Below are 57,035 nucleotides of genomic sequence, written 5' to 3' on the forward strand. Positions count from 1 at the left end.
GACCTCCGAAAACGAATGTCGACTTTACAAGCTTAGCTGCCAGCAACACTTTACGCAGACAGAGCCAATTCATTCGCGAGGCGGCGGCACACTCAGCACATGTCTATCGCCTGCACTCTTTTTCGCGAATGAATTCGCTCCCACAGGGGCCTCACTCCCACAGGGACCTCACGCTGGCGCAGGAACCGTCTGAGAACACTCGATCAATACATCCCTTAGCGCCTGCGCCGCAGCCGACAATTTGTGATCGGCCAGGGTCATCAGGCCAATCCGACGCTCAATACGCGGGCCCTCCAGCGCAATACAGCGGGCGCCCAACTCTTCCATCTGCTGAATGCACAGCGACGGCACTGCACTCACCCCCAGGCCGTTGGCAACCATGCGCCCCACCGTCGACAACTGATGACTTTCGAACGCCACCGACAGTTTGCCGTGCTGGGTCTGCAGGTCCTGCTCCAACAGCAGACGCACAGCCGATGGGCGCTGCAGGGTGATGAAGTCGTGATGCAGCAACTCATCCCAACTCACCACGCCGCGCTCGGCCAAGGGCGAATTTCTCGGCACCACCGCCACGAAACGGTCCATGTAGAACGAGGTGAAGGTCAGGTTGTTGCTCGACTCCGGTTCAAAGCCAATGCCCAGTTCGACTCGACGGTGATCGACCATCTCCAGCACCTGTTCGTTGATCACGTCGTGCACCGCCACGTTGACCCGCGGGTAACGCTCGCGAAATACCTTCAGCGCAATCGGCAGCAGGTTGCCTGCGAACGAGGGCATCGCGGCGATGGAGACCTTGCCCATCTGCAGGGTGAAGCGCTGGCGCAGCAGTTCTTCCGTGTTGTCCCAGTCGGCCAAAAGTTGTCGGGCCAGCGGAAGCAGGGCCTCCCCTTCAGGCGTCAGGCTGACGCTGCGCGTGGTGCGGGTCAGCAATTGCCCGCCCAGATCATCCTCCAGCGCCTTGATGGTCAGGCTCAGCGCCGGTTGCGACAGGTGCAGTCGCTCCCCTGCCTGGGCAAAGCTCAGGCACTGAGCCACGGCCAGAAACGCGCGGAGATGTTTGACGTTCATATATTTGGAATTCTTATCAATTTATGAAAAAAACAAAATTAACAAATCACTGAAGGAGGGAGAAGATGCTATCAACGCTCTTTGACAGCCCGATTGTCAGACACAACTACAACGAAGCGGGGATCGCATCATCATGGCTGGACTCGACAAACGCGTCGCAACGTACGAAGAGGCCCTTGCCGGGCTAACCGACAACATGACTGTATTGGCTGGTGGTTTCGGTCTGTGCGGTATCCCCGAAAACCTCATTGCCCAGATCAAGCGCATGGGCGTGAAAGGCCTGACCGTTGTGTCCAACAACTGCGGCGTCGACGGTTTCGGCCTGGGCGTCCTGCTGGAGGACCGGCAGATCCGCAAGATGATCGCCTCCTACGTCGGCGAGAACAAACTGTTCGAGGAGCAGTTGCTCAACGGTCAGCTGGAAGTCGAACTCACCCCCCAAGGCACCCTGGCTGAAAAAATGCGCGCAGGCGGTGCCGGCATCCCGGCCTTCTACACCGCCACCGGCTACGGCACTCCGGTTGCCGAAGGCAAGGAAACCCGCCAGTTCAATGGCCGCAACGTGATTCTGGAAGAGGCCATCACCGGCGATTTCGCCATCGTCAAAGGCTGGAAGGCTGACCACTTCGGCAACGTCGTCTATCGCCACACCGCGCAGAACTTCAATCCGATTGCCGCCACGGCGGGCAAGATCACCGTCGTCGAGGTCGAGGAAATCGTCGAGCCCGGCGTGCTGCTGCCCACTGAAATCCACACACCGGGCATTTACGTGGACCGCGTGATCCTGGGCACTTTCGAGAAACGCATCGAACAGCGCACGGTTAGAAAAGCCTGACGCGCGCTTCGCACTCGAAACCATCCGATGATTTCCCAGCGGGCATTGCGCCCCGCCGGACACCATAAAAGAGACCCACGATCATGGCACTCTCCCGCGAACAAATGGCACAGCGCGTTGCGCGCGAACTGCAAGACGGCTTCTACGTGAACCTGGGGATCGGTATTCCGACCCTGGTCGCCAACTACGTTCCCGAAGGCATCGACGTGATGCTGCAATCGGAAAACGGCCTGCTGGGCATGGGTGCGTTTCCGACCGAGGAAACCATCGACGCCGACATGATCAACGCCGGCAAACAGACCGTGACGGCCCGCGTGGGCGCGTCGATTTTCAACTCCGCCGAATCCTTTGCCATGATCCGTGGCGGCCACGTCGACCTGACGGTACTGGGCGCTTTTGAAGTCGACGTCGACGGCAACATTGCCTCGTGGATGATTCCCGGCAAGCTGGTCAAAGGCATGGGCGGCGCGATGGACCTGGTGGCCGGGGCCGACAACATCATCGTGACCATGACCCACGCCTCCAAGGACGGCGAGTCCAAGCTGCTGCCGCGCTGCAGCCTGCCGCTGACAGGTGCAGGCTGCATCAAGAAAGTGCTCACCGACCTTGCGTACCTTGAAATCGAAAACGGCGCGTTCATCCTGCGCGAAACCGCGCCGGGTGTGACCGTCGAGGAAATCATCGCCAAGACCGCCGGCAAGTTGATCGTGCCGGACGATGTGAAGGAAATGGCGTTTTAAGTCCTCCGAGTTGGCGCGCCCCCCCTGTAGGAGCGCGCTTGCCCGCGAAAGGCCAGATCAGTCACCCACGCAGTGTCTGAACGATCCCATCGCGGGCAAGCGCGCTCCTACAGGGGCCACGCCATTGGCTTGTCATACCGTCATGCCACTCTGCCCCTTCAGCGATGAAGGGGCTTTGCTGTATCTAGAGCCGAACCTTTTTTGCATCACCGCCAACACAAAAAAACAGCCAGTCCAATAGCACCTGAACAATAACTCCAAGAGGTATAACAACGTGGCCGCCGATATCGAAGAAAGCCGCTCCGCCCGATTTGCCCTGCGCTGTGCCAAGTGGGCCGAGCGCTGGTTCCCTGACTCCTGGGTGTTCGCCGCCCTGGCCGTGGTGATCGTTACCCTCGCCACCCTGGCCATCGGCGCCAAGCCCGCCGACACCGCCAAAGCCTTTGGCGACGGCTTCTGGAGCCTGATCCCGTTCACCATGCAGATGGCCTTCGTGGTCATCGGCGGCTATGTGGTCGCCAGCTCCCCGCCTGCGGTCAAGCTGATCGACCGCCTGGCCCGCATCCCGAAAAACGGCCGCTCGGCGGTCGCCTGGGTTGCGCTGATTTCCATGGTCGCCTCGCTGCTCAACTGGGGCCTGTCGCTGGTGTTTGGCGGTCTGCTGGTACGTGCACTGGCTCGCCGTACCGACCTCAAAATGGACTACCGCGCTGCGGGTGCCGCGGCCTATCTGGGGCTGGGCGCTGTGTGGGCATTGGGGCTGTCGTCGTCGGCGGCGCAATTGCAGGCCAACCCGGCGAGCCTGCCGCCGTCGATTCTGGCGATCACCGGGATGATCCCGTTCACCCAGACCATCTTCCTCTGGCAGTCGGGCGTCATGCTGCTGGCGCTGGTGGTGATCTCGATCATCGTCGCCTACGCGACCGCGCCCGGCCCGAACAGCGCTCGTGATGCCAAGGATTGCGGCGTCGACCCGGCGTTCAGCATGCCGCCACTGCCTGCGCGCACCCGTCCGGGCGAGTGGCTGGAGTACAGCCCGCTGCTGATCATTCTGATGGTCGTGCTGGCGTCCGGCTGGCTGTACAACGAGTTCAGCACCAAGCCTGCGATCACCGCGATTTCGGGCCTGAACACCTATAACTTCCTGTTCATCATGGTCGGTGCGCTGCTGCACTGGCGTCCGCGCAGCTTCCTGGACGCCGTGGCCCGTGCGGTGCCGACCACCACCGGCGTGCTGATCCAGTTCCCGCTGTACGGCTCGATCGCCGCGTTGCTGACCACGGTCAAGGGCGGTGACGCGCAGACCGTCGCGCACCACATCTCGACGTTCTTCACCAGCATCGCCTCCCACGACACCTATGCGCTGCTGATGGGCGTGTATTCGGCGATCCTGGGTTTCTTCATTCCGTCCGGTGGCGGCAAGTGGATCATTGAAGCGCCCTATGTGATGCAGGTCGCCAACGACCTGAAATACCACCTGGGCTGGGCGGTGCAGATCTACAACGCCGCCGAAGCGCTGCCGAACCTGATCAACCCGTTCTACATGCTGCCGCTGCTGGGCGTACTGGGCTTGAAGGCGCGTGATCTGATCGGCTTCTCGTTCGTGCAATTGCTGGTGCACACGCCGCTGGTGTTGTTCCTGTTGTGGGTGTTGGGCGCGACGCTGGCGTATATCCCGCCGGTGATGCCGTAACGTCCGGGTGCCGCGCCCTTACACGGGGCGCAGCGCCTGTTCGATCAACCACTCTTTCAACGCCTGCACCGTCGGGCGCAGGATCGAATGTTTCGGCTGGACCAGGTAGTAGCCCTTCGACAGCGGCAAGCGCTGGACGAAGGGCTCTATCAGCACCCCGCTCGCCACCTCCTCCTGGGTCAGCCACTCGCTGGTGATGACCACACCCTGATGACGCCGCGCCGCTTCAATGGCCATCAACGACTGGTCGAAGTGAATGCCCGGAATCCGCCTGCCCTCCTCTTCGCCAATCCTGGCAAAGCGCTGCAGCCATTCCGGCCAGTGCGGGTGCAGGGTGTTGTGCAGCAACGTCGCGCGACGCAGATCCGCCGGATCTCGCAACCCCATCTGCTCGACATAAGCCGGGCTGCAATACACCCGGGCGTCGTCCTGATGCAGCAGCTCGACCTCAAGCTCCGGCGCGCGCCCGTCGAAATGCCGGATCGCCAGGTCCACCCGCTCGCTGCTGAAATCGGTCAAGGCGATCGACGAACTCAAATGCAGGGCAACGCCGGGATGGCTTTCGAGAAATCCGGCCATGCGCCGGGCGAACCACTTGGCCGCAAGGCTGGGGGGCATGTTCAGCCAGACATTGTTGTTGTGGCGGTCGCGCAAGGCGTGGCTGGCCTCGATGATCTGCGTCAGCGCCGGTTGAATCTGTGCCCAGTACGCCTGGCCATCGGGCGTCGGCTGGACCTGTCGGATCTGCCGCGTAAACAGTGAAACCCCGAGCCACTGTTCGAGATTGCGAATCTGCTGACCGACCGCGCCGGGGGTCACGTTCAACTCATCGGCCGCAAGAGAAAAACTGTTCAGTCGCACAGCCGCATCAAAACACAGCAGCGCCTTGAGCGGCGGAGAGGCTTTCATGGCGTAGTTTTTCTATTCCATGCGATAGAGATGATGATTTGTAACGGATCACGTCGCCGCGCACAATCGCCGCCTCATCGACCACTCGGCAGACCGATCCCACATGAAAAACATCGCCTACTTTGCCTTTGCCCTGCTGGGGCTGATCTGGGGCACCAACTTCATGTTCATGAAGTGGGCGTTGGAGTGGATTTCCCCGGCGCAGATCGTGCTGGTGCGCTCGTTCTTCGGTTTCCTGCCGATCCTCATCTACGCCCTGGCCACTCGCGCCCTGAGCTGGAGCCACCTGCGCTACGTGCATCACTTTCTGGTCATGGCCCTGCTGGCGACGGCTGTTTACTACTACCTCTACGCCGAAGGCACCACGTTGTTGCTGTCCAGCGTCGCGGGCTTGCTCAGCGGGGTGATTCCGCTGTTCACCTTCGGTTGTGCGTTCCTGTTTCTGCGGGAAGAAAAACTCAACGCACGGATGAGTCTGGGCGTGCTGCTGGGCTTCATCGGCGTGCTGCTGATCGCGCGGCCTTGGGCCAGCGGCGACGCCGCGATTTCGATAAAGGGCGTGATGTACATGATGCTGGGGTCGTTGAGCATCGGCTGCTCATTCGTCTACGCCAAACGCTTCCTGACCGGCCTGAACATTTCAGCGGTGGCGCTGTGCACCTATCAGATCGGCTTGGCACTGCTGATTTTGCTGGCCGTGACCGACCGGACCGGCATGGAGCACATCACCGACAGCCCCAAAGCGATGATCGGAGTGTCCCTGGGGCTGGGGCTTTCCGGGACCGGGGTGGCGTACATCCTGTATTACTTCATCGTCGAGCGCCTGGGCGCAGTGGTTGCCGCCTCAGCGACCTACATCCCGCCGGTGATCGCCCTGCTGATCGGCATCTTCGTCGCAGGTGAACCCGCCCATGCGTTGGACATGGTGGCGATTGCCGCGATCCTGGGCGGCGTCTTCGTCCTGCAAAGCGGACGCCGGATCGCGGCGCAACGGGTCGCAGTACAGAATTGACATGCACCCCACAACCTGTGGGAGTGAGCTCGCTCACGAAAGCGGTGCGCCTGACGACATAGATGTGATCGACCGTCAGCTTTCGTGAGCAAGCTCACTCCCACAAGCACCGCTCAACCCCCGTTTGCCGCACAGGCCAGCACGAACGCTTTGACCAGCGGCGGAGTCTTGCCCTCCAGCGCGGCGCGTTCAGGCTGAAACAGCGTGGCAACGAAAAACGGATGCCCTTCCAGCTCCATCGCGCGAACTTCCCCATCGTGGTCGTAGCCCGCCACCTTCAACGGTCCGGCAAAGATCTGCGCTTCCAGCTCCTTGCGCAGGCCATAGCGGCAGCGATAACGCTCCTGGGTTTCCTCACTGCCGTAGGCCTTGGCGATTCGAGAACCGGGCAGCAGACGAATCGGTGCAAACGCCTCGACCAGTGAGCAACTGAGCGGGGTGATGATTGCCTGGTCAGAGTCGGGCGCGGTTTCGGCGTGCTCGGCATCGGCCCAGCCCAGGTGATTGCGCGCGTATTCCAGCAACGCATGTTGAAAGCCGCCGCAGGTGCCCAGAAACGGCACGTGCTGTTCACGGGCCAGACGAATCGCCGTCAGCGCACCGTCCATGTCGCGATAGGGGCTGGCCGGGACGCACCAGATGCCATCGTAGGCCTTCAACCCCGCGCCCTCGCCAACCTCTGGCGTGGGCACCCACTGAAAATCGACGACGATGCCGGTCTCCCCTGCCACCCGGTCCAGCGCCACGGGAATCGCCTGATGGGCGGGGACGCTCTCGTCGTAATCACCCACCAGTGCAATGCGGATCACCTGTTTGTGTTTCATGCCTGCTCCCTGATATCAAAACGCTTTGCGGTAGGTCCGGCGCTGACTATAAGCTTGTCGCCGTGCAATCAGAATTGGCGTTCAAGCAAGTGATCAATGCAGCCGCGCAATACCGAATCAATCACGCCGACCTCACCCTGATCCTCGCTCTGGTGCGCGCAAAGACGCTGCCCAGAGCGGCCGAACTGCTCAAGGTCGATGTTTCCACGGTGTTTCGCTCGGTGCGTCGGCTGGAGGCCGCGGTCGGCACCGCGCTGTTCGACAAAAGCCGCACCGGCTATCAGCCCACCAGCGCGGCCATTGCGTTGGCGCAACAAGCCGAAAGTGCCGAACAGGCCTTGGCACTGGCGCAAATCAGCCTCGAACAGGGCCAGCAGATCGTCAGCGGCACGGTGCGCCTGACCTGCACCGACGCCGTGTTGCAGAGCCTGTTGTTGCCTGCGCTGACGCAGTTCATGCCTGACTATCCGGGCCTGAAGCTGGAACTCAATACCTCCAGCACCTTCGCCAACCTCAGCCGCCGCGACGCCGACATCGCCTTGCGCCTGACCAACGCGCCGCCAGAGCATCTGGTGGGCACGCGTTTGGGCACCGTGTCGTATCAACTGTGCGCCAGCGACGCGTATTTGCAGCGAAGAGGCCAGGTCGAATTGAGCGCGATGGACTGGATCGCGCCGGACGATTTCCTCCCCGATCACCCCACAGTAACCTGGCGCCGCCAAGCGTTGCCCGGGGTGAATCTGGCCTACCGATGCAGTTCAATGATGGCCGTTGCGCAACTGGTGCGCGCAGGCATGGGCGTCGCGGCGCTGCCGGATTTCATGCTGAGCGAAGGGGAATTGCAGCGGCTGGGGGAGCCGCTCCAGGGGTACGACACAGCGCTGTGGCTGCTGACCCGGCCGGATTGCCGGGCGCTGCGGTCGGTGTCGGCGCTGTTCAGCGAGCTGACCCGTACCCTCAAACGAGGGTAATGGCGGTCAGGGCTGCCAGATGCGTTCGCCATTCACCTCGATGATCACGCTGTCCGGCAGCCGCGCGGTGTCGCGCACGATCATCCTGCCGGGCAGCACTTCCTGAATCGCCTGGGTGCCAGGGTCGGCCAATTGCGCGCAGACAATGTTCACGGCGCGACTGATCATCTCGCCCATGGGTTGTTCGAAGGTGGTCAGGCCGAAGATCGGCCACTGGCCTTGAGGCAGGTCGTCGAAACCGACGATGGAGACATCACGCCCCGGCTTCACGCCCTGCTCATGGCAGACGTTGATCGCCGCCAGCGCCATCAGGTCGTTGGCACAGAAGATCGCATCCGGCGGTGCGTCCAGGCCCAGCAGTCGGCGGGTCGCTGCGATGGCGCCGTCGAAGGTGTAGTCCCCTTCCTCACGCAATGCCAGAGGCTTGCCCTGAGCCTGTAGGTAACCGCTGAAACCGGCCTCGCGGTCGCGGTTGGTCGACGAGCTCTGCTTGCCCGCAATGAACGCCAGCCGCTCATGCCCGCCCGCCAACAGAAAGCGCGCGATGGTGCGGCTGCCGGTGAGGTTGTCACTGGTGACGCTGGACACTGAAGTGCTGTCGTTGGTGCGGTTGAACAGCACCACCGGCAGGCCGATGGTGCGGCACTCTTCGGCAAAGCGTGAGGAGAGACTCGCCGAGACCAGCACCAGACCGTCGACCTGATAGCGCAGGATTTCCTCCAGCACCGGGTCGGAATCCTCGTTGTTGGCCATGGAAAACAGCAGAATCCGGTAACCCAAGTGCTCGAATTCCGCCGACAGCGCTTCCAGCACCCGCGCATAAAACGGGTTGGCCATGCCAGGAATGGCGACGCCAATGAGGTTGGAACGCCGGGTGATCAGCGAGCGCGCCACCAGATTGGGCCGATAACCCAGGCTCGCCGCCGCCTCCTCCACCTTGCGTCGGGTGTCGGGAGACACGCTGGCGCCTTTGGTGAAGGTGCGCGAAACCGCCGACTGGGAAACTCCCGCCAGCCTGGCTACCTCATGGGCCGTCACCGGACGCCGTCCTCGCTCCGTGTTGTCTGACATATCGCTTCGACCGCCGAAAAAAAATGATGATACCTGCCAATCGCTTATGTCACATCCCGGGCATGAAATTCACTGCCGTTGGCCGGGAGGGGTTTGCAACGTCGAAATCTTGCATTACCATCGGCAGTATTGCATACGTATGCAAACCTTCACAAAAACAATTCGCAGGAGAACACCGTGGCTAAATGGCTCAAACAAGGCGCTGAAGCAGACGTCATCAAATCCGCCGCCCGTGAAGTGCGCGACACCGTCGAAAACCTGCTGGCTGACATCGAAGCCCGTGGCGACGCTGCTGTGCGCGAACTGGCGATCCGTTTCGACAAGATGGACCGCGAGGACTATCGGCTCAGCGACGCCGAAATCCAGGCCTGCATCAACCAGCTCAGCGACCGCGACCTCAAGGACATCGAGTTCGCCCAGACCCAGGTGCGCAACTTCGCCCAGCACCAGCGCAACTCCATGGTCGACGTCGAAGTGGAAACCCTGCCGGGCGTGGTCCTGGGCCACAAACACATTCCGGTGAATGCCGCGGGCTGCTACGTGCCAGGGGGCAAGTACCCGCTGCTGGCCTCGGCGCACATGTCGGTGATCACCGCCAAGGTCGCCGGCGTGCCGCGCATCATCACCTGCGCCCCACCCTTCCAGGGCAAACCGGCGCCCGCCATCGTCGCCGCGCAACACATGGCCGGGGCCAACGAAATCTATTGCCTGGGCGGCATTCAGGCGATCGGCGCCATGGCCCTGGGCACTAAATCCATCGCTCAGGTGGACATGCTGGTCGGCCCCGGCAACGCCTTTGTTGCCGAAGCCAAGCGCCAACTGTTCGGCCGTGTGGGCATCGACCTGTTCGCAGGCCCGACCGAAACCCTGGTGATCGCCGATGAAAGCGTCGACGGCGAGCTGTGCGCCACCGACCTCCTGGGTCAGGCCGAACACGGCCCGGACTCCCCGGCGATCCTGCTGACCACCTCGGAAAAACTCGCCCGCGAGACCATGGCCGAGATCGAGCGCCTGCTGCAGATCCTGCCAACCGCCGACATTGCCCGCCGCGCTTGGGAAAGCTTCGGCGAAGTGATCGTCGCCGAGGACGACGCCGAAATGCTCGCCATCGCCAACGACCTCGCCTTCGAACACGTGCAAGTGATGACCCAGGACCCGGACTACTTCCTGAAGAACATGCGCAACTTCGGCGCGCTGTTCCTCGGCCCGCGCACCAATGTCTCGTTCGGCGACAAGGTGATCGGCACCAACCACACCCTGCCGACCAAAAAGGCAGCGCGTTACACCGGCGGTCTGTGGGTCGGCAAGTTCATCAAGACCTGCACCTACCAGAAGGTCACCACCGACGAGGCTTCCTCGATGATCGGCGAGTACTGCTCGCGCCTGTGCGCGCTGGAAGGCTTCGCCGGGCATGGCGAGCAGGCCAACATCCGCGTGCGCCGCTACGGCCACAAGGATGTGCCATACGCCGGGGCCGCCCAGTAAGCGTCACGATCCAGTTGGCTTTTTGCGGAAAAAGGTGAGCGCGCGACCGCTCGCCTGAACAATAAAAACAATCACATCCACTGCGGACCACACCTTGCCTGTCCAGGCCGGGTGGCGGTTCGCTGTGCCGCTTTTAAGGATTGACTCATGAGTGTTGTCATCGCCGTTCTGGCGCTGTGCGTGCTGATGCTGGCTGCATATCGGGGCTACAGCGTGATCATCTTCGCCCCACTGGCCGCCCTTGGCGCGGTGTTGCTGACCGACCCGAGCGCAGTGGCGCCGGTGTTCAGCGACCTGTTCATGGACAAGATGGTTGGCTTTATCAAGCTGTATTTTCCAGTATTCCTGCTGGGCGCGGTGTTCGGCAAGCTGATCGAGCTGTCCGGGTTCTCGCGCTCCATCGTCAAATCGGTCATCGGGCTGCTGGGGAGCAGCCAGGTGATTCTGGTGATCGTACTGGTCTGCGCCTTGCTGACCTACGGCGGCGTGTCGCTGTTCGTGGTGGTGTTCGCGGTGTATCCGTTTGCCGCAGAAATGTTCCGTCAGGGCAACATTCCGAAACGCCTGATGCCAGCGACCATCGCGCTGGGTGCGTTCACCTTCACCATGGACGCGATGCCCGGCACGCCGCAGATCCAGAACATCATTCCGACTACCTTCTTCGGCACCAACTCTTGGGCGGCGCCCTGGCTGGGGCTGCTGGGTTCGCTGTTCGTGCTGGGTTGCGGCATGGTCTATCTGGAATATCAGCGCCGCAAGGCCGCCCGCGCGGGCGAAGGCTACGGCACCAACCTGCGCAACGAGCCGGAAACCCCTGAGCAGATTCAACTGCCCCACCCGCTGATCGCCCTGCTGCCGCTGGTGCTGGTCGGTGTGATGAACCTGTTGTTCACCCAATGGATTCCGGGCTGGTACGGCGGCTCGTACGGCATTCATCTGCCGGGCCTGAAAGTGCCCATCCAGACCGACGTCGCCAAACTGACCGCCATCTGGGCGGTGCAGGCCGCGCTGCTGGTGGGCATCGTTACGGTGCTGGTGTTTTCCTTGCGCACGGTTGCCAGCAAGCTGGCCGATGGCAGCAAGACTGCGGTCGGCGGCGCGATGCTGGCGACGCTGAACACGGCTTCGGAATACGGGTTCGGCGCGGTGATCGCATCGCTGCCGGGGTTTCTGGTGGTGGTCGATGCGCTGAAGGCGATCCCCAACCCGCTGGTCAATCAGGCGATCACCATCAACATTCTGGCGGGGATCACCGGGTCGTCTTCGGGCGGGATGAGCATTGCCCTGGCGGCGATGTCCGACACCTTTATCTCGGCGGCCAATGCGGCGCACATTCCGATGGAAGTGATGCACCGTGTCGCCTCGATGGCGGCAGGCGGCATGGACACCCTGCCGCATAACGGCGCGGTCATCACCCTGCTCGCGGTCACCGGCCTCACCCACCGCGAGGCCTACAAGGACATCTTCGGCATGACCATTTTCAAGGTGCTGGCGGCGTTCTTTGTGATTGGCGTTTATTACACCACCGGGTTGGTTTGATTCAAGGGATCGCCCCGATTGCGGCGGCGATCCCCGATCTCTGTAGGAGCGAATTCATTCGCGAAAAATGGCACAAACGATAGAGGTGTATTGGCTGTACTGCCGCTTCGCGAATGAATTCGCTCCCACACTTTGGTTTATGTACCCCGCTGCTCGCGCCGAAACTGCCCTGGCGGCACGCCATGGGCCTTGCGAAAACGCCGCGAAAAATACGCCTCATCGGCAAACCCGCAAATCTCGGCAATGTGGCTCAGCGGCTTGCTGCTGTTCATCAGGTGCGTGCGCGCCAGACGCATGCGCCGCTCCAGCACCAGTTCGGAAAACGTGCTGCCGGTTTCCTTGCGCAGCAGGTGGGTCAGGTAGTTGGGCGACAGAAACGCCGCGGCCGCCGCATCCGTCAGGGTCATGGCCGGGTCGGCAATGTGCTCGCGGATGTACTCCATCACCCGCCCCATGGCGTCGCGCCGCCCTCTTCGCTCTGCCTTGTTCGCCGACAGCGCCTGCAACTGGGGCTCGAACAGGTTGCAGACCTTGCCAATCAGCTGCAGCAACAACCCTCGCAGGATCGACGCCGAGCCCAGTTGCCGGGCCTGATCGGCGTCGCGCATCTGCTTGAGCAACGTCGTTACTTCAGCAAAAGGCTCGTCGTCGAGGATGAAATCCAGGTGCTCCTGAAACCGAAATGGCGCCAGTTCCGGCGCTTCGCTGAGCGGCACGTCTTCCAGGTCCATCGGGTCGCACTGCAGGTGTTGCAACAGGAATGGCTGGGAAAAATTGATCAGCACGAAATTGCCGTCCTCCGGATGAGGGATCACGTGCAGGCGATGGGGCAGGATGAAGGCCAGGGTGTTGCGCGGGAACGGTCGGATCGCGCCGCCAATGTGCTGCACGGTGTCGCCGCCGAGGTTGATCTGGATCTGGAAATATTCGTGACGGTGAGGCGAAGTCAGCGCCGGGCGAGCGGACTTGTCACGGATGTAGAAATCCATGCGGTCGCTGCGCTGCTGCATGCCATAGGTCTGGATGCGAGAGACATTCGCCATCGGAAGAGCCTGCAAAAGGCCTCAAGCTACAAGTTTTGCGCGGCAGGCTGCAAGCTGAAAGCCAACGCGTATGGGCTTTTCAACTTGCGGCTTGCAGCTTGAAGCTTGCGGCTTACTTGATGGTAACGGTCAGCTCGGCCAGGCCTTCGATGCCAGCAGTGACCACATCACCCCGTTGCAGCGCGCCCACGCCTGCGGGGGTGCCGGTGTAGATCAGGTCGCCCGCTTTGACGCCGACCGATTGCGACAGGTAGGCAATCACGTCCTTGACCGCCCAGATCTGATCGGCCAGATCGCCGCGCTGGCGAGTCTCGCCATTGACATCCAGCCAGATGGCGCCGCTGTCCGGGTGACCGACCTTGCTCACCGGCAACAGCGCGGTGGCGGGAGCGGAGGCATCGAATGCCTTGGCCCATTCCCACGGGCGGCCCATTTTCTTGGCCTGGGCCTGCAGGTCGCGACGGGTCAGGTCCAGACCAACGCCATAGCCCCAGACGTGGCTCAGGGCCTCTTCGGGATCGATGTTCACGCCGTCCTTGCCGATCGCCACGACCAGTTCGATCTCGTGGTGCAGGTCCTGGGTCAGCGGCGGGTACGGGATGCTGCCTTCAGCCGGCACAACCGCGTCGGCGGGCTTGGCGAAGAAGAACGGCGGCTCGCGATCAGGGTCGTGGCCCATTTCACGGGCATGCTCGGAATAGTTGCGACCCACGCAGAACACACGGCGGATAGGGAAACGGGCAGAAGTCCCCGCCACGGCCAGCGATGGCGTGGCGACGGGTGCGATGACGTATTCGCTCATGGTCAGGTCCTCTCTCTGTTTAAGGTTATCGACATGAGCTCAGTGTGCGGATTTGGCGGCGGGTTGAGTTGGACAGATCCGCTGAGGTTTTGGACGGAGCAAAGGTTTTCGACAACCCCGTCCAGCCCGCCGCCGGTCAGATCAACCCCGCCCCACAAACGGCATATGGGTCGCCATCACCGTCATGTTCAGCACGTTCGCCGACAGCGGCAGGCTGGCCATGTAGCTCACGGCATCGGCGACATGTTGCACGTTCATCGTCGGTTCCACCTGCAATTCACCATTGGGCTGCGGCACGCCTTTGGTCATGCGGTCGGTCATTTCGGTCAGGGCGTTGCCGATGTCGATCTGGCCGCAGGCGATGTTGTACTGCCGACCGTCCAGCGAGGTGCTCTTGGTCAGCCCCAGCACCGCGTGTTTGCTTGCGGTGTACGGCGAGCTGAACAGGCGCGGGGTGTGCGCGGAGATCGAGCCGTTGTTGATGATCCGCCCACCTTGCGGCACTTGACGACGCATCAGGCCGAACGCCCCGCGCACGCACAGAAACATCCCGGTGACGTTGGTGTCGATCACGTTCTTCCACTGCTCCACCGACAGCTCATCCATCGGCACCGCCGGCGCGCCGATGCCGGCGTTGTTGAACGTCACGTCCAGCCGCCCGAAGGTGCGCTCAATGGTTGCGAACAGCGCGTCGACACTGGCCGCATCGCGCACATCGGTGGACACCGCCAGCGCCTGCTGGCCCGCCGCCTTCGCCTGTTCGGCCAGCGCAATCAACGGCTCGACCCGACGCCCGGCCAGCACCACGGCATAGCCGTCCTTGAGTAGTTGCAGCGCGACGGCGCGACCGATACCACTTCCGGCACCAGTGACCAGCGCGACTTTCAGGGCAGACGATGAAGACATGAGGGATTCCCTATTTATTGTTGGAGGAATGAAAACGGATCGTTTGGGGCATCAACTGTGCACAGGCGTCAGCACCGGTTTGCCCGCGTAGAACGCCATCAGGTTGTCGACCACCATCTGCACCGTGCCGCGTGAAGCTTCCGGCGACAGACCGGCGACGTGAGGGGTGAGCACCACGTTGTTCAGGGTTTTCAAGCTGTCCGGCACGTGCGGCTCGTCGTCGAACACGTCCAGCCCCGCACCGGCCAGGCGCCCGTGCTGCAGGGCGTCGACCAGCGCTTCGGTATCGACCACACTGGCGCGGGCGATGTTGATGAGAAAGCCTTCCGGCCCCAGCGCCTCGATGGCAGCTTTGTCGATCAGGTGCCGCGTCCCACCACCACCGGGGGTCGCAATGATCAGAAAATCAGACTCAGCGGCCAGCGCCAGCGGCGTCTCGCAATAATGGAAATCCACATCGCTGCGCGGTGAGCGGTTGTGGTAACTGACCTGCATGTCGAAACCCTGCACACGCTTGGCAATCGCCAGCCCTACCGCTCCCAGCCCGACAATGCCAACGCGCTTGTTGGCGAACGAAGGCCGCGTGACCTTGCGCCACTCGCTGCGCCGCACCGAGGCATCAGCCTGGGGAATGTCGCGCACCAGAGACAGCAGCAGCGCCAGCGCATGATCGGCCACGGTCGGCGCGTTGACCCCGGCGCCATTGGTCACGGTAATCCCCCGAGCCTCGGCGGCCAGCAGGTCTACCTGCTCATAACCGGCGCCGATCACGCAAATGATCCCAAGCTTTGGCAACGCCGCCATCTCATCCGCCGTGAACCCCAGCGGCCCACGGGTCAGCACCGCATCGATCTCACCCCCGCGCGTTGCCACGGCCTCCGCGCGCGTGGCCGGTGTCGGCGCCAGAATCAGACGAAACCCGCTGTCCTCCAGAATCGGCAAGTACTCGTTCACGCTCTCGACCAACACCAACACCGTCTTCGTCATCATCACACCGCAGCAAAAATTGGATGGCACAGACAGTAGCGCGAGTTAGAGCGGTTGTGCAGAGCCGAGGCCGCATTTGACTCAAGAAAACGCCTTGCAAACGACTCCGTGGGGGTCAAACCCTGCCGCAGCGGCGATAGGGATCGACGCGTGGAATAGACGATTTAGCGTCATGAAAAATGGCGACACTGGCTTTCACAAGGCCCAGAGCCGACGCGCAGAACGACAGTTTTTTTCCAGCAACGACACGAAGGTTGCCCGCACCCGGTATGGCTGTTTATGGTCTGACGGTTGCGCGCGGATCAACGGCGGCCTCAGGCACGCCGACAAGCGCAGCGGCATTAGCCGCTTCATGAATGAATCATGCACATCAAGGAACGTTATTCATGCTCAGAGGAATCTTTAGATCGATGTTCGCGACCGCGCTGGTCGGGGTCGTGTTGTCATCGGGATCGGCCATGGCCGCCACCGAACCGGGCAAGGCGCTGGCCGCCAAGGCCGGTATTCCGTGGCCCGCAGCCATCGCCCACCGCGGCGCCTCGTTCAACGCGCCGGAAGAAACCGTGCCCTCCTACACCCTGGCTCGCGAACTGGGTGCGGACTACCTGGAAATGGACATCCAGCGCACCAAGGATGGCGTGCTCATCGCCCTGCATGACGACACCCTGGCGCGCACCACCAATATCGCCGAGGTCTACCCGGACCGCGTGAAAGACCCGCTGAGCAGCTTCACCCTTGAAGAAATCAAGCGTCTGGATGCGGGGTCCTGGTTCAACAAGGCCCACCCTGATCGCGCCCGCGCCAGCTACGCGGGGCTGAAGATTCTGACCCTGGACGAAGTGATCGACATCGCCGAGGGCGGCAAGAACAAACCGGGGCTTTACATCGAAACCAAGGTGCCTGCGCAGTTTCCCGGCATTGAAGAAGACTTGAAGAAAAAGCTCGAACAGCGCGGATGGCTGAGTCAGCGTCCGGCAGCGGAAAAAGGTCATGTGAACGTGGCCCAGGGGCCAGGCCGCGTGGTGCTGCAGACCTTCGAAAAACCGAGCCTGGAGCTGCTGCAAAAAGCCATGCCGAACACGCCGAAGGTGCTGTTGCTCTGGCTGGGTGATGGCTACATTCAGGCCGCGTCCGACAAGACCTTCAAGGATTCGGGCGCCAAGGACAAGGCTGCCTTCTACGCCACGCAAGAGGTGAAATCCAAAGAAGAGTTCGCCGCGTGGATGGACTGGGCCAAAGCTCACGGCGCCATCGGCACAGGGCCTGCGGCGGCGCTGAAGAACGGCGGGGATCAGAGCTACATGGACCTGGTGCAGCCGTGGATGAACAAGATGGCCCACGATCGCGGCCTGATCATTCACCCCTATACGGTGGACGATGCAGTGGACTTCAAGGCCATCAGCGCGCGGGGCGTGGACGGGTTCTTTACCAACCGGGCCTCGGAATTGCTGAAGTTCGAGGGTCGGCCGTCGAAGGAGAGCATGGAGTCGACCTTGAAGAGGATCGGGTACTAAACGGCGGATGAAACTCTGTGGGAGCGAATTCATTCGCTCCCACAGGGACCTGCCGGGTTGCCGAAAATACTTACGCCAACTCAGCCACCACGGCCGCCAACGCCCTGGCCGGATCGGCCGCCTGGCTGATCGGACGGCCGATGACCAGGTAGTCAGAACCGGCATCCAACGCCTGGCGCGGGGTCAGGATGCGACGCTGGTCGTCCTGGGCGCTGCCCGCCGGGCGAATGCCCGGCGTCACCAGCTGCAGCGCCGGGTGCGCGGCTTTCAAGGCCTGGGCTTCCAGCGCCGAGCACACCAGGCCATCCATCCCGGCCTTCTGCGCCAGCGCCGCCAGACGCAGCACCTGCTCCTGCGGTTCGATGTCCAGACCGATGGCGGCCAGGTCTTCACGCTCCATGCTGGTCAGCACGGTCACGCCGATGAGCAGCGGTTTGGCGCCGCTGCGCTGGTCCAGCACGTTGCGGCAGGCTTCCATCATGCGCAGGCCGCCGGAGCAGTGCACGTTGACCATCCACACGCCCATTTCGGCGGCCGCCTTGACCGCCATCGCCGTGGTGTTGGGGATGTCGTGAAACTTGAGGTCCAGAAACACTTCGAAACCCTTGTCGTTCAAGGTCTCGACGATGCCCGACGCGCTGCTGGTGAACAGCTCCTTGCCTACCTTGACCCGGCACAGCTTGGGGTCCAGCTGATCGGCCAGTTTCAACGCGGCTTCGCGGGTCGGGAAATCCAGGGCGACGATGATAGGGGTCTGGCAGGCGGACATGAGCGGGTTCTCTGGCAAGTCGAAATCGGCGCGCATTGTAGCTGAACCAACTGCAGGGCGGGACCCGGTGATCGTAAAGTGTGACCACAGACGATGATGCGCCACACCCTGTGGGAGTGAATTCATTCGCGATGGGGCGTTATATCTGACCTAGCCCTATCGGATGTCCCGGCCTCTCGCGAATGAATTCGCTCCCACAGAGGGCAGCGTATGCGCATTATTCGTGCACGATCAGCGCCTGATCACCGAAAGAGCATCCTGCATACGACGCATTTCGAAACATTACGACACACCCGCCAACCGCTGGCATGACCACTGCAACGCACTCCCTCCCGATGATTCCATCAATCCAGGGAGTGACGCATGAATACGCAACTGAAGCCCACGCTGGGCACGCTGCATTTGTGGGGGATCGCTGTGGGTCTGGTGATTTCCGGTGAGTATTTCGGCTGGAGTTACGGCTGGGGCGTGGCCGGGACGCTGGGGTTTTTGCTGACGTCGCTGATGGTCGCGGCGATGTACACCTGTTTCATCTTCAGCTTTACCGAGCTCACCACCGCTATCCCACACGCGGGCGGGCCGTTTGCCTACAGCCGCCGCGCCTTCGGTGAGAAAGGCGGCCTGGTCGCAGGCCTGGCCACGCTGATCGAATTTGTCTTCGCCCCGCCTGCGATTGCTTTGGCCATCGGCGCCTATCTGAATGTGCAGTTTCCGGCGCTGGACCCGAAACACGCCGCGGTTGGCGCCTATATCGTGTTCATGGGCCTGAACATTCTGGGGGTGAAGCTGGCCGCGACCTTCGAACTGGTGGTCTGCGTGCTCGCTGTGCTGGAGCTGCTGGTGTTCATGGGCGTGGTGGCGCCTGCATTCAGCTTCAGCAACTTTGCCTTCAATGGCTGGGCCGGGTCTGACAGCTTTGGCGCGCCGGCGATTGCCGGGATGTTCGCGGCGATTCCGTTCGCCATCTGGTTCTTTCTCGCCATCGAAGGGGCGGCCATGGCGGCCGAAGAAGCGAAAGATCCCAAGCGCACCATTCCAAAAGCCTACATCAGCGGCATCATTACCCTGGTGCTGCTGGCCATGGGCGTGATGTTCTTCGCAGGCGGCGTGGGCGACTGGAAAGCCCTGTCGAACATCAACGACCCGCTGCCGCAGGCGATGAAAGCCGTGGTCGGTGAAAGCTCCGGCTGGCTGCACATGCTGGTGTGGATCGGGCTGTTCGGGCTGGTCGCCAGCTTCCACGGCATCATTCTGGGTTATTCGCGGCAGTTTTTCGCCCTCGCCCGAGCGGGTTACCTGCCGGCGTCGCTGGCCAGATTGTCGCGGTTCCAGACGCCCCATCGCGCGATCATCGCCGGCGGGCTGATCGGTATCGCCGCGATTTACAGCGATGGCCTGATCAACCTCAGCGGCATGACCCTGACCGCCGCGATGATCACCATGGCCGTGTTCGGCGCCATTGTCATGTACATCATGAGCATGTTGAGCCTGTTCAAGCTGCGCAAGACCGAGCCGCTGCTTGAGCGCACCTTCCGCGCGCCGGGGTACCCGATCGTGCCCGCAATCGCCCTGGTGCTGGCAGTGGTCTGCCTAATCGCCATGGCTTGGTTCAACGCCTTGATCGGGCTGATCTTCCTGGCGTTCATGGCCGTGGGCTTCATTTACTTTGGCATGACCGGCCGTGCGCGCTCGTCGGCGCCGGCCGATTCGATGTTGACGGGGGTCTGACCGCTATCAGTACCGGGGCCACCGGGCATCTCCTCCAATGGAACCACTGGGCAGCGCCGTTGCTCAAAGCGGTATCACAAGAAGGAGAGAGCCCCCATGCCCTGGTACGCCTGGTTAATTCTGGTCATTGCAATCGGCTCGATCGTGGGTGGTTTGCTGATGCTCAAGGATTCAGCGAAAAAACTGCCCCTGACCGAAGAACAGCTCAAACGCGTCCATGAGCGCAACGCTGAAATGGACGCCAAGGAAGCGCGGGACCGTTGATGTCAGCGGGCGGTGACACTGCCGCCCGCCTCCCCCGCTGCCCCCCTGCCCACGTCTCAATCCCGACTGTCGACATTATCCAGCGCAATTGCGTGATGGCTGGCCTGTGGCGTGACGGCGATACGGAAAGGCTGGAAGATCTTGAACATCTGGCCATTTTCGCGCAGCTGACGCAGCAGATCGGCAAATTGCGCACCGCTGATCGGCGCGTTTGGACGCAGCAAAGCGAAGTGCCGATAGACCTGATCCACCCGGTCCGAGACCAAAAATTGTCCGGCATCCTGTGGGTTGGCGGCCATAAACGTGCTCAGGTACGAGCGCGTGACCAGCGCGATGTCTGCCCGGTCGCGCAGCACCATCGCCAGATTGCTGTCATGGGAATAGGTCAGCGTGGCGTTGTAATTCTCGGCCAGAAACTTGGGGTCGGCATTGAAGTGGGCGAAGGCGTAGTGATAGCCGCTGAACAGCGCCAGCCGCTTGCCTCTGAGGTCTTCGAACCAGTTTTGCGTACGCCCCTGAACGCGATGGGCAACGAACACTTCAGCGTCTTCCAGGCCCATGTCGACATCCTCGTGGGGGATGTCCTTCCAGCCCCAGGCCGGGTTTTCGAAAATCGCCATATCGAACCGCTGCTGCTGGAAGTCGCGGAAACGTCGGGGAATCGAGGTCGGGACCATCTCGAAATGATAGTCGCTCTGCATGGCGTTCAAGGCTTCGACCATCTGTGGCAGCAACCCCGTGTCTTCACCGCGCTCGGGGCGAATCGTGTACGGCGGGAAGTGCGCCGCACCGATGCGCACCACTTGCGCCGCGCTCACCTGCCAGGCGCAGAGGGTGGTCGTTGCCAACAACAGCGTATTCAAAGCCATCCGCACCGGCGTGGACATCAAGACAAAGCACCTCTGGCGAATAGGAGAACGCGTAAGCTATGCATTCGCGCACAATTAGACAACGGTCAAATCGACTCAAATCCCGCTCTTTTCCCGGTCGGGGGATTTGAGCACCAACAGCAGCGCCTGTTCGGCCAGCGCTGAATCCCCGCCTCTGCCGCCGGATCGTGCACGGTCGTGCGTTCATAACCCTTGTGATGAAACAAATGCGCCGCAACCTGCAACAGCTTGCCGCGCGGGCTTTGGGGATCGGTCACAAGACCGCGCCCGACCAACCTGCGCATCACCGTCGAGTCGTCCACCACGAAGCCCCGAACAGATATACGAAAAAAGCCCTTACAAAAACGATCAGTCGCGCCGCAATTTATGCCGACCTCAACCACCAAGCAAGCGCTTGGCCGGTATTTGTGTCCCTTGTCCGATAAAAAAATGGCTGCCGCTGGCAAACCATCGCACTCAAAGCGAGTCCCAGCCTTGGAGCACGTGCGAACGAGGCGTTGGACGCCACCGGCGTAATGTGACTACGCTGCATGGCGGTGCCACGGTTTGCAAACTGGAGTTCGAGATGCCCCATTGGTTGGTGATAGATCTGGAGGCCACCACCGAAGAGGGCGGATGGCCAGTGGCAGAAATGGAAATCATTGAAATCGGCGCCTGCGTGGTTAACTCCGACGGACGGGAAATCGACCATTTCGAGCGCTTTGTTCGTCCCACGCGCAGACCGCAGCTGACCCCCTTCTGTCGGGAATTGACCCATATCCAGCAGAGCCAGATCGACAGCGCGCAAGCCCTGTCATTGATCTGGCCGCAATTGGAGCGCTGGATGAGCCACCATCGGGCGCGCTTGGTGGGTTGGGTCAGCTGGGGGGATTACGATCGCCAGCAATTGGAGCGGCAATGGCAGCAGCACCAGTTGACCAGCGAGTTGAGCAGCCTGCCGCACATCAACCTCAAGCAGCGCTTCGCCGACGCCCGGCAGCTGCAAAAACCCTGTGGCCTCAATACCGCGCTGCAACTGGCTGGCATGCACTTCAACGGCCAGCAACACCGCGCGCTGACCGATGCGAGAAACACCGCCCGGTTGTTGCCATTGGTGATGCCCGGCTGAAAGTGACGCATTTATCAAAGCGGATGACGGCCTTTTGTACGTTAGGCATACTGGCCGACCTTTTTCAGCCCTTTCCAAGGAGATCAGCCATGTTCAAGGTCAACGAATATTTCGACGGCACCGTCAAGTCCATCGCCTTCCAGCAAGCCGAAGGCGCGGCCACCATCGGTGTCATGGCTCCAGGAAAGTACAACTTCGGCACCGCTGATCGCGAAATCATGCACGTGGTCTCGGGCTCGCTGAAAGTGCTGCTGCCGGGCGCCAGCGACTGGGAAACCTTCAACGCAGGCGATCAATTCCGCGTGCCGGCCAACAGCAAATTCGACCTACAAGTGAGCGTTGAAACCGCTTACCTGTGCGAATACCGCAAGGACTGATCCAGCTAAACGCGAACACCTGTGGCAGTGAGCTGGCTTACCAAGCGGCGGTGGACTCAACGCAATCCTTGCGTCTGAAACGGCGCGTTGGTGAGCAAGCTCACTCCCACAGACCAGCCCACTCCCACAGACAAAACAACATCACCCCAACCGGTCCACTCCCGCATTGAATTGCAACGCCGCCAATCGCGCATACAGCGGGTTGCTGGCGATCAATTGCTGATGCGTCCCCACCGCCACCAGTTTCCCCTGATCCATCACCGCAATCCGGTCCGCGTTCTGCACCGTGGCCAGCCGGTGGGCGATCACCAGGGTCGTGCGGCCCTTCATCAATGTCGGCAACGCCTGCTGAATCAAATGCTCGCTCTGCGCATCCAGTGCGCTGGTGGCTTCATCGAGTAGCAGAATCGGCGCGTCGGCCAACAGCGCGCGGGCAATGGCCAGGCGCTGGCGCTGCCCGCCCGAAAGCCCCATGCCGCCGTCGCCCAAGTGGGTCTGATAGCCCTGAGGGAGCAGTTCAATGAACTCATGGGCGTGGGCGATTTTCGCAGCGGCCTGCACCTGCTCGTCACTGGCCTGCGGATTGCCGTAGCGAATGTTGTCTTCAACGCTGCCGAAAAAAAGCGCCGGCGTCTGCGACACCCAGGCAAAGCAGCGGCGCAAATCCTGCGGATCAAGGCGCTCGGCCGCGATACCCTCGGCCAGTACGCGGCCCTGCTGCGGATCGTAAAAACGCAGCAGCAGGTCGAACAATGTCGATTTGCCCGCCCCCGAGGGCCCCACCAGCGCCAGGGTTTCGCCCGCTTCGATGCTTAGACTCAAACCCTCCAACGCATTGCGCTCGGGACGTGACGGGTAGGCAAAGCTGACGTTTTCCAGCGCCAGACGCCCGCTGACCCGCGCAGGCAACGTCAGCATGTCGCTCTGGGGCGGCGTGATTTCACTGCGTGCCTGCAACAACTCGGTGATGCGCTCGGCGGCACCGGCGGCCCGTTGCATCTCGCCGATCACTTCGCTGAGGGTGCCAAAAGCGCTGCCGACGATCAGGCTGTAGAACACGAACGCCGCCAGCTCGCCTCCCGAGATGCGGCCGGCAATCACATCCATGCCGCCGACCCAGAGCATCACCCCGACCGCGCCCAGTACCAACACGATCACCAGGGTGATCAACCACGCGCGCTGCAGAATCCGCTTGCGCGCCGTGTCAAACGCGCCTTCAGCCGTTTGCGCAAAACGTTGTCGGTCCTGTTCCTGATGGTTGTAGGCCTGTACCGTCTTGATCTGTGCCAAGGCTTCAGAGACATAACTGCCGACATCGGCCACGCGGTCCTGGCTCTCACGGGAGAGACTGCGCACCCGACGCCCGAAAATCAGGATCGGGGCCACCACCAGCGGCAGCGCCACGACCACGATGCTGGTCAGTTTGGGGTTGGTGAAGAACAGCAGGATCACCCCGCCAATCACCATCAGCGCGTTGCGCAGAAACATCGACAAGGAGGAGCCGATGACCGATTGCAGCAGGGTGGTGTCGGCAGTCAGGCGCGACTGAATCTCGGAGCTGCGGTTGTTCTCGTAAAAGCCGGGATGCAGGCTCACCAAGTGGTCGAACACCTCCTTACGCAGGTCAGCCACCACCCGCTCGCCAATCCAGGACACCAGATAAAACCGCGTGAAGGTGCCGACGGCCAGTGCAAGCACCAGCACCATGAACAGGCCGATGCTTTCGTTGAGCAACGTCGGGGAGCGGGTGAGAAATCCCTGATCGACCATCAGGCGGATGCCTTGCCCCATGGACAAGGTGATCGCGGCGGTGACGATCAACGCCACCAGTGCGCCAATGGCCTGTTTGCGATACGGCGCGATCATCCGCAGCGCCAGACGAAGGGCATGGCGCTGACGCCCGGAAAACACTGCAGCCATGAAATACACCCGATAGACGACTCAAGCGCCAGAGCCTACACCCGCACATGAAGGTACGCTCGTCGTCTTTTGCTGAACTCAACGCCCAGATGCCAGTCAGGATACAAGTGTCCACGTTTTGCCGCGCCGCGTTATGACGCTAATCGAGGACGGTTAGAGTGGATCGGTCTAACCGATGGCTGGCGACTTTCTCGCCCATCTGTTGGACTGAAAGGACGCTTGAAAGCGTCCAGGGATGTCATGGCGTGGTCATCAAGCGTGGCTAAATTGAAGCGCACAACCTGATGAGGAGACAGGCCATGAGCTTGCAGAACAGCAGCAATCAAGAACCCCTGGTACGGCCGCAACCCGACGCTCAACTGGGCGGAGCCATTCTCGACCAAGACGGGAATCAGATCCTGATTACTGAGGAAATGGTTCAGGCCGCATGTCAGGAATGCGAGAAGTATTGGGTCAAACCTGAAAAACAAGATTGATGAATAGACGCCTTCAAAACCCGGCCCCCTCGCCGGGTTTTTTATGCCTGCAAACGATTCAAACCGGCAAGAGCAACATTCGGCAATAGACTACCCGCACAAGCGGGTTGCACGCCTCTCGATCCTCCGATTACGTCCACGGCCGTAAACCGTCAAATGACGTTATCCAAGGAGGATCGAAATGTCCGCTTCACGTTTCAGCTATACCCAAGCCGAATTGCACACCGTTTACACAGCACTGGAAAAGACCCTGTTCGATGTGCCCCGCGACATCGGCGAGGATGGTCAGCCCGCGCCGAAAATCCTCGTGGTGGCCGGGGTTCAGGGCTCGGGCAAGACCTACATGCTCAACAACACCCTGCTCAAGCAAGCGCGCTACGACAACTTCGTGCACCTGTATTCCGAAGGCCTGCGCGAACTGCACCCCCGCTATGCCGAGTTCGCCGATCAGGACGTCACCAGCCGCTACAAGCACACCGAGTCATTCATCTGGGAGTTGTGCAGCCTGATCTTCACCCATGCCCACCAGAACAAGTTCAACATCGTCATGGAGACGGCGCTGGACACGAAAGCGTTCGCCACGGTGATCACCGGGCCGGAACTGGCCGATTATCAATTTGATGTGCACCTGATTGGCTGCAAGAAGGATTTCGTGCACCTGTCGACCATCAAGCGTGCCCTCAATGCGCTGGAAAAAGGCACCCTGGAGCGCTTCGTCGACATCGCCACCATCGAGACCAGCATCGAGAACGCCGAGGTGATTCTCAACGCGTTCGAGACTGCGTGCATGCGCGTCAGCGGCTCGAGCATCAGCATGTACGAGCGCGGCTTCGGCGCGCTGAAGAACCGCAAACAGCTGTGCAGCAGCCGTTGCGAGCGGATCAACACGCTCACGCCTTATGTGTTCACCGATGAGAGCGGCGCCAGCATTACGGTGCAGGAGCAGACCCATCGCATCGAACGCAGCGAAGCGCTGCCGGTGCCTTGCAGTTACGCCAGCTTCATCGCACTGGTCGAGGCACCGATCACTGGCCAGGATCGTCACGAAGCTTGGCAAGAGGCTTACGCCGCGCTGGCGCGCATGCGCGGGTTCTGGAAACAGATCCCGCCGCGCCTGCCGGAAACGCTGTGGGGTTACATCAAGAAATACGTCGAGTGATCACGCGCTGACCATGACCGCACCCAGCGCCTGAATGATCTGCTCCAGCTGCGCGGACTGACCGTTGAGGCTCACTGGCAGGCCTTCGATTTCCCGGCGCGGCGGGTAATGCTTGCGCAAGGCATCGAAGGCCAGGCGCTGGCTCGCCGCGTCGCCCACCAGACTGCGGCGAAAATCCGCATCGTCGCGGCGCGGGTCATAAATGCCTCGACACAGCATATTCAGTGCCCAGGTCGGATCCGTCTTGGCATCAAGGGAAACCTGCGCCAGCCACGGCTTTGGCAGCAGGTCTTGCAGTTCGATGGTGGCTGGCTGGACAAGGTGCGCGCACAGCGCCCGATAAATCTGTTCGGTGCCGCGCTGCCGGCCGTCGAGACTGTAACCGGCAATGTGCGGGGTGCCGATGACGCACAACTCGGCCAGCTCGACATCGACCAGCGGCTCTTCTTCCCAGACATCGAGCACGGCTTGCAGGTCTTCACGTTCAAGCAACACTTCACGCAGCGCGGTGTTGTCCACGATCGGGCCGCGGGCGGCGTTGATCAGCCAGGCGCCGGGCTTGAGTTGCGTAAGACGCGCGCGGTCGAACAGGTGCCAGGTCGGTAGCTCGCCGCCCTTGTTCAATGGCGTGTGCAGGCTGATGACGTCGCAGTGGGCGATGATTTCGTCGAGGCTGACGTAATCCCCGCCCTCAGCGGCCTGGCGCGGCGGGTCGCAGACCAGCACCTTCCAGCCCAGCCCGCGCAGCACGTCGATCAGACGACCGCCCACCTGCCCTGCGCCGACCACGCCGTAAGTGCGCTGGTTGAGCTCGACACCTTCGATTTCAGCCAGGGTCAACAGACTACCGAGTACGTAATCCACCACACCACGGGCGTTACAGCCCGGCGCGCTGGACCATTGAATGCCCGCTTCGTTGAAGTAGTCGAGATCGAGGTGATCGGTGCCGATGGTGCAGGTGCCGACGAACCGTACCGCCGTGCCTTCCAGCAGTTCGCGGGTGACTTTGGTCACCGAGCGCACCAGCAGGATGTCGGCATCGGCCACGGCAGCGCGGTCGAGGGTGCGGCCGGGGTAACGACGGATGTCGCCGAAACCTGCGAAGAAGGCGTCGAGCAGTGGAATGTTTTCGTCAGCAACTATGCGCATGGTGAGCTCCCTGAAGTGGCGGCAGTGTAGGCGCTGGCACACGAGGGGGCCAGCGCTGCGGCCGTTTCAGCGGTGAGCTCAGGCGAGTTTCTTGCGAATCCAGTACAGGTAGACGCCGTCGGCTGCCTGCTTGTCGACCAGTTCGTGGTCGAGGAAGACGCAAAACTTGGGAATGTCGCGCTGGGTCGACGGGTCGGTGGCGATGACCTTGAGCAGGCCGCCCGCCGGCAGATCGCGCACCTTCTGGTGCAGGATCATCACCGGCTCCGGGCAATTGAGGCCCGTCGCGTCGAGAACGGCGTCAACGGCAAGGCTTTCGATGGAATCAGACATGGGGCACTCCGGAAACTGGCGCGCATTGTCGCTTAAATGAATAGAGTCGCCAATCGTCGTTGGTCTTGCTGACCCTGAGCACGCCGCCGGGCACGTGCCGAACACCGTTACTGTGGGAGACAGTCTGAGGTTACGAAGGCCACGAAGGCGGTGGGTCAGACGACTCATGATTGACTGTTCTACCGCGTCGCGGGCGTCGCACAGCTCCAGCGGCTCCTACAAAAGTTCAGTTGATCAACCTTCCGCGTTCACAGTGGTCAACTACGCTGCTCCCTGACGACTTTGTAGGATTCTGCGACATCTTGGCGGTTGGTGATGAACGACCCAGCCCGTATGATCCTTGACATTTATCCGCAGATTAGAAGCCTATGTCCCTGATAGTTCTACTGCTTCTGCCTTTCATCGGCAGCTGTCTGGCGGCGCTTTTGCCGCACAACGCGCGCAACACCGAATCCCTTCTGGCTGGCCTGATCGCCCTGATCGGCGCGATTCAGGTGGCGCTCTGGTACCCGCAAATCGCCCATGGCGGCGTGATCCGCGAAGAATTCTTCTGGTTGCCCAGCCTGGGCCTGAATGTCGTCCTGCGCATGGACGGCTTTGCCTGGCTGTTCTCGATGCTGGTGTTGGGCATCGGCACCCTCGTCTCGCTCTACGCCCGCTATTACATGTCGCCTGACGATCCGGTCCCGCGATTCTTCTCGTTTTTTCTCGCTTTCATGGGCGCGATGCTCGGCCTGGTGATGTCCGGGCACCTGATTCAGATCGTGTTCTTCTGGGAGCTGACCAGCGTATTTTCCTTCCTGTTGATCGGCTACTGGCACCATCGCGCCGACGCCCGACGCGGCGCCTACATGGCCCTGATGGTCACCGGTGCGGGCGGGCTGGCGCTGCTGGTGGGGGTCATGCTGCTCGGCCATGTGGTCGGCAGTTACGACCTGGACCGAGTGCTGACCTCAGGCGATGCAATCCGCGCTCACGCGCTTTATCCCGTTCTGCTGACCCTGATCCTCATCGGCGCGCTGAGTAAAAGTGCGCAATTCCCCTTCCATTTCTGGCTGCCCCACGCCATGGCCGCACCGACGCCTGTGTCGGCGTACCTGCACTCAGCGACGATGGTCAAGGCCGGCGTGTTCCTGCTCGCGCGGCTGTGGCCGGCGCTGTCCGGCAGTGAGCAATGGTTCTGGATCGTCAGCGGCGCCGGGGCCTGCACGCTGGTGATCGGCGCCTATTCAGCGATTTTCCAGACCGACCTCAAGGGCCTGCTTGCCTATTCCACCATCAGCCACCTGGGCCTGATTACCCTGCTGCTGGGCCTCAACAGTCCCCTAGCCGCGGTCGCTGCGGTTTTTCATATCCTCAACCACGCGACCTTCAAAGCCTCACTGTTCATGGCCGCCGGCATCATCGACCACGAAAGCGGCACGCGCGACATTCGCAAACTCAGCGGCCTGATCAGGCTCATGCCCTATACGGCCACTCTGGCCATGGTCGCCAGCGCAGCAATGGCTGGCGTGCCCCTGCTCAACGGTTTTCTGTCCAAGGAGATGTTTTTCGCCGAAACCGTATTCATCACTTCCACTGCCTGGGTCGAAGCCGCGCTGCCGGTGATCGCGACCATCGCCGGGACCTTCAGCGTCGCCTATTCCCTGCGCTTCACGGTGGATGTGTTCTTCGGCCCGAAAGCCACCGACCTGCCCCACACGCCCCACGAACCGCCGCGCTGGATGCGGGTTCCGGTGGAGCTGCTGGTGCTGGCCTGCCTGATCGTCGGAATCTTCCCGGCGCTCTCCGTCGGCCCGTTGCTGGCCGCCGCCGCGCAGCCTGTAGTGGGCGGCACCTTGCCCGAATACAGCTTGGCCATCTGGCACGGCTGGAACGCGCCAATGATCATGAGCCTGATCGCCATGGCGGCCGGGATCGTGCTCTATCTCTTCCTGCGTCCGCATTTCAAACGCGAACGCTTCAAGCGCACTCCGCTGATCGGGCGCCTGAACGGCAAGCGCCTGTTCGAAGCGGTGCTGGTGACCAAACTGCGCGTGGCGCGTGGGCTGGAAGGCCTGCTGACGACCCGACGCCTGCAAGCGCAACTGTTTCTGATGGTGTTCGTGGCACTGGTCGCAGGCTTCGTGCCGATGTACGAAGGCGGCCTGACTTGGGGCGACCGACCGAAAATTCCGGGCTCTGGCGTGTTCGTCATGCTCTGGTTGATCGCCATCGCCTGCGCCCTCGGGGCTGCCTGGCAGGCCAAATATCACCGGCTCGCCGCGGTGACCATGGTCGGCGTCTGCGGCCTGATGACCTGCGTGACCTTTGTCTGGTTCTCCGCGCCGGACCTGGCCTTGACCCAGTTGGCCGTTGAGGTGGTCACCACCGTGCTGATTCTCCTCGGGCTGCGCTGGCTGCCACGCCGGAATGAAAACGTCGTCCCGCCACCCCGCTCACGCAATCGCGCACGGGCCCGACGGGTGCGTGACTTCGTGCTGTCGGTGGCTGTTGGTGGCGGTATGGCGCTGCTGTCCTACGCCATGCTGACCCGCCCGACGCCCAACGCGATTTCCGAGTTTTACCTCAGCCGCGCGTTGGCCCAGGGCGGCGGAACCAACGCGGTCAACGTGATGCTGGTGGACTTCCGCGGTTTCGATACCTTTGGCGAAATCACCGTGCTGGCGGTGGTCGCGCTCACCGTTTTCGCCCTGCTGCGACGCTTCCGCCCACCGAAAGAAAGCATCGCCCTGCCCGCTCAACAACGCCTGCTGGCGCGGGATGTGGTGACTGACCTGGTCAACCCGCGTCACGCCCAGGACACCGCGCTGGGCTTCATGATGGTGCCCGCCGTGCTGGTGCGTCTGCTGCTGCCGGTGGCGTTCGTGGTCTCGATGTACCTGTTCATGCGCGGCCACAATCAGCCCGGTGGCGGCTTTGTCGCAGGGCTGGTGATGTCGGTGGCGTTCATTCTTCAGTACATGGTCGCGGGCACGCAGTGGGTCGAGGCGCACATGAGCCTGCGCCCGCTGCGCTGGATGGGCACCGGGCTGTTCTTCGCTCTCGCCACCGGCCTGGGTTCGATGGCGCTGGGCTATCCGTTCATGACCACCCACACCGCGCACCTGCATCTGCCGTTGCTGGGCGACATGCACATCGCCAGCGCGCTGTTTTTCGACATTGGCGTGTACGCCGTGGTGGTCGGCTCGACACTGCTGATCCTCACTGCGCTGGCTCACCAATCGGTACGTAGCCATCGGCCGACCTCGCTGCCGCAGCCGATCGAACCTGCGCCCGCCTCTTCCCAAGGAGCCCTGTGATGGAAGAAGTCATCGCGATCGCCATCGGCGTGCTCGCCGCCTCCGGCGTCTGGCTGATCCTGCGCCCCCGGACCTTCCAAGTGGTCATGGGCCTGTGCCTGCTGTCCTACGGCGTCAACCTGTTCATCTTCAGCATGGGCAGCCTGTTCATTGGCAAGGAACCGATCATCAAGGACGGCGTGCCACAGGATCTGCTCAACTACACCGACCCGCTGCCCCAGGCGCTGGTGCTCACGGCCATCGTCATCAGCTTCGCCATGACCGCGCTGTTTCTGGTGGTGCTGCTGGCCTCGCGCGGCCTGACCGGCAACGACCACGTCGACGGCCGGGAGAGCAGTGAATGAGTCTGATGAATCAACTGATCATCGCGCCGATCCTGCTACCGGTGCTGACCGCCGCACTGATGCTGTGGCTTGGCGAGAAACATCGCCCGCTCAAGGCGCGCATCAACCTGCTGTCGACAGCGCTGGGCCTGGCCATTTCGATCAGCCTGATGATGTGGGTGCAGAAGACCGGTACCACCGGGTCCATTGGCGTTTACCTGCCGGGCAACTGGGAGTCGCCGTTCGGCATCGTGCTGGTGGTCGATCACCTGTCGGCGCTGATGCTGGTGCTGACCGGTATCGTCGCCTTATGCGCCCTGCTATTTGCCCTGGCCCGCTGGGACCGCGCGGGCGCGAGCTTTCATGCGCTGTTCCAGATTCAACTGATGGGCCTGTACGGTGCATTTCTGACCGCCGACCTGTTCAACCTGTTCGTATTCTTCGAAGTGCTGCTGGCGGCGTCCTATGGCCTGATGCTCCACGGTTCGGGACGCGCGCGAGTGTCGGCGGGGCTGCATTACATCACCATTAACCTGCTGGCTTCGTCGTTGTTTCTGATTGGCGCCGCGCTGATTTACGGCGTAACCGGCACCCTGAATCTGGCCGACCTTGCGGTCAAAATCCCACAAGTCTCCGAGGCGGATCTGGGCCTGTTGCACGCAGGCGCAGCGATTCTCGCGGTGGCGTTTCTGGCCAAGGCCGGCATGTGGCCGCTGAACTTCTGGCTGGTTCCGGCCTATTCCGCCGCCAGTGCGCCAGTGGCGGCGCTGTTCGCACTGATGACCAAGGTCGGCGCCTACACATTGCTGCGCCTGTGGACCCTGCTGTTCTCCGGGCAGGCGGGAGCGTCGGCGTTCTTCGGTGGCGACTGGCTGATCTGGGGCGGCATGGCGACGCTGGCGGTGGCGGCGATTTCCATCGTCGCGGCCCAGCGGCTCGAGCGCATGGCCAGCCTGAGCATTCTGGTGTCGGCAGGGATTCTGCTGTCGGCCATCGGTTTCGGTCAGCCAAGCCTGACGGCGGGCGCGCTGTTCTATCTGGTCAGCTCGACCCTGGCCCTGAGTGCATTGTTCCTGTTGGCTGAACTGGTCGAACGCTCGCGCTCGGCCAACGAAATTCCTCTGGAGGACGACGCCGACCAACTGCCCAAAGCGCTGGAATCGCTGCACCCGGTGCCGGGCACCAACCTCGACGACGAACAAAAAGCCGTGGTCGGTCAGGTGATTCCCTGGACCATGGCGTTTCTGGGCCTGAGCTTCATCGCCTGCGCGCTGTTGATCATCGGTATGCCGCCGCTGTCGGGCTTTCTCGGCAAACTGACCCTGATCAGTGCCCTGCTCAACCCGCTGGGACTGGACGTGGCGAAAGACGAAGCGATCCGCGCCGACAGTTGGACCCTCGTTTCGCTGCTGATCGTCTCGGGGCTGGCCTCGCTGTTCGCCTTCGTGCGTGTCGGCATCAAGCGCTTCTGGACCGCCCAGGATCGCCCATCCCCCGCCCTGCGCCGCAACGAATGCATCCCCATTGCCTTGTTGCTCGGCGCCTGCATCGTGCTGACGTTCAAGGCTCAGGCGCTGCTGCATTACACTCAGGACACCGCCCAGGCCCTGCATGACCCGCAGCAATACGTGCTGTCGGTGATGGCCGCCAAACCGGTGCCTTCGCCAAGCACAGCCAGCGTGGAGGTGCAGCCATGAAGCGCCTGTTTCCTGCGCCACTGTTGTCGCTGTCGTTATGGGCGCTGTGGCTGCTGCTCAACCTGTCCCTGAGCGCGGGCAACCTGCTGCTCGGCGCGCTGCTGGGCTTTCTCGCGCCGATCCTGTTCGCGCCGCTGCGTCCGCAACCCGCGCGAATTCGCAAACCGGGCGTGGCCCTGAAGCTGTTCTTTCGGGTGGGGCGCGATGTGCTGTCCTCGAACCTGCAGGTGGCCTGGGGTGTACTGCGCGCCGGGCAGAAGCCGCCGCGCTCGGCCTTCGTCAAAGTGCCGCTGGACCTGCACGACGCCCATGGACTGGCCGCACTGTCGATGATCTGCACCGTGGTGCCGGGCACGGTCTGGTCGGAACTGGCGCTCGATCGCAGTGTGCTACTGATGCACGTGTTCGACCTGGATGACGAGGTGCGCTTCATCGAGCACTTCAAGACCACCTACGAACGCCCGTTGATGGAGATCTTTCAATGAGCCCGCTGTTGACCAACGCGATTTTGCTCAGCCTGTCGCTGTTCACCGTCGCGATGATCCTGACCCTGATCCGCCTGTTCAAAGGCCCCTCGGCGCAAGACCGCGTGTTGGCGCTGGATTATCTGTATCTGCTGGCGATGCTGATGATGCTGGTGCTGGGGATTCGTTATGCCAGTGACACCTATTTCGAGGCGGCGCTGTTGATTGCGCTGTTCGGGTTTGTCGGCTCGTTCGCCCTGGCGAAGTTCCTGCTGCGCGGCGAGGTGATCGAATGAATTCGCTGCATGTGCTGCCGTTCTGGGTGGAGGTACTGACGGCGCTGTTGCTGGTGGCGAGCAGTCTGTTCGCGCTGGTGGGGGCGTTCGGGTTGTTGCGGATGAAGAATTTTTTCCAGCGCATGCATCCACCTGCGCTGGCGTCGACGATCGGGGCGTGGTGCGTGGCGTTGGCGTCGATCGTTTACTTTTCGGCGTTGAAGGAAGGGCCGGTGTTGCATGCCTGGCTGATTCCGATTCTGTTGGCGATTACGGTGCCGGTGACGACGTTGCTCTTGGCCCGGACGGGGTTGTTTCGCAAGCGCATGTCGGGGGATGAGGATGTGCCGCCAGAGGTTTCTGAGGGGCGGCATGAGGGGAAGTGAGGTTTGGGGTTTTATGGTTTTTTGAGTGTGGTGTGTATATCCGTTTCCTTGGTAACGGCTGATTAGGGTTCCGCTTTTACAGCGGGTTCTGCCTAACGGCAGAAGCGTTTCGCCTTCGGCGAGTTACTTGAAAAGACACCAAGTAACCAAAGCCAACGCAATACCTGTAGGAGCAGTCGGAGGTTACGACGGCCGCGAATGCGGTGGGTCAGATAAAACATTTGTGCCTGAAAGTCCGCTTTCGCGGCCGTCGTAACCTCCGACTGCTCCTACAGGGGAGATCGGTGGTGAAGCCAAGATAGGTGTTCGCTTTTGATTTTGATCTTCATGCACGCCAGCCCAGACGCCGCAAAACGCGACTTGGGTGCAGGCCGAACGCAGGTGGCGCTCCGTGGGTCGAGCGGCATGGATGCCGCGAGAGCGCCGCTAGGACATGGATGTCCGTTCGGCGCGGGCCCACGGAGCGTCACCCGAGTGAGGGTATTCCGACGAAGGAGGAATCCAACCAGGAGCAAGCACCTGGTTACTTGGGGGTGGTGCGGCATTCCGACTTTTCCAAGTAACCCGCCGTAGGCGGAACGCTTCTGCCGTTAGGCAGAAACCGCTGTAAAAGCGGAACCGTAATCAGCAACACCCGCAGCAATGGATATACACACTCCCCCCAAAAAAACAGCAGCGCCAATTTGTCGCACCGCGTCCATCGCATCACTTCTGATACATTCCCGCGCCATGAAACTGACCCGCGCAGACCGCCACCTGATCGCATGGATGCTCTACTGCTGCGTCCTGTTCAACGTGTTTGCCTGCAGCATCGGCCACGGCCAAATGGTCGGCATGCAACTCAACGGCATCGGCGGCGAGTTCTGCTCCACCGATGGCCGCGCCCTCACCACGGTCGATCCGTTCAAACCGGGTGAGCAGAAGCTGCCTACCCTCTCCGCCGCTTTCGGATGCCCCCTGTGCTCCACCGGCGGCATGGGTCCGGCGCTGAATTCCAGCCTGACCCTGGCCATCCTCCCCGAACAACACAGCCCGCCACCTGCGGTGGTTGCGTCCTTTGATCCCCCCTCGTCTTTCCATTGGCCCACCGCCAATCCCCGCGCACCACCCTTCGCCTGATCTGACTTCAGCCCCTTAACGTTCCCGTTTTTTCGGATACCTGTTTGCGTGGCCGACACACGTCTGTCGCAAACATGCGCCGAAGACTTGGGATTCGCTCGACCTCATTTCAGGTTCCCACCATGCAACGTATCCCCCTGCTCGCCGGTTTGATCGGCAGCCTGTCTCCTGTGGCCTACGCACAGCCCATCGATCTGGCCCCGGTCACGATCAACGATGAAAACATCACTGACGCCACCGGCCTGAACCTCGAACAACAGCCCACCAGCGCCAGCCATCTGGGGCTGACCCTACGCGAAACACCGGCCTCGATCGCAGTCGCCAACCGCGCGGACATCGAACGTCGTGGCGCGCAAAACTTTCAGGACGCTGCCAACACCCTGCCCGGCGTCAACGCCAGCGCACCTCCCGGTTTCGGCGGGTTTATTTCCTATCGCGGTTTTACCAGCAGCCAGGTGACGCAGATGTTCAGCGGCATCAACGTCGCGACGGGGCTGGCACGGCCGGTCAACAGCTGGATTTATGATCGGGTCGAATTGCTCGGCGGGCCCTCTTCCGTGATGAACGGCGCAGGCTCCGTGGGCGGCTCGCTGAACTACGTCACCAAGCTGGCGACCCGCCAGGAGCAGGCCGCCGAAGGGCGCGTCAGCTATGGCAGTTTCGATACCACGCAAACCGCGTTCGGCGTGAACCATGCGCTGAGCGACCCGACCTCGGAGATTCAACACTACGCCCGACTCGACGTCAGCCACACCACCAGCAAGGGCTACATCGACCGTCAGGAAAACGATGCCTGGAACGTGGCCTTTTCCCTGCTCAGCGACATCACGCCGGATCTGTCCCACACCCTGGCCCTGGAGTATCAGGACGAGCACGAGGACAGCCCCTATTGGGGCACGCCGGTGCTCAACCCCAAGGCCGGCGAATTGAAGATCGACAAACACAACCGCTTTCGCAATTACAACGTCGACGACGGGCTGTACGAACAGCGCACGAAGTGGATTCGCTCGATCATCGACTACCGCATCGACGACGCCACGGCCCTGCGCAACACCCTGTATCACCTGGACAGTCAGCGCGATTACCGCAACCTGGAGACCTATCAGTACAACGCCGACAACAGCGCAATCAATCGCTCCACCGCCTATCTCGTTCGCCACGAAGGCACGCAAGGCGGCGATCAGTTCGAGCTGCGTCATGACAGCAAACTACTGGGCATGGCCACGACCTGGGCGGGCGGTTTCGAGTACAAGGTCAACAGCACGACCAGCAATCCGTGGAATGTGCCCGCCAACAACAGCGTCGACCCGGATCACTTCGACCCCGGTCATTTCTATGATTTGCCAGGCACGCGACAGGGCTTTGTGAAGGACAAGACCAATCAGGTGACGACCAGGGCCGTGTTCGTGGAAAACCGCCTGGCGCTGAGCGAGCAGTGGTCGCTGGTGACCGGGCTGCGCTATGACGACATCGATCTGGACGTGACCAATCATCGCGTGGTGACGGCCAGCAACCCTCGGCATCTGCGTCGCGACTGGCAGCCGGTCACGGGCCGTGCGGGGCTGACCTGGCAGTTTTTGCCCAGCGCCAACGTGTATGTGCAATACAGCACGGCGGCTGAACAACCGAGCGGCACGCAGAATTTCGATGTGTCGACGGGCAAGCAGTGGGAAATCGGCAGCAAGTTCGATTACCTGCAAGGGCGCGGCTCGGCGACAGTCGCGGCCTACACCATCGAACGCAAGGACTTTGCCGTCACCGATCCGCAGGACCCGACCAACACCATTGCAGTGGGTCAGCAATCCTCGCGGGGCGTTGAGCTGGCCAGTGCATTGCGGATCACGCCGAGTCTGTTGCTTGAGGGCAATGTGGCCTGGGTCGACGCGCAGTACAACGAGTTCAACGAAAAGAATGCCGTTGGAGTCGTGGTCTCGCGCAAGGGCAATACGCCCACCAACGTGCCGGACAGGGTCGCCAATCTGTGGCTGACCTACGACTTCACGCCCAGTTGGCAAGGTGGCGTGGACGCGCGTTATGTGGCGTCGGTGTATGCCGACAACGCCAATACCCAGACTGTGCCGTCCTACACGCTGTATGGCAGCTTTCTGACCTTCAAGGTCGACTCTCACACCTCGATCACCGGCCGCGTGCGTAACCTGACCGACGAGGTCTATGCCCGCTTCGCCCACGTTTCGCCGGCGTACTACCTGGGCGAACCCCGTACGTTCGAGCTGGCGGTACAGACGCGCTTCTGATCCGGTGATGCTTCAGGGCTGGCGGATTACTCGCTGGCCTTGAACGTCAATTCGCCCTTTCGCCACTTCGCGGCCTTGGCGGTCGCGGCCTTGAGGATTTTGCTCAGGCCCAGCTGAATCTGCTCATGGGCGGCGAACACCATGAACACGGTGTGGGATTCCTTGAACACGATGCCATGACCTTCCGGCACATCGACAAAGGCATACTCGCCCAGGCCGTAGATGGTCATCTTGATCTCGCGAAAACGGATTTCGAACTTGCCGCCTTCACGGCTGGGCAATACCGCGGCGCGGAAATGGTCACCCACTTTAAGCTCCAGACGCGGCTTGTCATCGACCACCATGGCGCCCTCGGTGTCGATTTCGGACATGTAGATGCCCTCGGGAGACTGCTCGATGACATAAACGAAACGTGCCTGGAACTGCTTCACCAACTTCGCGCGCAAATCCCCCAGCACGAATAACGCATGGGTATCCAGATTACTTACTGCCAATGTACAAACTCCCAACCTGATAGGAACTCGCCTGGCTATCGGCCAGACAAGGAAAAGACGAGATAAACGGTGCGTCCCGGAGGCCGGACGCTGGCACGAGCACGGATTCTACCGGCTGAGAGTCTATATGGGATATATGCCTTTCGTCCGTAATGTCGCGGTTTTTGTACACGACATTGCCGTGACGGCTGTGTGCAATCGTATCCGCGCCCTGAACGCGGCAGCTGAATCGTTATGGCAAACGCTTAGAACTCTGGCGCACCCAACGCACTCAGATGCTACACAGCGTTGATGATCGACCACACCAGACAGGGTCCTTGACCCGCCAGGGAGACACCATGGAAATTACTACACCCACACTTGCCACACTGTTCGAGCAACTGGGGCTGGATTCGGATCAGGCCAGTATCGATGCATTCGTCAGCCAGCATCCACTGCCCGACGACGTGAAGCTGATCGACGCTGAATTCTGGACGCCGCAACAGGCGCGATTTCTGAAGGAAGAACTGCGGGTCGACGCCGAGTGGGCGCCGGTGGTGGATGAACTCAATGAGCTGTTGCATCCGCGCCACTGATCAAGTTAGACAGCAGGCAAGGGCGGCCCTGTTCAGGCCGCCTGTATCAAAGCGGATAGCCCGGCTGGCTGAGATTTAGAAAATGCTCACGCCCGTCGGCGGCGGGAGCGTGAAGAAACAGGCTGTCCAGTAAGGCTCCTCGGCGACCGATCGAACCATTCCAGTGCGCCGAACAGTGAATGTAGCGGCGATACAACATGCGCAGCTCCTCTGCCGTCAAAGGCTCACCCTGCCCGCGGGCGTAGGCGATCAATTTGACGGCCACCCCGCGTAGCTCCGGCGGCAGGCTCAGGTCCGCTGTATCGGGAAGGTCAATGAACGGCGCGCCCTCATCACAGGCCAGCGCGTGCATGACCCGCAGATAAATGCGCGATAGATGTCCGAACACCCGCCGCTGCAGCTTGACGCTCGCCACCACGCTCTTCATGCCCGGCCCGCGCTGGGCAATGCGCTCGAAACATTCGACGCTGAGCGACGCATTTTCATCATCAGGATCGATCCAGCGCTGGGCATTCAGAGTGTCCAGCTCGGCATGGGTCTGCAACCAGGCATCGGTGGTGTCGTAGGGCGTGTCGGCGCTGACCAGGCAGCGCCTGGGTCGGGTCAATGACACGATCTCCATGCTTTGCGGCGGGTAGCCGCCACCGATGTCCGAGTGACTGCCGGGCAGGATGATTTCTCGCGGCCAGTCAGGCGCCACTCGATTCAGGGCAAAATTGCGCCGATGCTCATCGCCGGCCACCAGATGCAGCACCTGCTGCGCACACCCGGGAGGCAGGAACAGATTGACTCGCGCGTTCACGGCATCGCGTACGTTGCCGAAATCGGAGATCCCACCCACCGCCGCAACAGTGTCGAACAACCCGATCACTTTCAGTCGAACGCTGCCGCAGGCCCAGGAAAACCCCGTAGCCAGCGGTAATCGTCCCTGCTTGAGCAGAGGCCCCAAGGCGCCACGGGACTGTTTGAGAACTTCATTGGCCAAATGACGCGCCGCTGCAGCCCCGCGACTGAAACCGAACAGATCGAACTCCACTGCGCCGATCACGTGTTGCGGGTTATGCCCGGCGAAGGCCTTGAGTACCCCATCTATTTTTTTGATACCGCGGCCGACCTTGGCCAGAACACCGGTATTGCCCCGACCAAAGCCCTGGCCTGAAACAAAAGAATCCCGCCCACCGGACGTGGTCCCGACGCCGCTGACATAAATAGCTTGATAAACTTTCAGGCCCTGCCCGTCATTTCTGGCAATCGGTTGATTGCGATAAAGATCTACAAGTTTCGCGATATTGGTTAGATCATTGCTGTAACTGCTGTTGGGGTCCGAATGTCGACCGCCACATTCCTTGATATGGGCGCCCTTGTAGATTTCGGCCATGGCCTGGCAGTCGGCGCCGATCTGGCTGTTGATACGATTATTGCCCGTACCGTCGAAGAAAACACCAATACGGACAGTGACATTCAGCGCGCCGACAACGCCGTTTGAACCTGCAGCTGAGTGAAGTGCTGTCATAAAAAACACCTGTGAGTGCGGTTAAAAACCCAGACAGTTTTAATATCTGGACACATAACCCACAGAATGCTTGCCCGCACAGCACCGTCAACACAGGTATTACACTTTCAGAAATATCCCACTGAGATATCAGACCGTTATTCAAAGCCTGCTAATTCTTCTTACAACAACCTTCTTTAAAACCCACAAATCACCAGAACACGTAAACAACAAACACGCGCCCGAGCAATAATTAAATATATTTATTCACCCCATTGATTAGTCGCATTAACGGAGCGCACGCCCTGGCCTGGCGCTCCGTTATCGGCAGCTCGCCTTCAGACCTGCCTGCCGGTTCCACCCTCAGGTTTGTAGCCCAGGCGCAAACCGCCCCAGTGCCTGCCCTTGACCATGATCGGCACGGACAGGTCGTGCATCAGCTCGCCGGTATCGCGGGTGTAAGTCTGCAGCAACACCGGTTGCTGATGGCTGCCGCAACGAATCCCGGTGCGATCCTCGAACTTGCGCTTGGTGCGGTTGTGCACGGTGTCGACAGCCGCGTCTCCCGTCAGTGGCTGGCTGAACGCCTGGTTGTGAGTGGGCACATAACCTTGCGGCGTGCAGGCGATGGCGAATACCAGACCTTCGTGACGGCTCAGCAACGGCTCCTGAATGGCGGGCAGCACCTGATCGGTGTAACGGTCGAACCGCGTCTGATACTTGACCGGCGAGGTGTTGGCGATGGGCTGATAACTGCGGTCGAACAGGTCTTCCAGACTCACGCGGCGCTGGTCGATGTCCTGCTCGAACTGCTGGGCGATGCGGCTGGCGCCTTCGCGCGCCAGGTCGTAGATACGCTGGTGATAGTCATCCAGCCCGACCTGGGCCAGGCGCTCGCTGATGCTCTCCGCCTGCCCTTCCATCTGCACGGCGGATTTCGCCAATTGACGGGTCTGGTCATCGCTGATCGCCAGGTCGCTGCGCATCTGCTCGACCGCAACGAACAGGCTGCTCAGCTGCGTCTGGTTGGTTTCAGCGCCCGAAGCGATTTCGCTGACCTGCCCTTCAACGCCCGCCGCCAGTTGCGCGATGCTCGCCAATTGGCTGCCAGTCATTTCAACCTGCGCCACGCCACCGCTCAGGTCACCGGAAAGCTGGCGAATCTGTTCGACCACCTGGGCGGTGCGCTGCTGAATGTCGGCAACCATTTGCCCAACCTCGCCCGTGGCTGTCGCGGTGCGCCCTGCCAAGCCACGCACTTCATCGGCGACCACGGCAAAACCTCGGCCATGTTCACCGGCCCGTGCGGCTTCGATGGCGGCATTGAGCGCCAACAGGTTGGTCTGGCTGGCGATCGACTGAATCACCGCCGTAACCCGCTGAATGTCTTCGCTGCGCTGGCTCAAAGCCTCGATCAATTGACGGCTGCTGTCAGCGCGCTCGCTGAGCTGGTGCATCAAGGCGATGGAATCATTGAGCACGGTCAGGCCCGCATCGCTGCTCTGGCGCACTTCACTGGCAGCGCTCAAGGCCTGCTGACTGAGGGAGGAGGTCGCGCGCTCGGTGGTGATCATCACATCGGCGCTGCTGACGATCTGTTCGGCGGCATCGACCTGAGACTGCAACCGGCTCGCCAGTTGCCTGACCGAAAACGCCACATCGGCAGCGGACAGCGCGTTATGGCTGGTACTGCGCGACAGGTCGCGGGTCAGGCGCTCCAGGGCGTCATCCTGCTGCGCGACCGGCGCGACCGCTGCCCGAAACGTCAAAAGACGAGGCAGCCACAGCGCCAGCAAGCCCAACGGCAAGCAGAGGTATATCGATGCGTCGCCCCAGGCCATGGCGGCGAACAGCAGGCAAAGTGCAAGACTCTGCAGCGAAGTCGTCAGCCAGTGAGCGCCTGCGGCGGGCGCGACAATGACCGCCGCGGGTGTTTTAGGGGAAAGCGTCCCTGGGTAACTTGCGTTAGCAGCCATATCCTTGACCCACCCTGCTTATCATTATTTTGCAAGCATTAAACGTCAGATAACGGCCATGCGCCATGAGCCGAAGGTGGTAGTCGGTCGGATTTTCTGCGAAAAGGGTCAGGCGTTTTTACACAAACTGCAGACGACAAAAAGCCCGACGGCCTCGGCGAAGGCAATCGGGCATTTGAGTCACGTTACCGAATCAGGCCTGACGCTGGTGGCGGTCGATCTGTTCGTGACGTTCCTGGGCTTCGATGCAGTACTTGGTGGTCGGGCTGATCAGCAGACGCTTCAGGCCGATAGGCTCACCGCTGTCATCGCACCAGCCGAAGGTGTCTTCAGCGATACGGGTCAGGGCCATTTCCAGCTGCGGCAGCATACGCTGGTCGCGGTCGATGGCGTTCACCAACCAGTGACGCTCTTCTTCAACCGAAGCGGCGTCCGCAGGGTCAGCCGGGCTGTCCAGGCTTTCGATAGCGATACGGCTCTGCTCGATGCGCTCGTGGATTTCCACTTTCATGGCCTGCAGCAGTTCCTGGAAGAAAGCGTGCTGCTCGGCGTTCATGTAGTCATCGGCCGGCATCGCCAGCAACTTTTCCTTGGTCATTGATTTCTCTATAAAAAAACGTGCATTAAGGCGAATCAAGGGAGCGCCTTGGCCCGATCGTAAAATGTAACGAGATCATCCGCGCCGTCGTCGCCAAGCGCCACCTGGCACTCAATTTACGAGGGGCGGCAGTCTAAGGCCGGGGTTCGTACTCGGCAACATAATTGAACAAGATTCGCTCAACAAGCCCCCAAATCCCCGGCGGTGTTGAGCCAAACGGGTGTTTCCATTCATTGCTGCGCAACGTTTGCGCAGGAGCGCGCTTGCCTGCGATAGAAACAGCCCAGTTCGTCGGGCGTGCCGCATCATCGTTTCATCGCGGGCAAGCGCGCTCCTACAGGAATCGTTGAAGACGGTCTCTGACCGATCATCTCCATTTGGGTTCAACCCATGGAAAAACGAAAAGGGCCCTGAATCAGGCCCTTTGTCGGTGTTTCTCGAATCCTCAGCGCTTGAGCTTGCGCTTGTTGCGGTATTGGTCGATGACCACCGCGACGACGATGATCAACCCTTTGATGATGTCTTGTACATAGGCGTCGACCCCCACGAAGGTAAATCCGCTGGCCATGACCCCGAGAATCAGCGCGCCGATCACGGTGCCGGTGATCCGCCCGACGCCCCCGGCCAGGCTAGTACCGCCGATCACCGCGGCGGCAATCGCATCCAGCTCATAGGAAACGCCCATGCCCGCCTGCCCTGTCGCCGCCCGTGCCGAGGCCACCACGCCGGCCAGGCCCGCCAAGAGACCCGCGATGCTGTAGACGATCACCAGATGACGCTTGACGTTGATCCCCGAGGTGCGCGCCGCCTGCATGTTGCCGCCAATGGCGTAGGTGTATTTGCCGTATTTGGTGTAGCGCAGGGCGATGTGAAAGATCACCGCGACCACCAGGAAGATGATCACTGGCATCGCACCCTGACCAATGGCGGTGTAGGAATCGTTGAGCATGCTCACAGGCTGGCCGCCGGTGTAAAAGCGCGCCAAGCCCCGGGCCGACACCATCATGCCCAGGGTGGCGATGAACGGCGGAATCCCGGTGATGGCGATGATGCTGCCGTTGATCGCCCCGGCCAGTAGCCCCACCCCGAGCCCGGCAGCAATCGGTATCCATACCGGCAGGTCAGTGAGCGACGGAAACACGGCGCGGGTGTAATCCGACGATTGCGCGAGACTGGCGGCTATCATCGCCGTGAGCGCCAGCACCGAGCCTGATGACAAATCGATGCCGGTGGTGATGATCACCTGGGTCACGCCGATAGCGATCAGGCCGATGATCGACACCTGCAGGATCATCAGCACCAGACGCTGGGAGTTCATCAGAAAGCTCTGATCGCGCACCACCCAGCCGAAGATCTCGAAGATCAGACCGATACCGATCAGGACCAGAAAGATGCTCAGTTCGGTGGGCATCCGGCGTTTGTGCTTGGTCGGTGCCAAGGCAGGTTTGTTTTCCAGTATCGCGTTCATCTTCATATGTGCCTCTTGTTCTACGCCCTCTAAAGGGCCATTGGCCTTTAGTGGATCGAGTTGCCGGACGCCAGGTGCATCACCCGCTCCTGGGTCGCGTCTGCGCGGTCGAGGGTGCCCATCATTTCGCCTTCGTGCATGACCATGACCCGGTCACTCATGCCCAGGACCTCCGGCAGTTCGGAGGAAATCATGATCACCGCCATGCCTTCGCTGGCCAGCAACGAGATCAGCCGGTAGATCTCGGCCTTGGCGCCGACATCGATGCCGCGGGTCGGCTCGTCGAGAATCAGCACCCGCGGGTTGGTCATCAGCCAGCGTGCGATCAAGGCCTTCTGTTGATTACCACCGGACAGCGTGTCGATGCACTGCTCCAGCGACGGCGTCTTGACCCGCAGTTTCTTGCACATGTCTTCGCACAGGGCGCGCAATGCTTTCTGATGCACGAAGCCATTGCCGACGTAATGGGGCAGCACCGCCATTTCCATGTTTTCCAGCACCGAAAGACAGGGAAACAGGCCGCTGAGCTTGCGGTCTTCGGTCAGCAAGGCGAAGCCTTTCTCGATGGCGAAGTGCGGGTCGCTGACCTTGATCGGCAAGCCGTCGAGCTGAATTTCACCTGCCGTGCAGGGCGTGATGCCGAAAATGGTTTCGGCAACGTTGGTGCGCCCGGAGCCCATCAGACCGGCGATGCCCAGCACCTCACCCGCATGCAGATCGAACGACACACCCTTGAACACGCCGTCCAGAGACAGGTTGCGCACCGACAGCAACAGCTTGCCAATCGGTGTGTCACGTTCAGGGAAAAGCTGTGTCAGTTCACGACCGACCATCATCGAGATCAGGCTGTCACCGTCCATGCTGTCGGCACGTTGCAGGCCGATGTAGGCACCGTCTCGAAACACCGCCACTTCGTCGGCGATGGCGAACACTTCGTTCATTTTGTGGGTGATATAGATGATGCCCTTACCCTGCGCGCGCAGGTCGGCAATGATCGAGAACAGGTGGGCGACTTCCTTCTCGGTGATCGCCGAAGTCGGTTCGTCCATGATCAGCACGTCGGAGTCGTAGGACACGGCCTTGGCGATCTCGACCATCTGCCGCTCGGCGATGCTCAAGTTGCCCACGTGTTCTTCAGGGTCGAGGTTGATGCGCAGCCGGTCCAACAGCTCCTGGGTGCAGCGGTGCATGGCGCGGTGGTCGACCATGTGCAGCCCGTTGAGCTGCTCGCGACCGATCCAGATGTTCTCGGCGATGCTCATGTGCGGCATCAGGTTGAGTTCCTGGTGAATCATCGCAATGCCTGATTGCAGCGCCGCCAGCGGCGATTCGAACACCACCGGTTTGCCCCGCAGGCGAATCTCGCCGGTGTCCGGCTGGTAGATGCCGGCAATGATTTTCATCAGCGTGGACTTGCCCGCGCCGTTTTCGCCCATCAGCGCCAGCACACTGCCGGGACGCACGCGCAATTGCACGTTGTCCAGCGCCACCACGCCAGGAAAGCCTTTGCTGATATTGGTGATTTCCAGCAGGTAGGGATGCTCGGCGGGGGTGGTCGCAAGGTCGGCGGTTGCGCTGGCCTGGACGGTGGAAGCAGTAGCAGAAGCGAACATGGTCACAGGCTCCTCACGTGACGTCGGAGCAGAGGGGAATGGCCCGCCTCTGCGTCCGGTCAGTTGTCGTGGTGTGAACGTTATTTGAAGGTGCTGACGTTTTCAGGGGTGATCAGCTTGAACGGGATCACGATGGCCTGTTGCGGCAGCGCTTCCTTCTTCACCAGCTTCACGGCTGCGTCGATGGAACCCTCGCCCTGCCCTTTGGCGTCCTGGAACACCGACACGGTCAGGTCGCCCTTCCTGACGGCGGCCAGGCCGTCCGGCGTGCCGTCGACACCCGCTACAAGCACGTCACCTTGCTTCTTGCCCGCCTGCTTCAGCGCCATGGACGCGCCGATGGCCATTTCGTCATTGTTGGAAAGCACGGCGCTGAAATCACGACCCTGGGTCAGCCAGTTGTTGGTGATGTCCATGCCTTTCTGACGACCCCAGGCGCCCTCCTGTTCTTCGGCAATCTTGATGTCCGGGAATTTTTTCAGGACCTCTTTGACGCCCTCGGTGCGGTCGCGGGTCGAGTTGTTCGACAGCTCGCCCAGCAGGATCACCACACTGCCTTTGCCGCCGAGCTTGTCGGCGATGTACTGCGCCTGCAGGCGACCGGCTTCCTTGTCGTCAGAGGTCACTGACGCCACGCCTTCAGGCAGCTTCGGATCATCAGGACGGCGGTTGACGTAGACCAGCGGGATCCCGGCAGCGGTGGCTGCCTTGGTGATGCGCCCGGTAGCGGCGGTGTCCACCGGGTTGACGATCAGGGCGTCGACTTTCTTGCCGATCAACTCCTGAATCTGGTCGAGCTGTTTGTTGACGTCGTTGCGGGCATCGACGTATTGCAGGTCGACGTCACCCATTGCCTTGGCCTTCTTGCTCATGTCTTCGCGCATATAGGTCAGGTAGGTGTCATCGAACTGCGACATGGCCACGCCAATTTTCAGATCGGCCGCCAGAGTGGCGCCGCTGCCGAGCATCAGGGCCAGTGCCAGGGAGGTAAAATGGGCTTTGGTGTTCATGTACGGTCTTTCTCCAAATTCTTGTTGTTGTAGTGAATTGGCTAACGACTGCAGCGGTTCAGAGCGTGTTGTGAGGGGTGGAAAATTTCGGGCTTGGAAAGTGCGCCACCGACACGCCCGCCGGACCGCAGACCATCACGCCACTGCTTTGAACGCAGAGGACGCGGGCAACGGTTTCCAAGGTTTTGTCGAGAGAGTGGTTGAGGAACTGGCGCGACAGCGCACGGAAGGGAGCAAGCAGAGAACGTGATGCAGAGCGGCGAACCTTGGCGGCTTTGTTGAAAATGTTCATCGACGGTACCTGTCTTTTTGGCTTTCTTGTTTTTGTTTCGTTCGTCCGGACCGTGCAGCTTGGTATCGGGTCTGAACGTCGAGATTCGGCAACCTGAGAACGACTCTATTGGAAAATAATTTCTACTTCAACCGTTTTTAGAATTTATTTCTATTTTCGTTTTCTATCTGTGTGACACCGCGTCTCGATGGGCTGGACATGGCCACGGTGGGAGCGAATTCATTCGCGATAGGGTTTTCGAGCCAACGCATGGTTGTCGCCTGATACATCTTTCGCGAATGAATTCGCTCCCACCGTTTTTAAACCCGGCGTGCCTGTTACAGCGCGACAACCCGCCCTTCCAGCGCGCTGATTCTGGCCGCATCCAGCACTTTCGCCGACGCCACGGCATCGCGGGCATCCACCGGATTGCGCCCCTGATTCATCACCGCGTTCTGTAACTGGCGATAGAACTCGGGCCAGCAGCCGCGCTCGGACGGCACACGCTCGCGGTGCTCGCCCTGTTCGAACCAGCCCCAGCGTCGATGCTCCTCAACACCCCAGCGCTCGCCCTCGGATTTGGGCGACAACCCGGCCAAGGCCGACGCCTCCTGGCCATCAAGGCCTTCAACGGTATAGCAGCCTTGCGAGCCGTTGACCCGAAAGCGGGGTCCTTGAGCGTTTTGCAGGCAATTGCCCCACAGGTGCGAGGTCACGCCGCTGGCATGGATCAGCGACACGAAGAAGCCGTGATCGACCTTTTTCTCGGGAGTCGCGAACTCCAGTTCCGCATACACCCGCGTTACCGGGCCGAACAGCAGCAGCGCCTGGTCCACCAGATGGCTGCCCAGGTCGCGCAGGATGCCGCCGCCGCTTTCCTTGCCCACCGAAGACGGCGAATAACGCTCGACCCGGGATTCGAAACGGCTGATTTCGCCCAGCACGCCTTGATCGATGAGCTTGCGCACAGTGAGAAAGTCCGAGTCCCAACGACGATTCTGATACACGCCGAGCAACACGCCACGGCGTTCGGCGGCGTCGACCAGCGCTTGGGCGTCTTGGGCTGAAGGGGCAAAGGGTTTGTCACTGACCACGGGCACACCGAGTTCGATGGCCTCCAGAATCAGCGCCCGACGGGACGCCAGCGGCGTGGAAATCACCACCGCATCGACGCCGGCCGCGACCAGATCGGCCAGGGTGTCGAAGGCCGGGACCTTGGGGTAATCCTTGCTCAGGTCCTGGCGGCGTTCAGGGGAGCGCGTCACCACCCCCGCAAAGGTGCCGCCGGGGAGGCTGGCCAGCAGCGGGGCGTGAAAGAAGCGTCCGCCCTTGCCGTAGCCGATGAGTCCGATTTTCATGTGAGCATCTCCTCGTCCTGTAGGAGCGCGCTTGCCCGCGACGGCGGTGTGCCAAGGGTTAGCGATGTTCCAGACACACCGCATTCGCAGGCAAGCGCGCTCCTACAGGTTGTTGTTTGTCAGTACTTCCGGGCCTTGGCCAGCATCGCTTTCTGCCGTTCGTAGGCCTCCGCGGTCTTGTCGCTGGTCGACACTTCGGCCACGCCCACGCGCCACCACGACAGGTAACCGTGAATCATGGTCTTGGGCAGGACCTTGATGTCGATCAGCGTCGACACACTCTGCTTGCGCGCATCGGCCAGTGCCGCTTCCAGCTCCTCCACGGTTTTCACCTTGTAGGTCTTGCAGCCGTAGGCCGCGGCGCTCATGGCGAAATCCACCGGCACGAACTCGCCGTCCAGCAGCCCGGTTTCCGGGTTGCGATAACGGAACTCAGTGCCGAAGCTGCCCATGCCGTTGCCCATCTGCAGGTTATTGATGCAACCGAAGGCCATATTGTCGAGCAGCACCACGTTGATCTTGCGCCGCTCCTGGATCGAGGTGGCCAGCTCCGAGTGCAGCATCATGTAGGAACCATCGCCGACCAACGCATAGACCTCACGCTCGGGCGCGGCCATTTTTGCACCCAGTGCGGCGTTCACCTCATAACCCATGCACGAATAGCCGTACTCGACGTGGTAACTGTCGACGCTGGTGCTGCGCCAGGCGCGCTGCAAATCACCCGGCAAGCTGCCTGCCGCCGCCACAATGACCGCATCGTGGGGCAACTGTTGATTGAGCACGCCGAGCACGCGGCTTTGGGTCAGGCACGAGCCGGTCATTTCGATGAAGTCGCGCAGTACCTGAGGGTCCAGATGACCGGGAACTTCCGGCTCGAAATCCTGAGTCTGGTATTCAACGGCGTACAGCCGATCGACTTCCGCATCCAGCGCCGCGCGGGCCTGGCGAGGCTCTTCACCCCATTGCGCGCGGTAGTCGCCAAGGCCCTTGGCCAGCTCTTGCAACGCCAGTTGCGCATCGGCCAGCACTTGCACGCCGTCGAGCTTCTGCACATCGAACGCGCCGACGTTGAGGTTGAGGAACTGCACGTCCGGGTTCTGGAACAGCGATTTGGAACCGGTGGTGAAGTCGCTGTAGCGCGTGCCGACGCCGATGATCAGATCGGCCTCGCGCGCCAGGGTGTTGGCCGCCAGCGAACCGGTCTCACCAATGCCCCCCATGTTCAGCGGGTGCGCCGAAACGATGGCGCTCTTGCCTGCCTGGGTTTCGCTGAATGGAATGTCGAAACGCTCGGCGAACGCCTGCAACGCTGCCGCCGCGCCGGAATACCGCACGCCACCGCCGCAGATCAGCAGCGGCTTGCGCTTGCCCTTGAGCAGCGTCAAAGCGTCCTTGAGCATGGCCTGAGTCGGCGGACGGCGGTCGATGCGGTGCACGCGTTTGTGCAGGAAAGAATCGGGGTAATCGTAGGCTTCGCCCTGCACGTCTTGCGGCAAAGCCAGGGTGACCGCGCCGGTTTCGGCAGGGTCGGTGAGCACGCGCATGGCGTTGAGCGCGGCGCTCATCAGTTGTTCGGGGCGGTTGACCCGGTCCCAGTATTTGCTAACGGCCTTGAACGCATCGTTGGTGCTGATGCTCAGGTCGTGGAATTGCTCGATCTGTTGCAGCACCGGATCCGGCTGACGGCTGGCGTAGACATCCCCTGGCAGCAGCAACAGCGGAATGCGGTTGGCCGATGCGGTGGCAGCAGCGGTGATCATGTTCGCCGCGCCCGGGCCGACCGAAGAGGTGCAGGCGTAGATCTGGCGGCGCAGGTGCTGCTTGGCAAAGCCCATGGCTGCGTGGCACATGCCTTGCTCGTTGCGGCCCTGATGCACGACCAGATCGCCGCTGTCCTGCTCCAGTGCCTGGCCCAGACCCAGGACGTTGCCGTGGCCGAAAATGGTGAACACCCCGGCGACGAATTTGCTCTGCACGCCGTCGACTTCGACGTACTGGTTATCGAGAAACTTCACCAGGGCCTGGGCCATGGTCAATCGTGTCGTGGTCATGCTTGCACCTTGTTTTTATGGGAGGTGTCTCGGATCAAGGGGGTTTTCTGTGGGAGCGAATTCATTCGCGATGCGACAGGTCAGCCGATGTAGGTGTCTCGGATGTGCCGGCCTCTCGCGAATGGATTCGCTCCCACAGTTGATCGCATTCCAGCAGGCGAATAGCGCTTACTTCGCCGTCGGCATACTGAACTCAGCGCCCTTCGCAATGCTGTCCGGCCAGCGCTGCATCACGCTCTTGTAGCGGCTGTAGAAACGCAGGCCTTCTTCGCCGTAGGCATGGTGGTCGCCAAACAGCGAGCGCTTCCAGCCGCCGAACGAGTGCCAGGCCATCGGCACTGGAATCGGCACGTTGATGCCGACCATGCCCACCTTGATGTTGCGGGCAAAGGCGCGGGCGATGCCGCCGTCGCTGGTGAAACACGAGACCCCGTTGCCGAATTCGTGAGCGTTGATCAGCGCCACGGCAGAGGCAAAGTCCGGCACGTGAACGATGCCCAGCACCGGGCCGAAAATCTCTTCCTTATAGATAGTCATTTCGGGAGTGACATCGTCGAACAGCGTTGCCCCGACGAAGAAGCCGTTTTCAGCGCCTGGCACCTTGAAGTTGCGGCCGTCGACGATCAGCTTGGCGCCTTCTTTCACGCCCTGCTCGATATAGCCCTCAACCTTGGCCTTGTGCACCGCCGTGACCAGCGGGCCCATGTCCGAATCCTTGTTCATGCCATTGCCGACTTTGAGCGAGTCGATGCGCGGCAGCAGTTTGTCGATGAGTTTCTGGCCGACATCGCCCACCACCACGGCAATGGAGATCGCCATGCAGCGCTCGCCGGCCGAGCCGTAGGCCGCGCCGATCAAGGCGTCCGCAGCCTGATCCAGATCGGCATCGGGCATGACGATCATGTGGTTCTTCGCCCCGCCCAGCGCCTGAACGCGCTTGCCGTGGGCCGTGCCCTGCTGATGAATGTACTCGGCAATCGGCGTCGATCCGACGAAGGAAATCGCCTCGATGCCCTTATGTTGCAGCAGTGCATCCACCGCAACCTTGTCACCCTGCACGACGTTGAACACGCCGTCCGGCAGACCGGCCTGTTGGAGCAGACGCGCCATCAGCAACGAGGCCGAAGGGTCGCGCTCGGAGGGCTTGAGGATGAAGCAGTTGCCGGTGACCAGCGCCATGGGAATCATCCACAGCGGCACCATGACCGGGAAGTTGAACGGCGTGACGCCTGCGCACACGCCCAGTGGCTGACGCAGGTTCCAGTTGTCGATGCCACCGCCGATGTTGTCGCTGAAATCGCTTTTCAAAAGGCTCGGCGCGCCGCAGGCGAACTCGACGATTTCGATGCCGCGCACCACTTCGCCGCGGGCGTCGGAAAACACCTTGCCGTGTTCACGGCTGATGATTTCGGCCAGTTCGTCGTGGTGCTGATCGAGCAGTTCCTTGAACTTGAACATCACCCGCGCGCGACGCAGCGACGACTGATCGGCCCACGCCGGGAACGCTGCCTGGGCCGCAGCCACGGCCTCTTCGACGGTTTGCAGTTCCGCCAGCGCAACCCGGGCCTGGACCGCGCCGGTGGCCGGGTTGAACACATCACTGAAACGCTCGCTGGCGTCCTGCACCTGGCCGTTGATGTAGTGGCCGATAATCGGGGCGTTGCTCATTGCCTGCTCCTTAAAGAATGCGTCGAACTCAAAGATCCAGCAGCCACTGATGCTGCGGATCGTTGTGAAATTGCCAGGCGCGTTTAGGCCCGGCCATCACGTTCAGGTAATAGGATTCGTAGCCATACGGCACGCTGACCGGGTGATAACCCTTGGGCACGGTCACCAGGTCGTTGTTCTCAACCGCCATGGCCTGATCGATGCTGCGATCGTCGGTGTAGACGCGCTGAAAGATGAAGCCCTGAGGCGGGTTGATCTGGTGGTAATAGGTCTCTTCGAGAAAGCTCTCGTGGGGCAGATCGTCTTTGTCGTGCTTGTGCGGCGGGTAGCTGGACGAATGACCTGACGGGGTGCGTACCTCGACGACCAGCAGCGAATGCGCAGGCTCGGTGTCCGGCAAGATATCGCAGACGTAGCGGGTGTTGGCCGCCTTGCCGCGCACGCTGCGTTTCATGGTATCGGGTTTGATCAGGCGCGCAGGCAAGTCTTTGGCAGCATCGCCGGGGGCGGCGCATACGGCGATCTGCACGGCGCTCAGGGCCACGACCTGGGCCTGACTGTAGGGCGGCAGGTAAACGGCGAAGGGCGATTTGTCTTCGAAGACCGATTGCCGATCGCCGATGTTTTCCCAGCTGAAGCTGCCTTGCCCCGGCGCTTCGCCGCTGACACTGACCCGACCGCTGAGCAGCACCAGGCACAGCTCTTTGTCACCGGAGTTGACCGGCAGGCGCTCGCCCACACTCAGGCGATGCGCGGCAAACCCGACGTACTCCAGCACGCCCTCGCCCAGTGCCACGACATCGCGGCCGCTGGCGTTACTTTTGACCAGGAGATTCATGTTCACAGGCTCCTTTGTGCAGGGTTCGACTCTTGTGCGGCAGCCAGCAGATTGCGCAGCGTGTCATAACCTTTCTTGGCATAGACATAGCTCGGCGCCACCGCCGGGTCCTGTTCGGCTTCGACCACCAGCCAGCCTTCATAACGCGCTTGCAGCAAGACATCCAGTAGCGCGGCGAAATCGATGTCGCCATCGCCCGGCACGGTGAAGGTGCCATTGACGATGCAGTCCGGGAAACTCCACAGGTTGTTGCGCGCCAGTTGCACCACCGGTTTGCGCACATCCTTGAAATGCACGTGGCAGACCCGGTCAATGTGCTTGCGCAGCACCTGCAGCGGGTCGCCGCCGCCCATGTAGCAATGGCCCGAATCGAACAGCAGGCCGACTTCACTGCCGGTCAGGGCCATCAGTTTGTCGATGTCGTCAGGGGATTCGACATACGCGCCCATATGGTGGTGGTAGGCCAGACGCACGCCTTGGGACAGGGTGAAACGCGCCAGTTCCGTGAGCTTGTCAGCGTACTCCTGCCAGGCGCTGTCGCTGCGAAAGCGCGGACGCTCCACCAGACGAATGCGCGAGCCCTGAATCGAGTCGGCGACTTCGCCGTACACCAGCACCTTGGCGCCGTTGTGTTTGAGCAGTTCGACGTGACCGGCGATGGCTTCGATCTCTTCGGCCACCGAACGCTGGGCCAGACGGCTGGAATACCAGCCCGACACCAGCGCCAGGTCATAGGGTTGGAGCACGTCGGCGACGCCTCTTGCGTCCTTGGGAAACTTGCCGTTGAGCTCGAAACCTTCGTAGCCGATTTCCTTGCCTTCGCTGAGCGCTGTGCTCAGCGGGGTTTCGCCGCCCAGGGCCGGCAGGTCGTCGTTGCTCCAGGAAATCGGGTTGATGCCAATTCGGATTGCGGAAGCGGGCATGGCTGCACCTTTATTGTTCTTGTCGCTTTGGAAAATATTCACTAGGGCCAAACGCTAAAGCGCAGCGGCTCAGGCTCGTGCCTCGCGCCAGGACTCGATCAGGAAACCAAAAGTGCTCTGCACCCGACTGATCAGCCCGGCGTCGTCGATCTCGCCTTCCAGCCACGCGCGGCTCGGTTCGTGGAAAATCGTGCGACCGACGGCAAAACCGCGGCAGGTCGTGCTTTTGCTGGCTTCACGGAACCCCGCGGCCAGGGTTTCGGCCGGGGCGTTGAGGCCCAGCAGCACCACACCGCGGCAGTACGGATCGCGCTCCTGAATCAGCGCATCGAGTTTTTCCCAGACCTCAGCGGATTGGGTTTCGATCTTCCACCACGCCGGGTAGATGCCGAGGTTGTACAGGCGTTTGAGCGAGCGGTAGATGACATCCGGATGAGCCGACGGGTGATCCTTCGGCGGAATGACTTCCAGCAGCAGCTCGTGACCACTGGCCTGGGACGCCTGATACAGGCCCATCAACTGCGCTTCCTGCTCCAGCCGCAGCATCGGCTCGTCATCCGGGTGGTATTGCACCAGGCACTTGATGATCTGCTCTTTAGGCCAGGCCACCAGATTGCTGCCCACCGAACGGCCGTGCTCGAAGGCCAGGGGACGCGAACCCTGCACTTCCACAGGACGGGCAATCCACCAGTTGCGCCCGGTCGCGGCGTTCAGCGCGTCCTGCCCGAAACGCTGGTCAGCGAGCAACCCGACATCGGCCTGAATACCGCGTTTTGCAAGGTCCGTCTCGACCCGCTCCACCGCCTGAATGAACAGCTGCTTGAGCTGACCGATGCAGCTCAGGTCACGCCCGGCTTTCTGTGCCAGCTCGACCAGTTGCCCGCGATGATCGAAGGCAAAAATGAACAGTTGCTTCCATTCCTTGCGCGGCACGCTGACCTGATGCAGACGCTGCAGCACGACGTCCTGATCCGGTCGCGTGATCGGCACCGGGCTACTGAACAGGTAATCCAGCTCGGCCAGGGTCGGCATTGCCGGGGCGCAAGCGTGACGGGAAACCACCAGCCCACCACAGGCATTGGCCAGCTGGCAGCAGCGCTCGTCGCTTTCGTCGTTGAGCCACCCCTTGAGAAAGCCCGACATGAAGGCATCGCCCGCGCCCAGCACGTTGAGCACTTCGACGCGCACGCCGGGGTAGATCGCGCCGTCTTCCAGGCGCGAAGGGATTGCGCCATGAATCACGGTGCAGCCCTGCGGGCCCAGCTTGACCACCAGCGTCGCGGCGGTCAGCTCGCGCACGGTGCGCAAGGCGCTGAGCAAGTCGGTCGAGCCGCCTGCGATGAGGAATTCTTCTTCGGTGCCAACGATCAGGTCGAAGCGCGGCAGGATGCGCTGCACGTGCTGGCTGACATTCTGGTTGGCAACGAATCGGGTCTCGCCGTCGGCCTTGCCGGTCAGGCCCCAGAGCACCGGGCGGTAGTCGATGTCGAGCACGCGTTTGACGTTGTGCTTCTCGGCGTAGTCCAGTGCCTGGCTGCTGGCCTTGAACACCTGATCGGTGGAGAAATGCGTGCCGGTGATCAGCAGCGCCTTGCTCGAGGCGATCTGCGCTTCAGAGATGTCTTCGGCGCTCAGCGCCATGTCGGCGCAATTCTCGCGGTAGAACACCAGCGGGAAGGTTTCGCGATCCTTGATGCCCAGCACCACCATGGCGGTCAGGCGCTCGGCATCGATCTTGATGCCACTGACGTCACAGCCTTCGCGGGCCAGGGATTCGACGAGGAAGCGACCGCCGTGGTCGTTGCCCACGCGGGTCAGCATGGCGGATTTGACGCCCAGGCGCGCGGTGCCAAAGGCGATGTTGGCGGAGGACCCGCCCAGGTATTTGGCGAAACTGCTGACGTCTTCGAGCCGCGCCCCGACCTGCTGCGCGTAGAGATCGACGCCCAGGCGTCCGAGGCACACAACGTCCAACGGACGTTCACTGGCAAAACGAGTCTGGCCCATATTGGCTCCTGTTATTTTTATCAGCCTGCGCCGCACAGCGTGTGTACGAAACGCCCTTTGTGGGATGCAGACTAGAACGCTCTAGCCTCACGATCAACGATTTTTTCTAATTTATTTTCATGTGGAACTTTTTTTCTATTTTCACAAATGCGGGTCGGTCGTGCTAAACAGGCAGGATATAAATGTGAAGCCCTGTAAACTGCGGGCCATAAGAAAAGCTTGAGGAATCCGACCGTATGTCCAGCACTGATCAGCCATCTCTGCCCGAGACCGACGACACCCCTGCGTCGCCCATCACCGCACCGGACACGGCTGACGCCCTGCTCAAGCTGATCACCACCGAATACGAAAGCCTGCCGCGCCAGCTCAAGCGCATCGCCAGTTACATGAGCCAGCAGAGCGACCGGATCATGGTCGACCGCATCAGCGACATCGCCCGCGAGTGCGAGGTGCACCCTTCGGCGATCGTGCGCTTCTCCCAGCGTTTCGGGTTCAGCGGCTTCAGCGAAATGCAGGCGCTGTTCCGCGAGGCCTATACCCACAAAGCCACGCCGGTGCAGAACTACCAGCAGCGCATCCGCAGCATGATCGCCAACAAGTCGCAGAAGGCCAGCGGCGGCGACCTCGCCCGCGAATGCGTGAACGCCACGCTGTCAGGCCTTGAGCGGCTGGCGCTGGAACTGGACGACGAAGCCTTCGAAAAAGCCGTGGATCTGGTGGTCAACGCCGACAACATCTATGTGGTGGGGGTGCGGCGTTCCTTCGCGGTGGCGGACTATCTGGTCTACAACCTGCAGCACACCAACAAGCGCATCCACCTGATTTCGGGGCTGGGCGGCAGTTATCGCGAGCAGATGCGCAGCGTGCGGGCCAATGATCTGGTGATCGCGATCAGCTTTACGCCATACGGCAAGGAGACTCAGCACTGTTTGCGCATTGCTCAACATCATCAGGCCAAGACGTTGATCATCACCGACAGCAATCTGTCTCCCCTGGCCAAACGGGCGAATTCGGTGTTGCTGGTCAATGAGGGGAGTTCGTTTGCGTTTCGGTCGTTGAGCGCGACGTTGTGTTTATGTCAGGCGCTGTTCATCGCGGTGGCGTATCGGTTGGAGTTGAAGGTGGATGAGATGTCGGAGCAGGTTGGATTTGAGGATTAGGCCTTTTCTTTTTTGATTCTGCCTAACGGCAGAAGCGTTCCGCCTACGGCGGGTTACTTGGAAAAGTCGGAATGCCGCACCACCCCCAAGTAACCAAGGGTGCTTGCTTCTGGCTTGGCCTCTCCTTCGTCGAGGTTCCC

Annotated in this window: 51 protein-coding genes and 1 pseudogene; 24 read left to right on the top strand and 28 right to left on the bottom strand. The window is 61.4% G+C overall.

Features of this window, described 5'->3' with window-relative positions; genetic code table 11:
* Nucleotides 1-168: 168 nt before the first annotated feature.
* Nucleotides 169-1,068 (bottom strand): LysR family transcriptional regulator, encoded by a 900-nt coding sequence (locus AC07V9_RS21095; protein ID WP_495017583.1) that lies wholly within the window; start codon nucleotides 1,066-1,068, stop codon nucleotides 169-171.
* Between the two features lie 133 nt (nucleotides 1,069-1,201).
* Between AC07V9_RS21095 and AC07V9_RS21100 the strand changes: the two genes are divergently transcribed.
* The 3 genes from AC07V9_RS21100 (at nucleotide 1,202) to AC07V9_RS21110 (ending at nucleotide 4,336) form a co-directional block, all read left to right on the top strand.
* Nucleotides 1,202-1,903, top strand: a complete 702-nt coding sequence (locus tag AC07V9_RS21100) for a CoA transferase subunit A (protein WP_495017584.1) — start codon at nucleotides 1,202-1,204, stop codon at nucleotides 1,901-1,903.
* 83 nt (nucleotides 1,904-1,986) lie between these two features.
* Entirely contained in the window at nucleotides 1,987-2,643 is a 657-nt protein-coding gene (locus tag AC07V9_RS21105) for a CoA transferase subunit B (protein ID WP_495017585.1), read from the top strand.
* 274 nt (nucleotides 2,644-2,917) lie between these two features.
* Nucleotides 2,918-4,336, top strand: a complete 1,419-nt coding sequence (locus AC07V9_RS21110) for a short-chain fatty acid transporter (protein ID WP_495017586.1) — start codon at nucleotides 2,918-2,920, stop codon at nucleotides 4,334-4,336.
* A gap of 18 nt (nucleotides 4,337-4,354) precedes the next feature.
* Here the strand turns inward: AC07V9_RS21110 and AC07V9_RS21115 are convergent, their stop codons facing one another.
* A complete protein-coding gene (locus AC07V9_RS21115) occupies nucleotides 4,355-5,245 on the bottom strand; it encodes a LysR substrate-binding domain-containing protein (protein ID WP_495017587.1) in 891 nt (296 codons plus the stop codon).
* A 103-nt stretch (nucleotides 5,246-5,348) separates the two neighbouring features.
* Between AC07V9_RS21115 and AC07V9_RS21120 the strand changes: the two genes are divergently transcribed.
* Nucleotides 5,349-6,257: a DMT family transporter gene (locus AC07V9_RS21120; protein ID WP_495017588.1), complete on the top strand. Its 909-nt coding sequence runs from the start codon at nucleotides 5,349-5,351 to the stop codon at nucleotides 6,255-6,257.
* 113 nt (nucleotides 6,258-6,370) lie between these two features.
* Here AC07V9_RS21120 and AC07V9_RS21125 read toward each other — a convergent pair whose 3' ends face one another.
* On the bottom strand, nucleotides 6,371-7,081 hold the full coding sequence (locus AC07V9_RS21125; protein WP_495017589.1) for a CTP synthase C-terminal region-related (seleno)protein: 711 nt from the start codon (nucleotides 7,079-7,081) through the stop codon (nucleotides 6,371-6,373).
* A 62-nt stretch (nucleotides 7,082-7,143) separates the two neighbouring features.
* Between AC07V9_RS21125 and AC07V9_RS21130 the strand changes: the two genes are divergently transcribed.
* Nucleotides 7,144-8,052 carry a LysR family transcriptional regulator gene (locus tag AC07V9_RS21130; protein WP_495017590.1) on the top strand — a complete coding sequence of 303 codons (909 nt, stop codon included), beginning with the start codon at nucleotides 7,144-7,146 and terminating at the stop codon, nucleotides 8,050-8,052.
* A 6-nt stretch (nucleotides 8,053-8,058) separates the two neighbouring features.
* Here the strand turns inward: AC07V9_RS21130 and AC07V9_RS21135 are convergent, their stop codons facing one another.
* Nucleotides 8,059-9,123, bottom strand: a complete 1,065-nt coding sequence (locus AC07V9_RS21135; protein ID WP_495017591.1) for a LacI family DNA-binding transcriptional regulator — start codon at nucleotides 9,121-9,123, stop codon at nucleotides 8,059-8,061.
* 177 nt (nucleotides 9,124-9,300) lie between these two features.
* On the opposite strand from AC07V9_RS21135, the gene hisD reads away from it, so the two are divergent.
* Nucleotides 9,301-10,608 (top strand): histidinol dehydrogenase, encoded by a 1,308-nt coding sequence (gene hisD / locus AC07V9_RS21140; protein WP_495017592.1) that lies wholly within the window; start codon nucleotides 9,301-9,303, stop codon nucleotides 10,606-10,608.
* Between the two features lie 147 nt (nucleotides 10,609-10,755).
* Nucleotides 10,756-12,147: a GntP family permease gene (locus AC07V9_RS21145; RefSeq protein ID WP_495017593.1), complete on the top strand. Its 1,392-nt coding sequence runs from the start codon at nucleotides 10,756-10,758 to the stop codon at nucleotides 12,145-12,147.
* A 137-nt stretch (nucleotides 12,148-12,284) separates the two neighbouring features.
* Here the strand turns inward: AC07V9_RS21145 and AC07V9_RS21150 are convergent, their stop codons facing one another.
* From AC07V9_RS21150 to AC07V9_RS21165, 4 genes are all read right to left on the bottom strand, one after another.
* On the bottom strand, nucleotides 12,285-13,190 hold the full coding sequence (locus AC07V9_RS21150) for a helix-turn-helix transcriptional regulator (protein WP_495017594.1): 906 nt from the start codon (nucleotides 13,188-13,190) through the stop codon (nucleotides 12,285-12,287).
* A 112-nt stretch (nucleotides 13,191-13,302) separates the two neighbouring features.
* A complete protein-coding gene (locus AC07V9_RS21155) occupies nucleotides 13,303-13,992 on the bottom strand; it encodes a fumarylacetoacetate hydrolase family protein (RefSeq protein ID WP_495017595.1) in 690 nt (229 codons plus the stop codon).
* 141 nt (nucleotides 13,993-14,133) lie between these two features.
* Nucleotides 14,134-14,898 (bottom strand): SDR family oxidoreductase, encoded by a 765-nt coding sequence (locus tag AC07V9_RS21160; protein WP_495017596.1) that lies wholly within the window; start codon nucleotides 14,896-14,898, stop codon nucleotides 14,134-14,136.
* Nucleotides 14,899-14,949: 51 nt separating this feature from the next.
* A complete protein-coding gene (locus AC07V9_RS21165) occupies nucleotides 14,950-15,885 on the bottom strand; it encodes a 2-hydroxyacid dehydrogenase (protein ID WP_495017597.1) in 936 nt (311 codons plus the stop codon).
* A gap of 386 nt (nucleotides 15,886-16,271) precedes the next feature.
* On the opposite strand from AC07V9_RS21165, the gene AC07V9_RS21170 reads away from it, so the two are divergent.
* Entirely contained in the window at nucleotides 16,272-17,399 is a 1,128-nt protein-coding gene (locus tag AC07V9_RS21170) for a glycerophosphodiester phosphodiesterase (RefSeq protein ID WP_495017598.1), read from the top strand.
* Between the two features lie 70 nt (nucleotides 17,400-17,469).
* Here AC07V9_RS21170 and pyrF read toward each other — a convergent pair whose 3' ends face one another.
* Complete coding sequence (gene pyrF, locus AC07V9_RS21175; RefSeq protein ID WP_495017599.1) at nucleotides 17,470-18,168, bottom strand: orotidine-5'-phosphate decarboxylase; 699 nt, start codon at nucleotides 18,166-18,168, stop codon at nucleotides 17,470-17,472.
* Nucleotides 18,169-18,531: 363 nt separating this feature from the next.
* Between pyrF and eat the strand changes: the two genes are divergently transcribed.
* Nucleotides 18,532-19,896: an ethanolamine permease gene (gene eat / locus AC07V9_RS21180; RefSeq protein WP_495017600.1), complete on the top strand. Its 1,365-nt coding sequence runs from the start codon at nucleotides 18,532-18,534 to the stop codon at nucleotides 19,894-19,896.
* A gap of 96 nt (nucleotides 19,897-19,992) precedes the next feature.
* Nucleotides 19,993-20,160 (top strand): DUF2897 family protein, encoded by a 168-nt coding sequence (locus AC07V9_RS21185; protein ID WP_074758439.1) that lies wholly within the window; start codon nucleotides 19,993-19,995, stop codon nucleotides 20,158-20,160.
* A gap of 56 nt (nucleotides 20,161-20,216) precedes the next feature.
* Here AC07V9_RS21185 and AC07V9_RS21190 read toward each other — a convergent pair whose 3' ends face one another.
* Complete coding sequence (locus AC07V9_RS21190) at nucleotides 20,217-21,047, bottom strand: substrate-binding periplasmic protein (protein WP_495017601.1); 831 nt, start codon at nucleotides 21,045-21,047, stop codon at nucleotides 20,217-20,219.
* A 143-nt stretch (nucleotides 21,048-21,190) separates the two neighbouring features.
* A pseudogene (locus AC07V9_RS21195) lies at nucleotides 21,191-21,334 on the bottom strand (TetR family transcriptional regulator); the annotation flags it as partial.
* A 281-nt stretch (nucleotides 21,335-21,615) separates the two neighbouring features.
* Here AC07V9_RS21195 and AC07V9_RS21200 point away from each other — a divergent pair.
* Complete coding sequence (locus AC07V9_RS21200) at nucleotides 21,616-22,158, top strand: 3'-5' exonuclease (protein WP_495017602.1); 543 nt, start codon at nucleotides 21,616-21,618, stop codon at nucleotides 22,156-22,158.
* An 89-nt stretch (nucleotides 22,159-22,247) separates the two neighbouring features.
* Nucleotides 22,248-22,535 (top strand): pyrimidine/purine nucleoside phosphorylase, encoded by a 288-nt coding sequence (ppnP, locus tag AC07V9_RS21205; protein WP_495017603.1) that lies wholly within the window; start codon nucleotides 22,248-22,250, stop codon nucleotides 22,533-22,535.
* A 141-nt stretch (nucleotides 22,536-22,676) separates the two neighbouring features.
* On the opposite strand, the gene AC07V9_RS21210 is transcribed toward ppnP, so the two are convergent.
* Entirely contained in the window at nucleotides 22,677-24,455 is a 1,779-nt protein-coding gene (locus AC07V9_RS21210) for an ABC transporter transmembrane domain-containing protein (RefSeq protein ID WP_495017604.1), read from the bottom strand.
* Nucleotides 24,456-24,754: 299 nt separating this feature from the next.
* Between AC07V9_RS21210 and AC07V9_RS21215 the strand changes: the two genes are divergently transcribed.
* The gene (locus AC07V9_RS21215) at nucleotides 24,755-24,931 is read left to right on the top strand and encodes a PA1571 family protein (protein WP_495017605.1); all 177 of its coding nucleotides are present in this window, start codon (nucleotides 24,755-24,757) and stop codon (nucleotides 24,929-24,931) included.
* A gap of 181 nt (nucleotides 24,932-25,112) precedes the next feature.
* Nucleotides 25,113-26,090: a zeta toxin family protein gene (locus AC07V9_RS21220; protein ID WP_495017606.1), complete on the top strand. Its 978-nt coding sequence runs from the start codon at nucleotides 25,113-25,115 to the stop codon at nucleotides 26,088-26,090.
* Here the strand turns inward: AC07V9_RS21220 and pdxB are convergent, their stop codons facing one another.
* Together pdxB and tusA are read right to left on the bottom strand one after the other, a co-directional pair.
* Complete coding sequence (gene pdxB, locus AC07V9_RS21225; RefSeq protein WP_495017607.1) at nucleotides 26,091-27,239, bottom strand: 4-phosphoerythronate dehydrogenase PdxB; 1,149 nt, start codon at nucleotides 27,237-27,239, stop codon at nucleotides 26,091-26,093. It abuts the gene before it with no gap.
* Nucleotides 27,240-27,317: 78 nt separating this feature from the next.
* On the bottom strand, nucleotides 27,318-27,572 hold the full coding sequence (tusA, locus tag AC07V9_RS21230; protein WP_495017608.1) for a sulfurtransferase TusA: 255 nt from the start codon (nucleotides 27,570-27,572) through the stop codon (nucleotides 27,318-27,320).
* Nucleotides 27,573-27,940: 368 nt separating this feature from the next.
* Between tusA and AC07V9_RS21235 the strand changes: the two genes are divergently transcribed.
* From AC07V9_RS21235 to AC07V9_RS21270, 8 genes are all read left to right on the top strand, one after another.
* Nucleotides 27,941-30,874: a monovalent cation/H+ antiporter subunit A gene (locus tag AC07V9_RS21235; protein ID WP_495017609.1), complete on the top strand. Its 2,934-nt coding sequence runs from the start codon at nucleotides 27,941-27,943 to the stop codon at nucleotides 30,872-30,874.
* Complete coding sequence (locus AC07V9_RS21240) at nucleotides 30,874-31,218, top strand: Na+/H+ antiporter subunit C (RefSeq protein ID WP_081568723.1); 345 nt, start codon at nucleotides 30,874-30,876, stop codon at nucleotides 31,216-31,218. Before AC07V9_RS21235 ends, AC07V9_RS21240 begins: the two co-directional genes overlap by 1 nt.
* A complete protein-coding gene (locus AC07V9_RS21245) occupies nucleotides 31,215-32,894 on the top strand; it encodes a monovalent cation/H+ antiporter subunit D (RefSeq protein WP_495017610.1) in 1,680 nt (559 codons plus the stop codon). Before AC07V9_RS21240 ends, AC07V9_RS21245 begins: the two co-directional genes overlap by 4 nt.
* Nucleotides 32,891-33,379, top strand: a complete 489-nt coding sequence (locus tag AC07V9_RS21250; RefSeq protein WP_495017611.1) for a Na+/H+ antiporter subunit E — start codon at nucleotides 32,891-32,893, stop codon at nucleotides 33,377-33,379. Before AC07V9_RS21245 ends, AC07V9_RS21250 begins: the two co-directional genes overlap by 4 nt.
* Nucleotides 33,376-33,654: a K+/H+ antiporter subunit F gene (locus AC07V9_RS21255; protein ID WP_133751606.1), complete on the top strand. Its 279-nt coding sequence runs from the start codon at nucleotides 33,376-33,378 to the stop codon at nucleotides 33,652-33,654. The genes AC07V9_RS21250 and AC07V9_RS21255 overlap by 4 nt, the downstream gene beginning before the upstream one ends.
* Nucleotides 33,651-34,019, top strand: a complete 369-nt coding sequence (locus AC07V9_RS21260) for a Na+/H+ antiporter subunit G (protein WP_495017612.1) — start codon at nucleotides 33,651-33,653, stop codon at nucleotides 34,017-34,019. Before AC07V9_RS21255 ends, AC07V9_RS21260 begins: the two co-directional genes overlap by 4 nt.
* A 729-nt stretch (nucleotides 34,020-34,748) precedes the next feature.
* A complete protein-coding gene (locus AC07V9_RS21265) occupies nucleotides 34,749-35,138 on the top strand; it encodes a DUF2946 domain-containing protein (protein ID WP_495017613.1) in 390 nt (129 codons plus the stop codon).
* 122 nt (nucleotides 35,139-35,260) lie between these two features.
* Nucleotides 35,261-37,393, top strand: coding sequence for a TonB-dependent receptor (locus AC07V9_RS21270; RefSeq protein ID WP_495017614.1), 2,133 nt, complete (start codon nucleotides 35,261-35,263; stop codon nucleotides 37,391-37,393).
* 26 nt (nucleotides 37,394-37,419) lie between these two features.
* On the opposite strand, the gene AC07V9_RS21275 is transcribed toward AC07V9_RS21270, so the two are convergent.
* Complete coding sequence (locus AC07V9_RS21275; RefSeq protein ID WP_495017615.1) at nucleotides 37,420-37,887, bottom strand: hypothetical protein; 468 nt, start codon at nucleotides 37,885-37,887, stop codon at nucleotides 37,420-37,422.
* A 338-nt stretch (nucleotides 37,888-38,225) separates the two neighbouring features.
* Between AC07V9_RS21275 and AC07V9_RS21280 the strand changes: the two genes are divergently transcribed.
* Nucleotides 38,226-38,462, top strand: coding sequence for a DUF2789 domain-containing protein (locus AC07V9_RS21280; protein ID WP_495017616.1), 237 nt, complete (start codon nucleotides 38,226-38,228; stop codon nucleotides 38,460-38,462).
* A gap of 46 nt (nucleotides 38,463-38,508) precedes the next feature.
* On the opposite strand, the gene AC07V9_RS21285 is transcribed toward AC07V9_RS21280, so the two are convergent.
* The 13 genes from AC07V9_RS21285 to AC07V9_RS21345 all read right to left on the bottom strand — a co-directional run bounded on the left by AC07V9_RS21285 (nucleotide 38,509) and on the right by AC07V9_RS21345 (nucleotide 55,735).
* Nucleotides 38,509-39,975 carry a T6SS phospholipase effector Tle1-like catalytic domain-containing protein gene (locus tag AC07V9_RS21285; RefSeq protein ID WP_495017617.1) on the bottom strand — a complete coding sequence of 489 codons (1,467 nt, stop codon included), beginning with the start codon at nucleotides 39,973-39,975 and terminating at the stop codon, nucleotides 38,509-38,511.
* 317 nt (nucleotides 39,976-40,292) lie between these two features.
* Entirely contained in the window at nucleotides 40,293-41,930 is a 1,638-nt protein-coding gene (locus AC07V9_RS21290; protein WP_495017618.1) for a methyl-accepting chemotaxis protein, read from the bottom strand.
* A 193-nt stretch (nucleotides 41,931-42,123) separates the two neighbouring features.
* Nucleotides 42,124-42,528: a TraR/DksA family transcriptional regulator gene (locus AC07V9_RS21295; RefSeq protein ID WP_495017619.1), complete on the bottom strand. Its 405-nt coding sequence runs from the start codon at nucleotides 42,526-42,528 to the stop codon at nucleotides 42,124-42,126.
* Between the two features lie 445 nt (nucleotides 42,529-42,973).
* A complete protein-coding gene (locus AC07V9_RS21300) occupies nucleotides 42,974-43,996 on the bottom strand; it encodes an ABC transporter permease (protein WP_495017675.1) in 1,023 nt (340 codons plus the stop codon).
* A 47-nt stretch (nucleotides 43,997-44,043) separates the two neighbouring features.
* Nucleotides 44,044-45,609 (bottom strand): sugar ABC transporter ATP-binding protein, encoded by a 1,566-nt coding sequence (locus AC07V9_RS21305; RefSeq protein WP_495017620.1) that lies wholly within the window; start codon nucleotides 45,607-45,609, stop codon nucleotides 44,044-44,046.
* A gap of 80 nt (nucleotides 45,610-45,689) precedes the next feature.
* Nucleotides 45,690-46,619 (bottom strand): sugar ABC transporter substrate-binding protein, encoded by a 930-nt coding sequence (locus AC07V9_RS21310; RefSeq protein WP_495017621.1) that lies wholly within the window; start codon nucleotides 46,617-46,619, stop codon nucleotides 45,690-45,692.
* A 58-nt stretch (nucleotides 46,620-46,677) separates the two neighbouring features.
* Nucleotides 46,678-46,911, bottom strand: a complete 234-nt coding sequence (locus AC07V9_RS21315) for a hypothetical protein (protein WP_495017622.1) — start codon at nucleotides 46,909-46,911, stop codon at nucleotides 46,678-46,680.
* A gap of 317 nt (nucleotides 46,912-47,228) precedes the next feature.
* The gene (locus tag AC07V9_RS21320) at nucleotides 47,229-48,248 is read right to left on the bottom strand and encodes a Gfo/Idh/MocA family protein (protein ID WP_495017623.1); all 1,020 of its coding nucleotides are present in this window, start codon (nucleotides 48,246-48,248) and stop codon (nucleotides 47,229-47,231) included.
* Nucleotides 48,249-48,367: 119 nt separating this feature from the next.
* Nucleotides 48,368-50,299: a 3D-(3,5/4)-trihydroxycyclohexane-1,2-dione acylhydrolase (decyclizing) gene (iolD, locus tag AC07V9_RS21325; RefSeq protein ID WP_495017624.1), complete on the bottom strand. Its 1,932-nt coding sequence runs from the start codon at nucleotides 50,297-50,299 to the stop codon at nucleotides 48,368-48,370.
* A gap of 168 nt (nucleotides 50,300-50,467) precedes the next feature.
* Nucleotides 50,468-51,967, bottom strand: coding sequence for a CoA-acylating methylmalonate-semialdehyde dehydrogenase (locus tag AC07V9_RS21330; RefSeq protein ID WP_495017625.1), 1,500 nt, complete (start codon nucleotides 51,965-51,967; stop codon nucleotides 50,468-50,470).
* A 28-nt stretch (nucleotides 51,968-51,995) separates the two neighbouring features.
* Nucleotides 51,996-52,805, bottom strand: coding sequence for a 5-deoxy-glucuronate isomerase (gene iolB, locus AC07V9_RS21335; RefSeq protein ID WP_495017626.1), 810 nt, complete (start codon nucleotides 52,803-52,805; stop codon nucleotides 51,996-51,998).
* Nucleotides 52,806-52,807: 2 nt separating this feature from the next.
* Nucleotides 52,808-53,728, bottom strand: a complete 921-nt coding sequence (gene iolE / locus AC07V9_RS21340; RefSeq protein ID WP_495017627.1) for a myo-inosose-2 dehydratase — start codon at nucleotides 53,726-53,728, stop codon at nucleotides 52,808-52,810.
* Nucleotides 53,729-53,797: 69 nt separating this feature from the next.
* A complete protein-coding gene (locus tag AC07V9_RS21345) occupies nucleotides 53,798-55,735 on the bottom strand; it encodes a bifunctional 5-dehydro-2-deoxygluconokinase/5-dehydro-2-deoxyphosphogluconate aldolase (RefSeq protein WP_495017628.1) in 1,938 nt (645 codons plus the stop codon).
* 236 nt (nucleotides 55,736-55,971) lie between these two features.
* Between AC07V9_RS21345 and AC07V9_RS21350 the strand changes: the two genes are divergently transcribed.
* A complete protein-coding gene (locus AC07V9_RS21350; protein ID WP_495017629.1) occupies nucleotides 55,972-56,895 on the top strand; it encodes a MurR/RpiR family transcriptional regulator in 924 nt (307 codons plus the stop codon).
* Nucleotides 56,896-57,035: the final 140 nt, after the last annotated feature.

Source organism: Pseudomonas sp. GW821-FHT02A11, from assembly GCF_059421985.1.

Coding starts and splice junctions, on each gene's coding strand:
- AC07V9_RS21095 (WP_495017583.1), bottom strand. CDS start 1,068: ATGAACGTCAAACATCTCCGCGCGTTTCTGGCCGTGGCTCAGTGCCTG.
- AC07V9_RS21100 (WP_495017584.1), top strand. CDS start 1,202: ATGGCTGGACTCGACAAACGCGTCGCAACGTACGAAGAGGCCCTTGCC.
- AC07V9_RS21105 (WP_495017585.1), top strand. CDS start 1,987: ATGGCACTCTCCCGCGAACAAATGGCACAGCGCGTTGCGCGCGAACTG.
- AC07V9_RS21115 (WP_495017587.1), bottom strand. CDS start 5,245: ATGAAAGCCTCTCCGCCGCTCAAGGCGCTGCTGTGTTTTGATGCGGCT.
- AC07V9_RS21120 (WP_495017588.1), top strand. CDS start 5,349: ATGAAAAACATCGCCTACTTTGCCTTTGCCCTGCTGGGGCTGATCTGG.
- AC07V9_RS21125 (WP_495017589.1), bottom strand. CDS start 7,081: ATGAAACACAAACAGGTGATCCGCATTGCACTGGTGGGTGATTACGAC.
- AC07V9_RS21135 (WP_495017591.1), bottom strand. CDS start 9,123: ATGTCAGACAACACGGAGCGAGGACGGCGTCCGGTGACGGCCCATGAG.
- AC07V9_RS21145 (WP_495017593.1), top strand. CDS start 10,756: ATGAGTGTTGTCATCGCCGTTCTGGCGCTGTGCGTGCTGATGCTGGCT.
- AC07V9_RS21150 (WP_495017594.1), bottom strand. CDS start 13,190: ATGGCGAATGTCTCTCGCATCCAGACCTATGGCATGCAGCAGCGCAGC.
- AC07V9_RS21155 (WP_495017595.1), bottom strand. CDS start 13,992: ATGAGCGAATACGTCATCGCACCCGTCGCCACGCCATCGCTGGCCGTG.
- AC07V9_RS21160 (WP_495017596.1), bottom strand. CDS start 14,898: ATGTCTTCATCGTCTGCCCTGAAAGTCGCGCTGGTCACTGGTGCCGGA.
- AC07V9_RS21165 (WP_495017597.1), bottom strand. CDS start 15,885: ATGACGAAGACGGTGTTGGTGTTGGTCGAGAGCGTGAACGAGTACTTG.
- AC07V9_RS21170 (WP_495017598.1), top strand. CDS start 16,272: ATGCTCAGAGGAATCTTTAGATCGATGTTCGCGACCGCGCTGGTCGGG.
- pyrF (WP_495017599.1), bottom strand. CDS start 18,168: ATGTCCGCCTGCCAGACCCCTATCATCGTCGCCCTGGATTTCCCGACC.
- eat (WP_495017600.1), top strand. CDS start 18,532: ATGAATACGCAACTGAAGCCCACGCTGGGCACGCTGCATTTGTGGGGG.
- AC07V9_RS21185 (WP_074758439.1), top strand. CDS start 19,993: ATGCCCTGGTACGCCTGGTTAATTCTGGTCATTGCAATCGGCTCGATC.
- AC07V9_RS21190 (WP_495017601.1), bottom strand. CDS start 21,047: ATGTCCACGCCGGTGCGGATGGCTTTGAATACGCTGTTGTTGGCAACG.
- AC07V9_RS21200 (WP_495017602.1), top strand. CDS start 21,616: ATGCCCCATTGGTTGGTGATAGATCTGGAGGCCACCACCGAAGAGGGC.
- ppnP (WP_495017603.1), top strand. CDS start 22,248: ATGTTCAAGGTCAACGAATATTTCGACGGCACCGTCAAGTCCATCGCC.
- AC07V9_RS21210 (WP_495017604.1), bottom strand. CDS start 24,455: ATGGCTGCAGTGTTTTCCGGGCGTCAGCGCCATGCCCTTCGTCTGGCG.
- AC07V9_RS21215 (WP_495017605.1), top strand. CDS start 24,755: ATGAGCTTGCAGAACAGCAGCAATCAAGAACCCCTGGTACGGCCGCAA.
- AC07V9_RS21220 (WP_495017606.1), top strand. CDS start 25,113: ATGTCCGCTTCACGTTTCAGCTATACCCAAGCCGAATTGCACACCGTT.
- pdxB (WP_495017607.1), bottom strand. CDS start 27,239: ATGCGCATAGTTGCTGACGAAAACATTCCACTGCTCGACGCCTTCTTC.
- tusA (WP_495017608.1), bottom strand. CDS start 27,572: ATGTCTGATTCCATCGAAAGCCTTGCCGTTGACGCCGTTCTCGACGCG.
- AC07V9_RS21235 (WP_495017609.1), top strand. CDS start 27,941: ATGTCCCTGATAGTTCTACTGCTTCTGCCTTTCATCGGCAGCTGTCTG.
- AC07V9_RS21240 (WP_081568723.1), top strand. CDS start 30,874: ATGGAAGAAGTCATCGCGATCGCCATCGGCGTGCTCGCCGCCTCCGGC.
- AC07V9_RS21245 (WP_495017610.1), top strand. CDS start 31,215: ATGAGTCTGATGAATCAACTGATCATCGCGCCGATCCTGCTACCGGTG.
- AC07V9_RS21250 (WP_495017611.1), top strand. CDS start 32,891: ATGAAGCGCCTGTTTCCTGCGCCACTGTTGTCGCTGTCGTTATGGGCG.
- AC07V9_RS21255 (WP_133751606.1), top strand. CDS start 33,376: ATGAGCCCGCTGTTGACCAACGCGATTTTGCTCAGCCTGTCGCTGTTC.
- AC07V9_RS21260 (WP_495017612.1), top strand. CDS start 33,651: ATGAATTCGCTGCATGTGCTGCCGTTCTGGGTGGAGGTACTGACGGCG.
- AC07V9_RS21265 (WP_495017613.1), top strand. CDS start 34,749: ATGAAACTGACCCGCGCAGACCGCCACCTGATCGCATGGATGCTCTAC.
- AC07V9_RS21270 (WP_495017614.1), top strand. CDS start 35,261: ATGCAACGTATCCCCCTGCTCGCCGGTTTGATCGGCAGCCTGTCTCCT.
- AC07V9_RS21280 (WP_495017616.1), top strand. CDS start 38,226: ATGGAAATTACTACACCCACACTTGCCACACTGTTCGAGCAACTGGGG.
- AC07V9_RS21285 (WP_495017617.1), bottom strand. CDS start 39,975: ATGACAGCACTTCACTCAGCTGCAGGTTCAAACGGCGTTGTCGGCGCG.
- AC07V9_RS21290 (WP_495017618.1), bottom strand. CDS start 41,930: ATGGCTGCTAACGCAAGTTACCCAGGGACGCTTTCCCCTAAAACACCC.
- AC07V9_RS21295 (WP_495017619.1), bottom strand. CDS start 42,528: ATGACCAAGGAAAAGTTGCTGGCGATGCCGGCCGATGACTACATGAAC.
- AC07V9_RS21300 (WP_495017675.1), bottom strand. CDS start 43,996: ATGAACGCGATACTGGAAAACAAACCTGCCTTGGCACCGACCAAGCAC.
- AC07V9_RS21305 (WP_495017620.1), bottom strand. CDS start 45,609: ATGTTCGCTTCTGCTACTGCTTCCACCGTCCAGGCCAGCGCAACCGCC.
- AC07V9_RS21310 (WP_495017621.1), bottom strand. CDS start 46,619: ATGAACACCAAAGCCCATTTTACCTCCCTGGCACTGGCCCTGATGCTC.
- AC07V9_RS21315 (WP_495017622.1), bottom strand. CDS start 46,911: ATGAACATTTTCAACAAAGCCGCCAAGGTTCGCCGCTCTGCATCACGT.
- AC07V9_RS21320 (WP_495017623.1), bottom strand. CDS start 48,248: ATGAAAATCGGACTCATCGGCTACGGCAAGGGCGGACGCTTCTTTCAC.
- iolD (WP_495017624.1), bottom strand. CDS start 50,299: ATGACCACGACACGATTGACCATGGCCCAGGCCCTGGTGAAGTTTCTC.
- AC07V9_RS21330 (WP_495017625.1), bottom strand. CDS start 51,967: ATGAGCAACGCCCCGATTATCGGCCACTACATCAACGGCCAGGTGCAG.
- iolB (WP_495017626.1), bottom strand. CDS start 52,805: ATGAATCTCCTGGTCAAAAGTAACGCCAGCGGCCGCGATGTCGTGGCA.
- iolE (WP_495017627.1), bottom strand. CDS start 53,728: ATGCCCGCTTCCGCAATCCGAATTGGCATCAACCCGATTTCCTGGAGC.
- AC07V9_RS21345 (WP_495017628.1), bottom strand. CDS start 55,735: ATGGGCCAGACTCGTTTTGCCAGTGAACGTCCGTTGGACGTTGTGTGC.
- AC07V9_RS21350 (WP_495017629.1), top strand. CDS start 55,972: ATGTCCAGCACTGATCAGCCATCTCTGCCCGAGACCGACGACACCCCT.